Raw genomic sequence first — 56866 nt, 5'->3', positions numbered from 1 at the left:
AGGTGTTCGCCAGTTTCCAGCTCCCGGCCGGCTCCTACCCGGGCGACGACCGCGTCACCGAGATCGCCGACGACAAGTGCTATGCCCTTGAGGACAGTTACGCGATGGACGCCTGGGCCGTGCCCGACGACGTCGACGTCTACTACCTCACCCCGACCAGCCAGAGCTGGCGCCTCGACGACCACGAGGTCACCTGCGTCTTCGGCAGCGTCGACACGAACGGCACCCTCACCGGCTCGCTGCGCAAGGACGCGACGACGCTCGACGCCGACCAGCTGACGTATCTGAAGTCGGCCCAGGTCCTCAACAAGGCGATGGACTCGGCGCCCGCGGAGGAGTACGTCGAGGACGACCTGCCGGGGCACAAGGCGTGGGCGCGGCGGATGACTGACGCGCTCGACGAGCAGATCGGCCTGCTCACCGGACACCGGTTCGCCGCCAAGGCCTCGCCCGACGTCGACTCACTCGTGACCAACCTGCGCAGTGCCCGCGCGGAGTGGGCCAAGGCGGCCGGGGCCACCGACGTGGACACCTTCTACGACCACTACGACACCGGCTACACGCTGCTCGACGCCGAGCACACGGTCTACGTGCGCCAGGCGCTGGGGCTCGCGACGACCCCGCCCGAGTACGACCCGGAGGGCGGCAGCGGCAGCGGCGACGGTGGCGACGGCAGCGGGGACACCGGGATCCAGGTGTGACGATCGGCGTGTGTCGGCGGCCGGAGCGGGGAGAACGTGCCTGGGCAACGCGACTGCGCAGGGCCTGAGCGGGCACTCGCCCCATGCCTTCCGATGGCGTAAGTCATCACATCGAGTGATTCCCTGGCCTTTGCTTGCATGTCGCAACCCATGGTTGCCAGGCTGTTGCTGTCTGTACAACCTGATGGGAGCGGCCCGTGACATTCGGTGAGCAGCCGGCCTACCTGCGTGTCGCGGGTGATCTACGACAGAAGATCGTCGACGGTTCGCTGCCACCGCACACCCGCCTCCCCTCCCAGGCCAGGATCAGGGAGGAGTACGGCGTCTCGGACACGGTCGCGCTGGAGGCGCGCAAGGTGCTCATGGCCGAGGGTCTGGTCGAGGGCCGCTCCGGGTCGGGCACGTATGTGCGGGAGCGCCCCGTGCCGCGCCGGATCGCCCGCTCCGGCTTCCGTCCGGACGGCGGTGCGACACCGTTCCGCCAGGAGCAGTCCGACGTGGAGGCGCGCGGCACCTGGGAGTCCAGCAGCGCGCAGACCGAGGCGAGCGCTGCCATCGCCGAGCGGCTCTCTCTGCGGCCAGGCGACCGCGTGATGTGCACGAAGTACGTCTTCCGGGACGCCGGCGAGGTGATGATGCTGTCCACCTCCTGGGAGCCCCTGGCGGTCACCGGCCGTACGCCGGTGATGCTGCCCGAGGAGGGCCCGCTCGGCGGGATGGGCGTCGTCGAGCGCATGGCGGCCATCGACGTGATCGTGGACAACGTCACGGAGGAGGTCGGCGCCCGCCCCGGCCTCGCCGAGGAACTGCAGGCGCTGGGCGGTGTCCCCGGGCATGTGGTGCTCGTCGTGCACCGTACGTACTACGCCTCGGGGCGCCCGGTCGAGACGGCCGACGTCGTGATCCCCGCGGACCGCTACCGGGTCGCGTACCACCTGCCCGTGAAGTAACCCACACGCAGGGGCGGTTGACTTCCCGAACGCTCCCCCCTTCACAGCCGCCCCGCCAACCACCGCCGCCTGCCGGGCCGTTGGATTCTGGCCGTTCTCGCAGGTCGCCCTATGGGGCACGGTGTGCCGCTGACCGGACACACCGTGCCCTTTCGACGGCGCGTTCGATGTCGCGCGCCCCCTGGGCCCTGGCCGGTTGCGTACCTCTTTGTGAAATTCCGTATTCGCTGCGTGAAGGTTAGGCGTAGGGTCGGGCATATGCGGATTGCGGTTTCGTTAGCGGGCGGGGCGCGGCGCAAGCCGGGGGCGGGAAGTGGAGGGGCTCCATGAGCGACGGGACGATCACTCTTCCCTGGCTCGTCATAAGGCAGGACGACAACGGCAGTCGCTACCGCGTGGGCCGGTACGCGACCCGTGCGGAAGCCCAGAAGATCGCCGACAGTCTCGACGACCGCGGCCACAAACAGCTCTACTGGGTCGAACGGATCGGGCAGAACGGAACCAGGTGATCCGGCGGGCCGGACAGCCGGGGGTGCCGGGTGAATCGGCTCCCGTAGGCTCCGGCCCATGACGGAACGGACACCTCAGGCTGCGCGGATCGTCGTGGTGGGCGCCGCCCTGCTGCGCGACGGACGCCTCCTCGCCGCCCGCCGCAGCGCACCCCCCGAACTGGCCGGCCGCTGGGAACTGCCCGGTGGCAAGGTCGAACCCGGTGAGGAGCCCGAGGGTGCCCTGGTGCGCGAACTGCGCGAGGAACTGGGCGTCGACGCGGAACCCGTCGAGCGCATCCCGGGGGAGTGGCCCCTGAAGTCGCCGTACGTCCTGTGGGTCTGGACCGCGCGACTCCCGGCCGGCTCGGCCGAGCCGAAGCCCCTCCAGGACCACGACGAACTGCGCTGGCTGACCCCGGCCGAGATCTGGGACGTGGACTGGCTGGATCAGGACGTACCGGCGGTCCGGGAAGCGGTCGCCCGGCTGGGCTGACGCCGACGGGGGCGGCGCCGGGGCATGGAGGCGTGGGCGCCGCCGAGGGCGTGGAGGCGTGGGCGGCGGTGAAGGCGCCCGGTGCGTGCACCCCGTACGCCGTTCGTGCCACAGTGCGCCCTTGGAGGCGGTACTGGGCTCCGGATATCGGGTATGTGCCCATTAACCCCACGAAACCGGACATGGGTGGGTCGCTGGGCTGGGAAGTGATCGGCGTGATCGACACCGAAGGCGACTGCGCCGAGTGGAGCTTTCCCGCGGAGCCCGGTGCCGTGCGCGGAGCCCGTACGGTCGTGCGCGGACAGTTGCGCAGCTGGGGGCTCGACGCCCTCGGTGACATCGCCGTCCTGCTGGTCAGTGAGCTGGTGACCAACTCCCTGAGGCATGCCACGGGCCCCATCGGCGTACGGCTGGTGCGGCCTGCCGGGGCCTCCGCCACGCTCCTGGTCGAGGTCTCCGATCCGCTGCCCGACCTGCCCTGCGAGCGTGCCGCCCGGCCCGACGAGGAGGGCGGCCGGGGACTCCAGCTGGTCGCCCACTCGTCCAGCCGCTGGGGCACCCGCCCCGCCGACGCGGGCAAGACGGTGTGGTTCGAGCTGTCGGTACCGGGCTGAGCGCGGACGGAGTGAGCCCGTGTACGGAGAGCGACGAACCGTGCGCCGGGGTGAATGGTGGCTGTACGTCCGCCCTTGAGCTGTCGACCTTGTGGTTCAGGCCACTGGCAGTTGTCGTCGATCGGGGTTCGACGGGTGCTCCCCTGGTTAGAAGACTGGGAGTGTTGTCGCGGGCCGGTCCGAAAAGCATCGGGATCGTCCTGTGATCGTGAACACCGTGTTGTGGGGCGCCGTAGTGCTGGATACTGCGGGCAGCCGCCCCCGGTGACTGGTGCCGGACGCGGTGAGCTGGAGGGGACGGTTCGCGTGAGCGAGATACCAGCGAAGGCCACGGAGTCCAAGGACCCGTCGGGCGGCGCGAGTGCGGGGGTCGCGGGTGATGCCGCGGCCGGTGCGCCACGTCGTGCGACGGGCGTCAGGAGTTCTGGCGGCGGTGACGCGATACGCGATGCGACACGTGAAACCACGCGTGGCACCATGGGCGGGCCGGTGCGCGATGCGACACGTGACACCGCGCAGGACCACGCGCGTGACGTGACAGGTGACCCCATGTGGCAGAGCAGCCCACCCGGCTCGATCTACGACTACATCAAGGTGGCGTCGTTCTCCATCGGCCCCGACGGCCTCGTCGACCAGTGGAGCCTGCGCGCCGAGAAGATCTTCGGCATCCCCGCCGGGCGGGCCGTGGGCATGGACCCCATCGAGGCCTTCATCGACCCCGATCTGCGCGAGCGCGGCCAGCGGAAGATGGCGGAGATCCTCGACGGCCGGGAGTGGACCGGAGTCGTCCCGTTCCGCGTCCGTGAGCCCCAGCCGGGTGCGGACGGCCCCCGGGAGGGCCTCGCCGAGGTCTATGTGATGCCGACGCGGACGGAGGAGGGCGAGAAGGCCGCCGTCTGCATCGTCGTCGATGTCCGGACGCTGCGCCAGATCGAGACCGACCTCGCCGCCTCGCAGGCGATATTCGGACAATCTCCGTTCGGCTTTCTGCTGATCGACACCGATCTCCGCATCCGGCGCGCCAACGAGCGCTTCGCCTCGATCTACGGCGGCACGGTCGACGACCACCGGGGCCGTGGCGTCTACGACTACCTGCGCTCTCCCGAGGCCGAGCGGGTCTCCGCGACGCTGCGCCGGGTCCTGGAGACCGGCGACTCGATCACGGACATGCACATCACCGGCTTCGTGCCCGGCTCCGACGAGCGCCGGCACTGGTCGGTCAACCTGTACCGCGTGCACAGCGGCACCGGCCGCCCCATCGGTGTCGCCTGGCTCGCCCTCGACATCACCGCCCGCCGGGCCGCCGCCCGCGAGGCCGCCGCCGCACGGCGCAATCTCGCCCTTCTGAACGAGGCCGGCTCCCGCATCGGGAACTCCCTGGACCTGGAAACGACCGCGCGCGAACTCCTCGACGTCGTCGTCCCCGGCTTCTGCGACCTCGCGACCGTCGACCTGTACCAGGGCCTGCTGGCCGGCGACGAGACCCCGCCCGGGCTGGCCGACGGCAGCGCGGAACTCCGCCGCGTCGCCTATGCCAGCGCCGTCTCCGACGCGCCCTTCGCCGGCGGCAAGGCACCTGTCGCCGTCGGCGCCGTCCACCACTTCCCGTTCAACTCGCCCTGCGCGGACGCCCTGCGCACCGCCCGCCCCCAACTCGTCCCCGCCGAGGACAACGGCGCCATCCAGTCCACCCTGGCTGTCCCGATGGTCGCCCACGACACCGTCGTGGGCCTCGCACAGTTCTCCCGTACGAAGGGCAGCGAGCCGTTCGGGGAGCGGGACCGGGCGCTGGCCTGGGAGTTGGCCGCGCGGGCCGCCGTCTGTATCGACAACGCCCGCCTGTACCGGCGTGAACACGAACGCGCCCTGATCCTCCAGCGCTCCCTCCTCCCCCCGGGCGACCCGGAGGCCTCCGGCCTGGACATCGCCTGCCGATACCTGCCCGGCAACGCGGCGACCGAGGTCGGCGGCGACTGGTTCGACGTCATCGAACTCCCCGGCAACCGCACCGCGTTGGTGGTCGGCGACGTGATGGGACGGGGGCTGCGCGCCGCCGTCGCCATGGGCGAACTCCGCACAGCGGTCCGCACCCTGGCCCTGCTCGACCTCGAACCGGCGGAAGTGCTCTCCGCGTTGGACGAGATCGCGCGCGGCCTCGGCACCCCCGGCGGCGTCCAGCAGGCCACCCGCGCCGCCCGCCAGCCCCGCGACGCCGACCTCTCCGAGGTGTACCTCGCGACCTGCATCTACGCGGTCTACGACTCGGTGACCCGCAGGTGCACCTTCGCCAACGCCGGCCATCTGCCGCCCGTCCTCCTCGAACCGGGCGAGGACGCGCTGATGCTCGACGTGCCGCCGGGCATGCCGCTCGGTGTCGGCGGGGAGCCCTTCGAGGAGGTCGAGGTCGAACTACCCGAAGGCTCCCTATTGGCGCTCTACACGGATGGACTGGTCGAATCGCGCGACCACCCCCTCGACGAGGGCCTGCAAGCCTTCGTGGGCGCCCTCAGCGACCCCTCCCAGCCGCTGGAGGACGTCTGCGACCACGTCCTCAACACCCTCGACACCCACCACGGCGAGGACGACATCGCCCTGCTGATGGCACGTGTCCAGGGGCTGCCCGCCGACTCCGTCGGCGACTGGACCCTGCCGCGCGAACCGCGCAGCGTGGGCCGTGCCCGTGAGTACACGCGCACCCAGCTCACCGCGTGGGGCCTCGAACCCCTCATCGACACCACGGAGTTGCTGGTCAGCGAGCTGGTCACCAACGCGCTGCGCTACGGCGAGGGCGAGATCCGGCTCCGCCTGCTGCTCGACCGCATGCTGGTGTGCGAGGTCTGGGACGCGGGCCTGGTCCAGCCGCGTCGCCGCCGCGCCCGCGACACGGACGAGGGCGGACGCGGACTCCAGCTGGTCGGCCTCCTCAGCGCGGCCTGGGGCTCCCGCAGGACCCCCCGGGGCAAGACGGTGTGGTTCGAGCTGCCGCTCCCCGACGGGGGAACGGTCCTCGCGGACCCGGCGGAGGCGCTGCTGAGTCTGTTCTGACGGACAGACGCGCTCTTACGGAGTTCACGGAGAGTTCTTACGGGGCGCTGGGCGGGGTGTCCGCTAGGTGGGCGCCTACCGTCCTGCCTCGGTGTGTTGTCGTGCGGCTGCCGGTTTGTTGTGGCTGGTCGCGCAGTTCCCCGCGCCCCTTTGGGGCGCGCCCCTTCAGGGCGCTACCCCCCGTCGCGCCCGCGTTGCCGGGCCGCCGAACGAGCCCGGGGCGCCGCCTGTCAGGGCCTCGCCCTGGGCGTCCGGGAGGTCGCCGAGGAGGATTCCGCCTAGGACTGCTCCGGCGATGCCGTTCGTGTGTTCGGGGCGGCCGCCGTAGGGGTTTCCGTGGGCGCGGATGTCACGTTCGGCCAGGTCTCGGGCCTGGCGGGCGAAGGTGTCGGCCTCTGTCGGGTTCCGGTCCAGGAGGCGGCGGGCCTCCGCGAGGCGGGTGCGGGCCTCGGCGGCCACCGCGCCTCGGTGGGTGCCGATCAGGGCGTCCGTGTCGGTGGTGGTCCCGCGTGCGACGAGCCGGAGGGCGGCTGGGACCGCTCCGAGGGGTGCGGACACCTCAGCGACCCGGCGCAGGGCCTCCAGGGGGTCGTAGGGCCCGGCGGCGGCCTCCTCCCGTACGGCGGCCAGCGTGGCCTCGGCCCGCCGGACATGACCCTCGTCCGCCAGCCGCTCCCGTGCCTCCACTACCGCTGCCTCCGCCTCGTCCAGGGCCTCCGGTACCGCCTGTGCGGCGGCGGCCAGTGTGGACGCGAGGCGGTCGACGCCGTCCACGAACACCTCGGCCTGGGCGATCGCGCCCTCGGCGGCGCGCAGATGCAGTACCGCCCGGTCCGTGTCGCCCAAGTCGGCCGACTGACGGGCCCTGTTGAGACTCGTCGTTGCGAACACCAGGCGGTCCTTGGCCTGTTCTACCTGGGCTGAGGCAGAGAAGGACGCGGTGGGCGCGTACCGCTCACCCAGGTCGGCCAGGGTCGATCCGGCGGCTCCCGTACGGCCGTTCAGCTCGCGGAAGCGGACCTCGGCGTGTCTCAGGGCGCCGCTCATGTCCTGTTCCAGGGCGCGCAGTTGGTCGAAGCCGGCGGCCTCCGCGTCCAGTCGCCGGCCCGCGTCCACACACCGCGCGACGATCTCGTCGAGGGTGTCCCGGGAGGCGTCCGCCGGGTTGTCGTCGTACGCCTGGCGCAGCTGGAAGGCGGCCGACAGTTCGGTCTCCGCGTAGCGCACGGCCTCCGTGAAGGGCGCGACCGCCTCGGCCCCGAACAGCCCCTCCACGAAGCCGAGTTCCTCACGGCTGGTGCGTACGCAGTCGTCGGCCGTGACCAGCGATCTGCGGGCCTGCCGGTCGAGTTCGGGGGCGGGCGGCGGTGTCACGCCCGTGGCCGGGACAGCGGGAGCCGTACGGTTGCGGCGTCTGCGGCGGGCGTAGCCGTACGCGGCCACCGCGATCGCCGTACCTGCCGCCACCAGGGGCAGGACCAGATCGCCGGTGGAGGTCTCGTCCTCCTGGGCCGCGGTACCGGGCGCGCTGCCGACCGCCGACACGGGCACCTCGTGACGCTCGTGGCCCTCGTGGCCCGCCGTCACCCCGGGCAGCACCAGCCACATCACCCCGATCGCCCCGCCCAGGGCGGTATGCGCCAGGCGCACGGGTATGTGGGACGCGGCTCGCCGTGGCCGGCCCCTGGTAAGGGAGGGCGTCACATTTGCGAGCGTATGGGGGTGATCGCGGTATCGCGACCGGGGTGGGGCAGGAGTGGCAGAACAGGGGCAGTGGGTAGGTTTTACGGAGACGTGTTCGAAGGGGGCAGGGGATGAACGGGTACCTGTTGGCGACGGCCGCATTGGTGCTGGGCGGCATGGTCGTGTGCGGTGCGGTGGCGGTCGCCACCGGATGGCTGCTGCCGTGGTTGCGGCGCCGGACCCTGCGGCCCGCGCTGTGGGGCTACGGAACGGTTCTCTTCGCCGCGGGCCTGTTCCTGAGCATGTCGTACGGAGCGTTGGACGTGTTCGACGGTTCCTCGGCCCTCATCGATGCCGCCTTTGCCTCCAGCGTGCTGCTGATCGGGGCGGGCGGCTACCTCCAGTTGCTGTCCACGCGCCCGCGCGTCGACGCGTGACCGGCGCGACCCGCCGGGCACTCACCACCGCCGACCTCGCCCCCCTCACCCGCGCAGCCCTCGGCCCGGCCCGGAGCCTGGCCGGGGTCACCCGGCTGCGCGGCGGCAGCAAGAAGGGCGTCTACCGGCTCGCCCTCGACGACGGCACGACGGCCGTCGCGTACGTCTGGTCGCCGGACGAGGACCTCTGGGACGCCGGTCCCATCGACCACCGCGACCCCCTCGCCCATGCCACCGGCCTCGACCTGTTCACGGCCTGCCACGACCGCCTCGCGGCCGTCGGCGTCCGCACCCCGCGCCTCCTGTACGCCGACCCCGCGCACACCCACCTCCCGGCGGACGCGGCGGTCGTCGAGGACGTACGGGGGCACCCGGGCGGCGGCGACCTGGAGGTGCTCCTGGAACGCGACCCGGCGACCGGCGCCCGGGTCCTGGACCGCCTCGGGGACCTGCTCGGCGTACTGCACGGCACCACCGGACCCCGCCTCGGCAAGGTCGGCCTCGTCGACAAGGGCGGGGTGTCGTACGGGAGTTCGTGTGAGCGCATCATCACGGACCGCGCCCTGCACGACCTCGCCGACCTCGTCGTACGGCAGCCACGAGCCGCCGCCCTGCACAGTGAACTAGCGGCTCTCGTACGGCACTTGGCGGCCGAGGTTCGACCCCGAACCGGCCCGCTCTCCCTCATCCACGGCGAACTCGGCCCGGACCACGTCCTGGTGACCCCGGACGGCGAACCGGCACTCATCGACATCGAGGGTCTGCTGTACTTCGACGCGGAGTGGGAGCACGTCTTCCTGCGCCAGCGGTTCGGGACGCTGTACGAGGGCCTGCGCACCCCCAGGCACACTCCCGCCCCGGACCTCGACCCGAACCGGCTGCACCTCTACCGGCTCGCGATGCACCTCTCCCTGGCCACCGGGCCGCTGCGCCTGCTCGACGTGGGCGCGTTCCCGGACCCCGTCTTCATGCGCGGGATCGCCGAGCACAGCCTCGAACAGGTCATCAGCCTCCTCATGAGCCCGGCCCGCTCATGAATCCGTGCCACGCCTCCTGATCTTCGAGCCCAGCCACACCAGCGGGTCGTACTTGCGGTCAACTGCCCGTTCCTTCAAGGGAATCAGGGCGTTGTCCGTGATGTGGATGCCCTCAGGGCAGACCTCGGTGCAGCACTTGGTGATGTTGCAGTAGCCGAGGCCGTGTTCGTCCTGGGCGGTCTTCTTGCGGTCCAGGCCGGACTCCGCCGCCGCGTCCAGAGGGTGCATGTCGAGTTCCGCGACCCGCATCAGGAAGCGCGGGCCCGCGAAGGCCGGCTTGTTCTCCTCGTGGTCGCGGACCACATGGCAGGTGTCCTGGCACAGGAAGCACTCGATGCACTTGCGGAACTCCTGCGGCCGGTCCACGTCCTCCTGCATCATCCGGTACTCACCGGGGCCGAGTTCGGCGGGCGGCACGAAGGACGGCACCTCGCGGGCCTTGGCGTAGTTGAACCCGACGTCGGTGACCAGATCCCGGACAACGGGGAAGGCCCGCAAGGGAGTTACCGTGATCGTCTCCTCACGGCCGAACACCGACATCCGGGTCATGCACAGCAGCCGGGGCCGCCCGTTGATCTCCGCCGAGCACGAACCGCACTTGCCCGCCTTGCAGTTCCAGCGGACGGCGAGGTCGGGGGCCTGGGTCGCCTGGAGCCGGTGGATGATGTCGAGGACGACCTCGCCCTCGTTCACCTCGACCGCGAAGTCCTTCAGCCCGCCGCCCTGCACATCGCCGCGCCACACCTTGAAGCGGGCCTCGTAGCTACTGCTCACTCCAATGCCGTTCACTCCACTGCTGCTCACTCGTACAGCTCCTCGTCGGTGAGGTACTTGACCAGCTCCTCTTTCTCGAAGAGGGCGAGCAGGTCGGGGCGGACGGGTTCGGTGGTCTCGCGGGTGAGTGCGACCAGGCCGTTCACCGAGTCCGTGGCCGCCAACCCGGCGGCAGGGTCGGCGAGTTGGCACAGCAGGTTCACATTGCGCCACTCGCGGTCCATCGTCGGATGGTCCTCACGGGTGTGGCCGCCGCGCGACTCGGTGCGCTCCAGCGCCGCCCGGGCCACGCATTCGCTGACCAGCAGCATGTTCCGCAGGTCGAGGGCGAGGTGCCAGCCCGGGTTGAACTGGCGGTGGCCCTCGACACCGGCGCGGTGGGCCCGTACCCGCAGCTCGGCCAGCTTCTCCAGCGCCTGCTCCATCTCGCCCTCGCGGCGGATGATGCCGACCAGGTCGTTCATGGTCTGCTGGAGTTCCTGGTGGAGGGTGTACGGGTTCTCCGCCGGACGCCCCTCGTCCTTGCCGGGGGCCGGGCTCTCCGCGGAGAAGGGGCGCAGGGCCTCGGCCGCCGCCTCGTCGATCTGGGGGTCGTCCACGGCCGGTCGGGCGGCGAGCGTGTTGGCGTACTCGGCCGCGTGCAGTCCGGCCCGGCGGCCGAACACCAGCAGGTCGGAGAGGGAGTTGCCGCCGAGCCGGTTGGAGCCGTGCATCCCGCCCGCGACCTCACCGGCCGCGAAGAGGCCCTGTACGTTGCGCGCCGCCGCGGTGTCGGACTCGACCGCGATCCCGCCCATCACGTAGTGGCAGGTGGGCCCGACCTCCATCGCCTCCGCCGTGATGTCGACGTCCGCCAGTTCCTTGAACTGGTGGTACATGGACGGCAGTCGGCGTCGGATGACGTCGGCGGGCATGCGGGTGGACACGTCCAGGAACACTCCGCCGTGCGGGGAGCCGCGGCCCGCCTTCACCTCCGAGTTGATGGCGCGGGCCACCTCGTCCCGGGGGAGCAGTTCGGGGGGCCTGCGGTTGTTGTCCGGGTCCTCGTACCAGCGGTCGCCCTCGGCCTCCGACTCGGCGTACTTCTCCTTGAAGACGTCCGGGATGTAGTCGAACATGAAGCGTTTGCCGTCGGAGTTGCGCAGCACGCCACCGTCGCCGCGGACCGACTCCGTGACGAGGATGCCCTTGACCGACGGCGGCCAGACCATGCCCGTCGGATGGAACTGCACGAACTCCATGTTCAGCAGCGGCGCCCCGGCGAGCAGGGCCAGCGCGTGGCCGTCGCCCGTGTACTCCCACGAGTTCGACGTCACCTTGAAGGACTTGCCGATGCCACCGGTCGAGATGACGACGGAAGGGGCCTCGATGACGAAGAAACGGCCGGTCTCACGCTCGTAGGCGAAGACACCAGAGACACGGTCGCCGTTCTTCATGATCCTGGTGACCGTGCACTCCTGGAAGACCTTCAGCCGGGACTCGTAGTCGCCGGTCTCCTTCTTGTCCTCCTGCTGGAGGGAGACGATCTTCTGCTGCAGGGTGCGGATGAGTTCCAGGCCGGTGCGGTCGCCGACGTGCGCGAGACGCGGGTACTCGTGGCCGCCGAAGTTGCGCTGGGAGATCCGGCCGTCCTTCGTTCGGTCGAAGAGGGCGCCCCAGGTCTCCAACTCCCAGACCCGGTCCGGCGCTTCCTGCGCGTGCAGCTCCGCCATCCGCCACTGGTTGAGGAACTTGCCGCCGCGCATGGTGTCGCGGAAGTGGACCTGCCAGTTGTCATGGCTGTTGACGTTGGCCATGGCGGCGGCGATCCCGCCCTCGGCCATCACCGTGTGCGCCTTGCCGAAGAGGGACTTGCAGATCACCGCCGTACGGGCGCCGCGCTCGCGTGCCTCGATGGCGGCGCGCAGTCCCGCGCCGCCCGCGCCGACCACGACGACGTCCCATTCCTGCCGGTCGACCACGGACATCAGAAGCTGTTCCTTTTCCTCTAGAAGATGGTCGGATCATCGAAAGCGCCGGAGGCGACCAGGTACACGTAGAAGTCGGCGAGCCCGACGCTCACCAACGACGCCCAGGCGAGCTGCATGTGACGGGCGTTCAGCTTCCCGACCCACTGCCAGGCGCGGTAGCGCACGGGGTGCTTGGAGAAGTGCTTGAGCTTGCCGCCGACGATGTGCCGGCAGGAGTGGCAGGAGAGCGTGTACGCCCAGATCAGCGTGATGTTGAGCAGGAAGACCAGGGTGCCGAGGCCCATGTGGCCCCAGTTGTAGTGCTCGTCGCGGAAGGCCAGGACCGTGTCGTAGGTGAGGATCCCGGCGACCACGAGGGCCGCGTAGAAGAAGTACCGGTGCATGTTCTGGAAGACCAGCGGGAAGCGGGTCTCGCCGGTGTACTTCTTGTGCGGCTCGGCCACCGCGCAGGCGGGCGGGGAGGCCCAGAAGCCCCGGTAGTAGGCCTTGCGGTAGTAGTAGCAGGTCAGGCGGAAGCCCAGCGGGAAGACCAGGATGATGATCGCGGGGGAGATGCCCCACCAACTGCCGAAGAGGTCGGCGTTGGGGCCGCCCCGCATGGGCGCGCAGTTGTCCGCCAGACAGGGCGAGTAGAACGGCGAGACGTACGGGGCCGCGTAGTAGTCGGCGTTCGCGAACGCCCGCCAGGTCGAGTACACGATGAACGCCAGCAGACCGGCGGCCGTGGCGGCGGGCGCCAGCCACCAGCGGTCGGTCCGCAGATGCGGGGCGTCGATGGCGGCGCGCGTACGGGTCCGTACGCCGCCGCTCTTCGGATGGGGGTCCGTATCCGGTGGTTCGGTACCAGTGGCCAAGGAGAGCTCCGGTCGGATTCTCAGGGGGCGTGCCGGTCGCGGGCGCCGAGACCTTCGTCGTCCGAGTCCGTCCACAGCGTGTTGTCGTACGGGGTGTCGGAGATGGACACGAGGTCGGGGCGCCGGGGCTCTGCGAGCCCGGGGGCGGCCTCGCGGAGCAGCGCGAGGCTTTCGCGCAGGTGGTTGGCGTCGCTGCGGAGGCGGCGCAGTTCCAGGCCGCCTTTGCCGATCTGCTGCTCCAGACGGCCCATCGAACGGAACAGGTCGTCGAGGCAGCGCTGGATGGATGTCAGTTCGTCGTTCACGGACATGACGTGACCTCACTTCGTAGGCCAGGGGCCTTGGACGGCAACGTTCATGCGCCTGCGAGTGTTGCGCGTCACACCTGTCGGTGGGAAGGGATGTGCACCGATTGGCCGAGGCGTACGGGTGCATCCCGGGGTGCGCTGCGCCGCACGGGTGGGCTTCCAGGCTGTCGTCGCCGTGTCGCGGTCCGTTGCCGAACCCTTTCCTCTTCAGTGGCCGGATACATGCGATCAGCTCCATATACCGCCAAAAGTGATCATAACGCCCGAGGCCTCCGGAGGTAAGCAGAGATGTCCCACCACGGCGTCGGACTGCGCGCGGTCACGCGCTCGGTCGCCTTTCTCACCGCCGGCGTGCTCGCCGTGCCCCTGCTCACCGCGTGCGGCGGTGACGAGGACGGGGCGAGCAAGCCGCTCGCCGGGCAGGACATCGCCCCCGCCGCCCGCGCCCTGCTCGCCGACGGCGGCACTCTGCGCTGGGCCGTGGACTCCGTACCGGAGACCCTCAACACCTTCCAGGCGGACGCCGACGCGACGACCACCCGGATCGCGCAGGCCGTGCTGCCGTCGATGTACCGGCTCGACGCGAACGGGCGGCCGGTGCGCAACGCCGACTTCCTGGAGTCCGCGAAGGTCGTCGACACCGAGCCCCGCCAGGTGGTCCTCTACAAGCTGCACCAGCAGGCCGTCTGGAGCGACGGCCGGGAGATCGGCGCCGCCGACTTCGCCGCCCAGTGGCGTGCCCTGTCCGGCAAGGACTCCGCGTACTGGACCGCCCGCAACGCCGGGTACGACCGCATCGAGAAGGTGCAGCGCGGGGCGAACGACCTTGAGGTCAAGGTGACCTTCAGCCGCCCGTACGCCGACTGGAAGTCGCTCTTCTCGCCGCTGTACCCCAAGGAGGTCATGGGCACCCCGGACTCCTTCAACGACGGGGCCCGGCGCAAGCTCAAGGTCACCGCGGGGCCGTTCCACCTCAAGAAGATCGCCAAGGCGGACGGTGACGTCGTCCTCGTCCGCAGCCCGCGCTGGTGGGGGCGTACCCCCCGGCTCGACGGCATCGTGCTGCACGCCGTACCGCGTGACAAGCGCGCCGAGGCGCTCGCCGCGGGCAAGGTCGACGTCGCCGAGATCGACCCCGGCGAGGCCGAGCGCATCGTGCTCGCCGCGCGCGGCAAGTCGACCCCGCTCCAGGGGCCCGGCGCCGCGCGCACCCCGGCCCGCGCCCTGCGGTCCTGGGCCATCGCGCACGGCTCCGACGAGGAGGCCGCCGACGCGGAGACCGTCGCCCGGAGCGCGCAGCGCGAGGCGGACGCCAAGTACCGGGAGCAGCAGCAGTCGCTCAGCGGGTTCGAGGTGCGCAAGTCCCTCGAACCCGCCTACACCCAGCTCGCCCTCAACGGCGCCGACGGCCCCCTCGCCGACGAGCGGGTGCGCCGCGCCGTCGCCCGTGCGCTGGACCGGGAGGCGCTGGCCGGTCTCGTACTCAAGCCGCTGGGGCTGCCCGCCGTGCCGGTCGGCAGTCATCTCGCGCTCTCCGGACAGGCCGCCTACGCCGACAACAGCGGCGCGCTCGGCGGCCAGGACACCGACGAGGCCGAGGCGCTGCTCGCCGACGCCGGCTGGGTCCAGGGCGGCCCGCTCGGCAAGCCGAAGAAGAAGGACGGCGAGAAGGTCGCCGGGGGTGAGGGGAAGAAGGCCGGCGGTGAGTCCGCTTCTCCCTCCGCCTCCCCGAAGGCCAGTGAGAGCACCAGTGACGAGGACGGGAACTACGTCGTCGGCGACGACGACAAGCCGTACGGCGAGCCCGTCCGTGAGGATCACCAGGACCCCCGGGACCATCAGGACGGGTCGGGGAAGAAGAACCTCGCCCAGGACGGCAAGCAGTCCCTCCACAAGCACCCGGACCAGGGCGGTGCGCCCGCCGGTGCCTACGCGCCCAAGGGCACTCCCGCTCCCGCCGGGGCCGCCGCTGCCGGGGCGCTCGCCAAGGACGGCAAGCCGCTGACCCTGCGGTTCGTGCTGCCCTCGGGGCCGGGCTCCGCCACGCTGCGGGCCGTGGGCGAGCGGATCACGCGGATGCTGGACCGGGTCGGCATCCGTACCGCCGTCACCAAGGTGTCCGACGACAGCTACTTCAAGGACCACATCGCCTCCGGGCAGTACGACCTGGCCCTGTACTCGTGGCCCGCGTCCGCCTTCCCCGCCACCGACGCCCGGCCCATCTACGCCAAGCCCGTGCCCGCCGCCGACGGGTCGCTCAACGTCGAGCAGAACTACACCCGCGTCGGCACCGACCAGGTGGACCAGCTCTTCGACCAGGCCATCGCCACCCTCGACGAGGGCAGGTCGGCCTCGCTGGTGCGGAAGGCCGACGCCCGGATCTGGGCGGCCGGCGGGTCCATCCCTCTCTTCCAGCGGCCCCAGCTCCTGGCCGTGAAGAAGAACGTCGCCAACCTGGGCGCCTTCGGTTTCCAGACGCCTCTCTACGAGGACATGGGCTTCCTGAAGAAGGGCGTCACGCCGGGCAGCAAGGCCTCGCCCCGACCGTGACGGTCGCCTCACCCGGACGGCCCGGCGAGCCCCCGCGCTCCCGGGCCCGTACGATGGGGTAAGGCCGTGGCATGTTCAGCCCGGCAGGGTCCGCGTAACACAGACGTACGCGCAGGCCATCCACTCAAGCCGGGAGTACGCCGCAATATGGCCACGCGCCACGACATCCGCAACGTCGCCATCGTCGCCCACGTCGACCACGGGAAGACGACACTGGTCGACGCCATGCTGAAGCAGGCCGGTGCCTTCGCCGCGCACGCCGCCGAGTCGCTCGACGACCGCATGATGGACTCGAACGACCTGGAGCGTGAGAAGGGCATCACGATCCTCGCCAAGAACACGGCGGTGAAGTACCACCCGAAGGACGGGGGGGACGTCATCACCATCAACATCATCGACACCCCGGGCCACGCCGACTTCGGCGGCGAGGTCGAGCGCGGTCTGTCGATGGTGGACGCCGTCGTTCTGCTCGTCGACGCCTCCGAGGGGCCGTTGCCGCAGACCCGGTTCGTGCTGCGCAAGGCGCTCCAGCAGCGTCTGCCGGTCATCCTCTGCATCAACAAGACCGACCGCCCGGACTCCCGGATCGACGAGGTCGTCAACGAGACGTACGACCTGTTCCTGGACCTGGACGCGGACGAGGAGCAGATCGAGTTCCCCATCGTCTACGCGTGTGCGCGTGACGGTGTCGCCTCGCTGACCAAGCCGGCGGACGGCACCGTCCCGGCCGACAGCAACAGCCTGGAGCCGTTCTTCTCCACGATCCTGTCGCACGTCCCGGCCCCGCAGTTCGACGAGGCCGCTCCGCTCCAGGCGCACGTCACCAACCTGGACGCCGACAACTTCCTCGGCCGTATCGCGCTGCTTCGCGTCGAGCAGGGCGAGCTGCGCAAGGGCCAGACCGTCACGTGGATCAAGCGTGACGGCACGATGTCCAACGTCCGCATCACCGAGCTGATGATGACCGAGGCGCTCACCCGCAGGCCCGCCGAGATGGCCGGCCCGGGTGACATCTGTGCCGTCGCCGGTATCCCGGACATCATGATCGGTGAGACCCTCGCCGACCCCGAGAACCCGATCGCGCTGCCGCTCATCACGGTCGACGAGCCGGCGATCTCCATGACCATCGGCACGAACACCTCGCCGATGGTCGGCCGTGGCGGCACCGGCAAGGGCGCAGAGAACAAGGCCGTGGTCAAGGACCGCAAGGTCACCGCCCGGCAGGTCAAGGACCGCCTCGACCGCGAGCTGGTCGGTAACGTCTCGCTGCGCGTCCTCGACACCGAGCGTCCCGACGCCTGGGAGGTCCAGGGCCGTGGTGAGCTGGCGCTCGCCATCCTGGTCGAGCAGATGCGCCGCGAGGGCTTCGAGCTGACCATCGGCAAGCCGCAGGTGGTCACGCAGGAGATCGACGGCAAGATCCACGAGCCCGTCGAGCGCATGACGATCGACGTGCCCGAGGAGCACATGGGCCCGGTCACGCAGCTCATGGGCGTCCGCAAGGGCCGGATGGACAACATGTCCAACCACGGCTCGGGCTGGGTCCGGATGGAGTTCGTCGTGCCCTCTCGCGGGCTCATCGGCTTCCGTACGGAGTTCCTGACCGGCACGCGCGGCACCGGTATCGCGCACTCCATCCACGAGGGCCACGAGCCCTGGTTCGGTGTGCTGGCGACCCGTAACAACGGTTCGCTGGTCGCCGACCGGGCCGGCGCCGTCACCGCGTTCGCGATGACGAACCTCCAGGAGCGCGGTGTGCTGTTCACCGACCCCGGCACCGAGGTGTACGAGGGCATGATCGTCGGCGAGAACTCGCGCTCCGACGACATGGACGTGAACATCACCAAGGAGAAGAAGCTCACGAACATGCGGTCGTCCTCGGCCGACTCGTTCGAGGCGATCGTCCCGCCGCGCAAGCTCTCCCTGGAGCAGTCCCTGGAGTTCTGCCGCGACGACGAGTGTGTCGAGGTCACCCCGGAGGCGGTTCGCATCCGCAAGGTGAACCTGGACGCCCGCGAGCGCGCCCGCTCCGCGAGCCGCGCCAAGCACGGCTGACACTGTTTCACCGGTCCCGGTTCCCGTCATGACGACCATGACGGGAACCGGGCTTTCGGCATGCCCGCAGGGGTTACTGTCTGATGGCTGTGCACCGATGTTCGGATACCGGTGAACCAACGATCAAGTTTCGGACATGTAAACAGAAATCCATCCCCGTATGTCCGTTTGGTCGATTTTCCGTTATGCGTGTCAAGCGCGCGCAGGTGTCAATCTTTGCAATTTTTGCTCAAAATTTCGACGGTAGGGAGATCCCTATGCCTTCCGGCCTTGACGCGCGTTGACTTACTTGGCGAAAGTTCCCCCAAACCACAGAACCCGCCGGTATCTGTGCTGCGCTCAACTCTCCAACCCCCCGGGGGAAGAACACACATGACCAGTCCAGCCAAGGCTGAAGGCTCCGGGCCCTCGATCGCCTTGGACCCCGAGCTCGACACGAACCCCGAGCCCGTCAAGGGCGAGCAGAGTCTCGAGGGTCGTTCCCCCGGGCAGTTGATGTGGCAGCGCTTCAAGCGTGACCGTACCGGTGTCATCTGCGCTTGCGTAGTCATTTTCTACTTCGTCATCGCACTGGCGGCCCCGCTGCTCACCAAGATCAGCGGGACGAACCCCTACACGCTGTACGGCCAGGACCCCACGTACGCGGACAGTAGTCCCGTCCTGGACGAGTTCGGGCTGCCTCTCGGCTACTTCGGCGGTGTCTCGGGGACCCACTGGTTCGGTGTGGAGCCGCAGCTGGGCCGTGACGTCTTCGCCATGCTGATGTACGGCATGCGCACCTCGCTGTTCATGGCGGTGGGCGTGACCGTGCTGGTCATGATCACGGGCATCCTCATCGGTCTGATCGGCGGCTACGTCGGCGGTCGTACCGACTACTGGATCGGCCGGGTCACGGACTTCTTCCTCTCTTTCCCCTCACAGTTGTTCTTCATCGCGTTCATGCCCGTCGTGACCGCGTTCTTCGTGGACCCGCGGGAGGAAACCCCCACGTACCTCCGCGCGGTGGCCATGCTGATCGTGCTGTGGGTGCTGGGCTGGATGGGCATGGCCCGTCTGATCCGCTCCACGGTGCTGTCCCTGCGCGACCGTGAGTTCGTGGAGGCGGCGAAGGTCTCGGGTGCCTCTCCGTGGCGGATCATCCGCAAGGAGATCCTGCCCAACGTGGTCTCGCCGATCCTGGTGCAGTTCACGTACCAGCTGCCCAGCACGATTCTCACCATCGCGTTCCTGTCCTTCGCGGGCGTCGGCTTCGTCGAGCCGACTCCCGACTGGGGGCGCCTGTTCGCCGCCGGTGCCAAGTACGCGGAGCCCGATCCGTCCTTCATGTTCTTCCCGGGCCTGGCGCTGGTGATCTTCATCCTGTGCTTCAACCTCCTCGGAGACTCCGTACGGGATGCGTTCGACCCCAAGTCCGGGCGCTGAACCGTCCATTGGTGGGGGGTGACTGCCGCCCCCGCGTGGCCTGTCGGTCACGTCAGGCAGTACTCATGGATAACAACTGACAGGTAGGTATTCGCCAAAATGAAGTCGCTCAATTCGCGCAGAACGCGGGCCATCGTGGTCGCCATCGCGGCCGGCTCGCTCGCGCTCACTGGTTGCTCCGAGAACAAGGGCAGCAACTCCGGCAAGGACTCCAAGAAGGACCAGGCCGAGGCCGCCGAGCAGTCGAAGGCGGTCGTCTACGGCGACGCAGCCGCGTCGACCGGCCCCGCCGAGGAGGTCGCCGGCGCCAAGAGCGGCGGTACCGTCCAGGTTTTCCAGGAGTCGGGCCTCACTCACCTGGACCCGGGCCAGATCTACGTCTCGGACGCCGGCCAGGTCGCCAACCTGCTCTACCGCGGCCTGACCAACTTCGAGGAGGACGGCAAGGGCAACGTCTCGGTCGTCGGTGACCTCGCGACCGACTCGGGCACGTCATCGGACGGTGGCAAGACCTGGACCTACACGCTGAAGGACGGCGTCAAGGACCAGAACGGCAACGTCATCACGTCCGCCGACATCCGTCACACCGTCGAGCGTCAGTACGCCGATTTCATCTTCGACGGCCCGACCTACCTGCAGACCTGGCTGAGCGGCCCGAAGTACCGCGACGCGCTGAAGGACGGCGGCTTCGGCTCCAAGCACCTGCCGTCCACGGTCCTGGACACCCCGGACGCCAAGACGGTCGTCTTCCACTTCGACACGGCGCGTCCGGACCTTCCGCAGACGCTGGCCATGCCGGGCTACTCGGTCGTCCCCGAGAAGACCGACACGAAGGCGAAGTACGACGCGGCCCCGGTCTCGACCGGCCCGTACAAGATCGCCGAGTACAAGGTCGGCAAGTCCATGAAGCTCGTCAAGAACGAGAACTGGGACCCGAAGACCGACTCCGTGCGCCACCAGTACGTGGACGGCTTCAACTTCGACTTCGGTGTCACCGAGTCGACGCAGACCAGCCGTCTGATCGCCGACCAGGGCGACTCCAAGAACGCCATCCAGCTCACCGGTGGCGTCGAGGCGACCCAGATCCAGAAGGTCATCGGCGACGCGGCCGTCAACAAGCGCACGATCAAGGGCTACCAGCCCTACGTCATGACGCTGACGTTCAACCTGGACCGGGTGAAGAACAAGGCCGTCCGTGACGCGATCACCTACGGCATCAACTCCAAGTCGCTCATCGCCGGCGAGGGTGGCGCCTACGGTGGCGACGCGGCCCCGAACCTGTTCGCCCCGACCCTGCCGGGCTACGAGGCCGCGTACGACCCGTACGGTCGTCTGAAGACGCCGGCGGGCAACATCGCGAAGGCCAAGGAGCTCCTGAAGGACGTTCCGGCCGCCGAGAAGAAGCTCGTCTACGCGTACTCCAACAGCGAGGCCGGCCAGAAGCGCAAGGTCGCCATCGAGGACGCGCTGACGAAGATCGGCATCGACGTCGTCGCCAAGGAAGTCGACTCCGCGAGCTACTACGAGCAGATCGGCAAGGTCAAGAACCCGTACGACATGTACGTCACGGGCTGGGGCCAGGACTGGCCGTCGCCGGGCACGGTCATCACGCCCATCTACGACGGTGACCAGGTCGCCGACGGGTCCTCGAACTACTCGCACATCAACGACCCGAAGGTCCAGGAGCTCATCAAGAAGGCCCTGACCCAGGAGCCGACCGAGGCTGCCGTGACCTGGAAGGAAGCGCAGCACTACATCCTGGAGAAGGTCAACCCCTCCGCTCCGCTCTGGTACACCAAGCAGTTCCAGCTCTACGGTTCGAACATCGGCGGTGCCCGCTACAGCACCGAGTCGAGCTACATCGACATCACCCGGCTGTTCCTGAAGTCGTAACTCTCTACGGCTGACCGCGGGGGTGCGCACCAGGCGGAGCGCACCCCCGCGGTTCCGCGAACCCGTCCCAACACGTCTCCGCACGTCTCCGCAGAGAGCAGCCCCCCGCCATGTTTCAGTTCATCCTCCGGCGCACGGTCGGTGCCGTCGTCACCCTGTTCCTGATCGGCGCCGCCACGTTCTTCCTGTTCGTCGCAGCGCCCTCCGACTACGCCTCACTGGCCTGTGGCAAGGACTGCTCGCCCGCGAGACTCGATGACATCCGTACCGCCCTTGGGCTGAACCTGCCCATCGCGCAGCAGTTCTGGGACTTCATGTCCGGCATCGTGACCGGCCGTGACTTCCCGCAGGGCCACTGCAGCGCACCCTGCCTCGGACAGTCGTTCTACTACAACGACATGGTCTGGAACCTCATCAAGGACCGCTTCCCGCTGACCCTGTCGCTGACGATCGGCGCGCTGGTCGTCTTCCTGGTCGTGGGTCTTGGCGCGGGCATGCTCTCCGCCTACAAGCGCGGCTCCCTGGTGGACAAGGTCTCCACCGGCGCGTCCATGGTGCTCAGCTCGTTCCAGATCTACTTCCTCGGACCGATCGCGCTGATCATCTTCGTCTACAGCACCGGCTGGATGGAAGACCCCAAGTACGTGCCGTTCACCGAGGACCCGGTCGGCTGGCTCGTCGGACTGTCCATCCCGATGGTCGTCATGGCCACCATCTTCACCGCGCAGTACACGCGTATGGCGCGCGCCTCGATGATCGAGCAGCTCGCGGAGGAACACGTCCGCACCGCTCGGGCCAAGGGCATGTCACAGAAGTACGTCTTCTTCCGCTACGCCTGGCGCGGTTCGCTGATCCCGATCGTCACCGTGCTCGGCATCGACATCAGCGCCCTGCTCGGCGGTGGTGTTGTCACCGAACTGACCTTCTCCCTCCAGGGAATCGGCCGCCTCGCCGTGGACGGCGCGGTCACCAAGGACCTCCCGCTGACGATGGGCATCATGCTGTTCGGGGCCTTCTTCATCCTGATCCTGAACATCCTTACCGACATCGTGTACGCCTATATCGACCCGCGCGTCCGGCTCTCCTAGGAAGAAACGAACCACCGTGACCACACTGACCAAGCCCGAGGGCGCACCGGCCCCGACCGGTCCGGACAGCTTCCTCTCGGTCCGCGATCTCAAGGTGCAGTTCTCCACCGAGGACGGCATCGTCAAGGCGGTCGACGGGCTCTCCTTCGACGTCGAGCGCGGCAAGACCCTCGGCATCGTGGGCGAGTCCGGATCGGGCAAGTCCGTCACGAACCTGACGATCCTCGGCCTGCACAACCCCCGGACCAGCACTGTCGACGGCGAGATCGTCCTCGACGGCAAGGAGCTCGTCACCGCCACGGAGAAGGAGCTCGAGCAGCTCCGCGGCAACAAGATGGCGATGATCTTCCAGGACCCGCTGACCGCGCTCTCCCCGTACTACACGGTGGGCCGCCAGCTGTCCGAGCCGTTCATGAAGCACACCGGCGCCTCCAAGAAGGAGGCCAAGGTCCGGGCCGTGCAGATGCTGGAGAAGGTCGGCATCCCGCAGCCCAAGACGCGCTTCGACGACTATCCGCACCAGTTCTCCGGCGGTATGCGCCAGCGCGCGATGATCGCCATGTCGCTGATGTGCGACCCCGACCTGCTGATCGCCGACGAGCCCACCACCGCGCTGGATGTGACGGTGCAGGCCCAGATCCTGGACCTGCTCAAGGACCTCCAGCAGGAGTTCGGCTCCGCGATCATCTTCATCACGCACGACCTCGGCGTCATCTCGACCATGGCCGACGACCTGCTGGTGATGTACGCGGGCCGGGCCGTGGAGCGCGGCAGCGTGAAGGAAGTGCTCCGCACGCCGAAGCACCCGTACACCTGGGGTCTGCTCAGTTCCATGCCGCGCCTGGACGGCGACATCAACGAGGCCCTGACGCCGATCCCCGGCTCGCCGCCCTCGCTGCTGAACCCGCCCTCGGGCTGCCCCTTCCACCCGCGCTGCGCCTTCACCGGCGAGGTGTCGGGCACCCTCTGCACCGACGTACGGCCGCCGCTGGCGGACGGGCGCGCCTCCGCGTGCCATCTGTCGGCGGAGCAGAAGCAGACCATCTTCATCGACAAGATCCAGCCCCGGCTGCGCTAGGGAGCACCGCGACATGAGCGACAACCTCACCCTCCCCGCACAGCAGGGTTCCGCCGGCACGTCGACCGAGGAACTGCTCAAGGTCGAGGGCCTCCAGAAGCACTTTCCGATCTACGGTGGCTTCCCGATCAAACGAAAAGTCGGCGCCGTCCAGGCGGTCGACGGCATCGACCTGAGCATCGGCGTCGCCGAGAGCGTCGGTCTGGTGGGCGAGTCGGGCTGCGGCAAGTCGACCGCGGGCCGACTCATCACCCGGCTCCTGGAGCCGACCGGCGGCAAGATCACGTACTCGGGCCAGGACATCACGCGTGCCTCGCGCAGGCAGCTGGCGCCGGTCCGGTCCGAGATCCAGATGATCTTCCAGGACCCGTACAGCTCCCTCAACCCGCGGCAGACCGTCGGCACGATCATCAAGTCGCCGATGGAGGTCAACGGGATCGAGCCGGCGGGCGGCCGGGAGAAGAAGGTCCGGGAGCTCCTTGAGCTGGTCGGTCTCAACCCCGAGCACTACAACCGCTTCCCGCACGAGTTCTCCGGCGGTCAGCGCCAGCGCATCGGGGTGGCCCGCGCGCTGGCCCTGCAGCCGAAGCTGATCGTGGCGGACGAGCCGGTCTCCGCGCTCGACGTCTCCATCCAGGCCCAGGTGGTGAACCTCCTCAAGAAGGTCCAGGAGGAGATGGGCATCGCGTTCCTGTTCATCGCCCACGACCTGGCGATCGTCCGGCACTTCTCGCAGCGCGTCGCGGTGATGTACCTCGGCAAGATCGTCGAGGTCGGCGACCGGGACTCGATCTACAACCGCCCGCGTCACCCGTACACCCACGCCCTCCTCTCCGCCGTCCCCGAGGTGGCGATGGACGACGAGACGGAGGCCCGTGAGCGCATCCGCCTCGCCGGTGACGTCCCGTCGCCGATCCACCCGCCGTCCGGCTGCCGCTTCCGCACCCGCTGCTGGAAGGCCCAGGACAAGTGCGCGAGCGAGGAGCCCCCGCTGCTCCAGATCTCCGGCAACCGCGAGGGCCACCTGACGGCCTGCCACTTCCCGGAGGAGCCGACAACGGAGGCCCGCGACGAGGACGTCGTCCTGGACCCGGCCCTGAAGGCACTTGAGTCGGAGGACACGGCAGGCAAGCAGTAGCGAGAAGGGGGCGCGGGGCCAGCGGGCTCCCGCCCCCACCGAGGGCGCCTGAGGGGCGCCTCGGGGGCGTTTCCGGGGGCGCGGGGAGGCGCTTTTACGGGGGCGCTGGGAAGGCGCCTTTTGCGGCGCCTCTGCAGGGCGGGAGGGGCCGCCTTCTAGAGGCGCGGGGCGCGCTTTCCAGGGGAGTTCGCGCAGCCCGGCGCTAACGGGGTGCCGCTCTCGGTGGGACGGGAGCCGCCCCTAGCGGCACGCATGCCCGCAGTTGGGCGGGCGGGCCTGCTTTAGGGGCGCGGGGAACTGCGCGACAAGCCCCCACCGGGCGGGGTTTTTAGGGGCGCGGGGAACTGCGCGACAAGCCCCCACCGGGCGGGGTTTTTAGGGGCGCGAGGAACTGCGCGACCAGCCCCCACCGACCCGCAGCCGACAACCAACCGCCGAACCCCGCACCCGCCCCGCCCGCCGACACATATTCGCTCGACTTCCACCCCCGAGTCCGGGACGCTCACACGCGACGACCCTCAAACGGCCCGGAGGCCCAGCTTGTCCTTCTCCACGATCCACAGCATCACCTTCGACTGCACCAACGACCCCTACGAACTCGCCCTGTTCTGGAGCCGGCTGCTAGGCCGCCCCCTAGCCGACGACGACAAGCCCGGCGACCCGGAGGCACTGATCGCGGACCCGGCCGGAGGCCCCCGCCTGCTGTTCATCCGCGTGCCGGAGGGCAAGACGGCCAAGAACCGCGTGCATCTCGACCTCACGCCACACGGCCGCACCCGCGACGAGGAGGTCGAGCGCGCGCTCTCCCTCGGAGCCCGGCTCGTCGCGGACCACCGCAGGCCCGACGGCGGCGGCTGGGCCCTCATGGCCGACCCCGAGGGCAACGAATTCTGCGTGGAGCGCGGCGAGTTGGGCTGATCAGCAGGCCTGCGCGGTGACGTAGTCGGCGTGGTACTCCACGCGCTGCGCCGACGTCAGATGACAGGCCGCACCATGCGCGGCGGTACGGGGCAGGTCCGGACGCCGGCTCGCACAGCGGCCCGCCGGCACCTGCTCCCGGAACGCGCAGCGCGGCTCGAACCGGCAGCCCGGGGGCGGGTCGAGGAGCGACGGGGGCGTGCCCGGGATCGGGGACAGCGGCACGTCCACCGGGGCGCTCAGGGCGGGCATCGAGCCCAGCAGGCCCCAGGTGTACGGGTGTTGGGGCGTCCTCAGTACCTCGCGCCGGGTGCCGCGCTCCACCGCCCGGCCCGCGTACATCACCAGGATGTCGTCCGCCATCCGGGAGATGACGCCGAGGTCGTGCGTGATGAAGACGATCGACGTGCCGAACTCCTGCTGGAGGTCCCGCAGCAGGTCCATGATCTGGGCCTGGACCGTGACGTCCAGGGCGGTCGTCGGTTCGTCGGCGATCAGGAGTTCCGGGTCGCACACCAACGCCATGGCGATCATCACCCGTTGGCGCATCCCGCCGGAGAACTGGTGGGGGTAGTCGTCCGCCCGTACCGCCGGCTGCGGGATGCCGACCCGCCTCAGCATCTCCATCGCCCGCGCCCTGGACTCCCTCCTGGACGCGCCCGTGTGCTTCGCGTACGTCTCCGCGATCTGCCTGCCCACCGTGTGGTACGGCGACAGGGACGCCAGCGCGTCCTGGAAGATCATGGCCATCTTGCTGCCGCGGAGCCGCTCCAGCTCCCGTTCCCGCGCCGTCAGCAACTCCGTGCCGTCCAGCACGATCTCCCCGGCCAGCGTCGTACGCGCACGGTCGTGCAGCCCCAGGATCGCCAGATTCGTCACCGACTTGCCCGAGCCGGACTCGCCGACGATGCCCAGGGTCCGGCCGCGCTCCACGTCGAAGGAGAGCCCGTCGACCGCCCGTACGTCACCGTCGTCGGTGGCGAAGTGGACGTGCAGATCCCGTACGGAGAGGAAGGGGCCGGTAGCCGACTCGGCCATGGAGGTCACCAGGTCCCCTCTACGCCAGCCTGATCCGCGGGTCGATCAGGGCGTACACCGCGTCCACCACGATGTTCGCGACGACGATGGCGGCGGCGGCGACGAGCACGACCCCCAGCAGCAGCGGCAGGTCGTTGTCCCGTACCGCCTTGATGGACAGGGCGCCGATGCCGTGCAGGCCGAAGGTCTCCTCGGTGATGATCGCGCCGCCGAGCAGATAGCCGATGTCGAGGCCCAGGATCGTGACGATCGGGCCCATCGCGCCCCGCCAGGCGAACCGGAAGAACACCGTACGGCGGGACAGGCCCTTGGCGCGGGCCGTACGGACGTAGTCCTCGGCGAGGGTCTCCACGAGCTGGGAGCGGGTCATCCGGGTGTAGTTGGCGGTGAAGATGATCGCGAGGACGAACCAGGGCAGCAGCAGGCCCTTGAACCAGGCCGCCGGGTCCTGGGTGAAGCCGACGCTGTCCTGGGGGCGGGGGAGGATGCCCCACTGGTCGGAGAGGTAGTACATGGCGACCACGCCGACGATGTAGATCTGCAGGGACGAGCCGATCAGCGAGACCGACGACGCGATCTTGTCCAGGGCGCGGCCCTGCTTCACCGCCGCCAGCATGCCCGTACCGACACCGAGGACCACGAACACCACCGAGCTGCCGAGGGCGAGGGACAGGGTGGTGGGGAAGCGGTTGGTGATCAGGCCGAGGACCGGCTCGTGGTTGGTGAAGGAGTAGCCGAGGCAGGGCGCCGCACAGTGCCCGAGCCCGGCGTAGTCGCGGCCCACGAACACCCCCGCCAGCCAGTGCCAGTACTGCAACGGCAGCGGATCGTCGATCCCCAGGTTGCGCCGGACGAGCGCGAGCGTCTCCGGCGTGCAGAGCTTGCCGCAGGCACTGCGGGCCGGGTCGCGCGGAGCGACGTAGAAGAGCACGAAGGTGATCGCACTGATGACGAGAAGGATCATCAGCGCACTGAGCGTCCGACGAAGAACAAAGCGGAACATGGCGATCGATTTCCCTGGCGAAACCCCCGACACCGGTCCCTGGTGGGTGGGACTGGCGCCGGGGGTGGTCGGGTGGGCGGGGTGGGGCGCCCCGCAACGGGGAGGGGAGCCCGCTACGGAGTGGGGCGCCCGCTAGGGGCCGCCCCTCAGGGGCGCGGGGAACTGCGCGACCAGCCCCCACGGGCCCGCAGCGAACGACGAACTGCCTACGCCTTGGCGTACAGCTTGTAGAGCACGAACGACGAGTTCAGGGGGTCGTACTCGGCCCCGCCAACCTTGCTCCCGTACAGATAGAACCGCCGCTGATAAGTCTCCGGAATGATCGGCGCCTCCTCCGCCATCAACCGCTTGTCCAGCGCGGCCCACGCCGCGTTCGCCTTCGTCGGGTCGGTCAACGCCGCGGCCTGGTCGATCGCGGCGTCGACCCAACTCACCTTCAGCTGCGAGACGTTGTTCGCCCCGTTGGCGATCGTCCGCCCGTCGAAGAGCGGCTGGAGCATGGTGTAGCCGGTGGGCCAGTCCGGGGACCAGCCGAACCACATCACGTCGAAGGAGTTGTCGATCTGCTGGATCTGGTCGTAGTAGCTGGTCGACTCCACCGGCTTGATCACCGGGTCGAAGCCCGCCTCCTTCAGGGCGTTGGAGATGACGACCTTCGTCTTCTCGTAGGCGTCGTTGCCGCCCTGCGGGTAGGTGTAGACGATCTTCTGGCCGAGCTTGCCGGCCTCCTTCAGCAGCGCCTTCGCCTTCGCGGTGTCGCCCTGCGGCTTCGTCAGCTTGCCGTAGATGTCGAACTTCACCCGGCCGGCCATGTCCGGGCCGAGGATCGTCGTCGCGTAGTCACCGGCGGACGGGCCGCCGTAGATGGTCCGGATCTGCTGCAACGGCCAGGCGTAGTTGAGCGCCTGACGGACCTTCAGGTCGGTGATCCGCTTGCAGTTGATGGCGTAGTAGTACAGGCCCGTCAGCAGCCCGTCGACGGTACGGCTCTTCAGCGCGGGCGTCGTCAGCACCTTCTGGATGCGCTCGGCCGGCACCCCGCTGTACGCCATCACCGCGTACTGGTCGGTCCCGGAGTCCGCGATCAGCCGGTCGGAGGTCTGGAGCGCCTCGGGGCCGAACTCGAAGGCGAACGAGTCCGGGTAGGCGTTGCGGATCGGGTCGGTCGCCGGGTCCCAGTGCGTGTTGCGGACCATCGTCAGCGACTTGTCGACGGAGTGCTGGGAGAGCCGGTAGGGCCCGCAGGAGAACGGGTCCTTGTCGTACTTCTCCTTGGTGTCGTGCTTCGCGGACACGGCTCCGTACGACTGCATCGCCAGCGTCCAGTTGAGGTCCGGGCGGGCCGTCCTGAGGTGGAAGGTGATCGTCTTCTTCGCGGTGTCCGTGACTACCGAGTCGAGGTGCTTGCCGTCGTACGGGCCCTTGTAGACCGAGCGGAAGTCGTTGCTGCCGGTCAGCGCGGCCTGGAGGTAGGTGGCGCCCTCGGTGGTGAAGCTGGCGAAGCCGCGCTCGATGCCGTGCCGTACGTCGTCGACGGTCAGCTCGCTGCCGTCCTCCCACTTCAGTCCGTCCTTCAGGGTGAAGGTCCAGGTCTTGCCGCCGTCCGCCATCGTGCCGGTGTCGGTGGCGAGGTCGCCGACGAGCTTCATCGCGCCGCCGTCGATGCGGTAGCCGGTCAGACAGCGGATGTAGAGGTTGCCGACCTCGGAGTTCCACGAGTAGTAGATGCGCTGCGGGTCGAGGTGCGAGAAGTCCTGCGGGCCGATCGGCCGGATCGTGCCGCCCTTCTTCGCCCCGGGGATCTCCGGCGCGGGCCCCGTGGAGTCCTCTTTGGTGCCGATGCTGACCGACGAGTACTTGCCGGCCGTGACCGCGCCGCCCCCCGACGTACCGCCACCGCCTCCACCACCGCTGCTGCACGCGGACAGGACCATGGAGCCGCCGGCGGCTACCGAGGTGGCGATGACGAAGTTTCTGCGGGAGAGAGACATGGGGTGTCCTGCCTGAATCAGGGAGAAGGAGTGTTTCCCGGGGTTTCCGGATTTTTGTGCGGGGCCGGTGCGAGGGGAGGGGCCGCGCCGGATTTCAGCGCCTCGTCTTCGGGTCCAGTGCGTCGCGCACGGAGTCGCCGAGGAGGTTGAAGGCGATCACGAAGACCACCATCGACAGGCCGGGGAAGAGCATGTAGGTGATGTCGTTCTGGTAGACCTGCGCGCCGCGCTGGATCATCACGCCCCAGTCGGGCGTGGGGTCGCTCAGCCCGACCCCGAGGAAGGCGAGCGCCGCCTCGGTGGTGACGTACATGGGCAGCGCGAGGGTCGCCTGGATGAGGATCGGGGTCCACAGGTTGGGCAGCAGCTCCCTGAAGATGATCCGGGCCGGGGAGGCCCCGGTGACCTTGGCGGACTCCACGAACTCCCGTTCGCGCAGGGCGAGCACCTCACCGCGCAGCAGCCGGGCGATGGGCGCCCAGCCGAACGCGGTCATCACGGAGATCAGGCTGACGACGGTCAGCCAGGTCGGGGTGTTCTCCTCCGGTGACACGAAGATCGAGATCATCACCGGCCAGAAGGCGATGAAGAACAGCGTGGAGGGGAACGCCAGCAGGATGTCGATCACCCGGCCGACGAAACCGTCGATCCGCCCGCCCATGTAGCCGGCCGTGACACCGACGACGATGCCGAGCAGGGTGACCAGCACGGTCGTCACCGTGGCGATGAGCAGCGAGTTGCGGATGCCGTACAGCAGCAGGGTGAAGACGTCCCGGCCGAGCTGCGGCTCGACCCCGAACCAGAAGTCGCCGCTGATGCCGCCGTTGGGTCTGATCGGGAAACCGAACTCGTTGAGCAGTCCGGTGCCGTTCTGGCCGTACGTCGTGTACGGGTCCTTGCCGTAGACCCTGGCGATCAGCGGGGCGGCGACGCCCGCGACGAAGAACAGCACCACCACGACGGCCGAGACGAGCCCGGTCGGGTCGCGGCGGAAGCGCAGCCAGGCGATCCGCCCCGGCGAGCGGCCGGTGCCGCCACGGGCCGGCGCGGTGGGCGTCGGCGGTACGGCACCGGAATCGGCCGCCACCCGGGGTGTGGTGGCGGAAGGCGTAGACGAGGTCACATTGGGGACTTTTCTGCGCCGGTTCAGTCGCCGTCAATGTTTTGTTGACGCCTTTGATCTGGACTTTTGCCCTTTGACCCGGGGGAGGGGCGCCACTTGGTTCAGCTTTGGACGGCCATGACCAAAGAGGGACCAAAGAGGGAGGGGGACCCGTACGGGCCGCCCAGACGTGCGCTATGGGTGCTCTGCGCCGATATTGACCGATAACGGTATGGCGCACTGAACCGGTATGGCGCACTGAACAGGAGGCACTCCATGCGTGGAGCCACGCACGTCCGATGGGCCGCATGTGCGGTGGCGGTAGCTCTCGCGGCGACCGCCTGCGGGGGCGACGACAGCGACAGCGGCGGCGGCAGTGGCAGCGGTGACGGCACCGGAGTGCTCAGCTCCTCCTGGGGCGACCCGCAGAACCCGCTGGAGCCCGCCAACACCAACGAGGTACAGGGCGGCAAGGTCCTCGACATGGTCTTCCGCGGACTGAAGCGGTACGACGCCAAGACCGGCAAGGCCAACGACATGATGGCCGAGAGCATCGAGACGACGGACTCGCAGAACTTCACCGTCACCATCAAGGACGGCTGGAAGTTCAGCAACGGCGAGGCCGTCACCGCCAAGTCGTTCGTCGACGCCTGGAACTACGGCGCCAGCCTGAAGAACAACCAGAAGAACGCGTACTTCTTCGGCTACATCGACGGCTACGACAAGGCCCACCCCGAGGACGGCAGCAAGCAGACCGCCGACACCCTCTCCGGGCTCAGGGTGACCGGCACCAACACCTTCACCGTCAAGCTCAACCAGAAGTTCTCGACGTTCCCCGACACCCTCGGCTACTCGGCCTTCTCGCCGCTGCCCCAGTCCTTCTTCACGGACCACGCGGCCTGGCTGAGCAAGCCCGTCGGCAACGGCCCGTACATGATCGACTCGTACACCAAGGGCTCCCAGATGTCCCTGCGGAAGTGGGACGCGTACTCGGGCACCGACAAGGCGCAGAACGGCGGCGTCGACCTCAAGGTCTACACCGACAACAACACCGCCTACACCGACCTGATGGCCGGCAACCTCGACCTCGTCGACGACGTGCCCGCCTCCCAGCTCACGAACGTCAAGAGCGACCTCGGCGACCGGTACATCAACACGCCCGCCGGCATCATCCAGACCCTCGCCTTCCCGTTCTACGACAAGGACTGGGACAAGCCCGGCATGGAGAAGGTCCGCACCGGTCTCTCCCGGGCGATCAACCGCGAGCAGATCACCGACACGATCTTCCAGAAGACCCGCACCCCCGCCACCGACTGGACCTCACCCGTCCTCGGCGAGGAGGGCGGCTACAAGGAAGGCCTGTGCGGCGACGCCTGCGAGTACGACCCCGAGGAGGCCAAGAAGCTCATCGAGGAGGGCGGCGGCTTCCCCGGCGGCCAGGTCAAGATCTCGTACAACGCGGACACCGGCTCGCACAAGCAGTGGGTCGACGCGGTCTGCAACAGCGTCAACAACGCGCTCGACAACGACAAGGCCTGCGTCGGCAACCCGGTCGGCACCTTCGCCGACTTCCGCAACCAGATCACCCAGTCCAAGATGTCGGGCCCGTTCCGCGCGGGCTGGCAGATGGACTACCCGCTCATCCAGAACTTCCTCCAGCCGCTCTACTACACCAACGCCTCCTCCAACGACGGCAAGTGGACCAACAAGGAGTTCGACAAGCTCGTCGACGAGGCCAACGCGGAGACCGACCAGGCCAAGGCCGTCGAGCTGTTCCAGCAGGCCGAGGAGGTCCTGCGGGACGACATGGGCGCCATCCCGCTCTGGTACCAGAACGGCAGCGCCGGCTACTCGGAACGCCTCTCGGACGTGGCCCTGAACCCGTTCAGCCTGCCCGTGTACAGCGAGATCAAGGTCAGCTGAGCCGCCGGGGGCGGGCCTCTCGGAGCGCCCGCCCCCACAACCTCCGGAGCCCTCATGGGACGGTACGTGATCCGGCGTCTGCTGCAGATGATCCCGGTCTTCATCGGCGCCACCCTGCTGATCTTCCTGATGGTGAACGTGATGGGCGACCCCATCGCGGGCCTCTGCGGCGACCGGCAGTGCGACCCGGCCACGGCCGCCCGGCTCCGCAAGGAGTTCGGCCTCGACAAGCCCGTCTGGCAGCAATACCTGACCTACATGGGCAACGTCTTCACCGGCGACTTCGGCACCGCCTTCAACGGCCAGGAGGTCACCGAGCTGATGTCGACGGCGTTCCCCGTCACCATCCGGCTCACGATCGTGGCGATCTTCTTCGAGATCGTCATCGGCATCACCCTGGGCGTGGTGACCGGCCTGCGCCGCGGCAAGCCCGTCGACACCGGCGTCCTCCTGGGCACCCTGGTCGTCATCTCGGTCCCGACCTTCGTCACCGGTCTGCTGCTCCAACTGCTGCTGGGCGTCGAGTGGGGCTGGATCAAACCGTCGGTGTCGACGGACGCCACCTTCGACGAACTGATCGTCCCCGGCCTGGTCCTGGCCTCGGTCTCACTGGCCTACGTGACCCGCCTGACCCGCACCTCGATCGCGGAGAACAGACGCTCCGACTACGTCCGTACAGCGGTCGCCAAGGGCCTGCCCAGGCGCCGGGTGATCACGCGCCACCTGCTCCGAAACTCCCTGATCCCGGTGGTCACCTTCATCGGCACGGACGTCGGCGCGCTGATGGGCGGCGCGATCGTCACCGAGCGGATCTTCAACATCCACGGCGTCGGCTACCAGCTCTACCAGGGCATCCTCCGCCAGAACACCCAGACGGTCGTCGGCTTCGTGACCGTCCTCGTCCTCGTCTTCCTGGTCGCCAACCTGCTCGTCGACCTCCTGTACGCCGTACTCGACCCGAGGATCCGCTATGCCTGAGCAGCCTCACGACGACGGAGCGATCGCGGCGACCGGCATGGGCGGCGCGATGGACCTCGCGATGAGCGAGGCGGAGACCCTGGAGAAGCGCCCGGGCGGCGACGGCGGCGGCTCGGCCGACAAGCCCCGCAGCCTCTGGTCGGACGCCTGGCAGGACCTGCGCCGCAACCCCGTCTTCCTCATCGCCGCACTCGTCATCCTCTTCCTCGTCGTCATCTCCATCTGGCCCTCGGCGATCGCCTCCGGCAACCCCCTGAAGTGCGACCTCGCCAACGCTCAGAAGGGTTCCAGTCCCGGCCATCCCTTCGGATACGACGGCCAGGGCTGCGACGTCTACACGCGCACGGTCTACGGCGCCCGTACGTCCGTCACGGTCGGCGTCTGCGCCACGCTCGGGGTCGCCATCCTCGGGTCCGTCCTCGGCGGGCTCGCCGGGTTCTTCGGCGGGATCTGGGACTCGGTCCTGTCCCGGATCACCGACGTGTTCTTCGCGATCCCCGTCGTCCTCGGCGGCCTGGTCCTGCTCTCCGTGGTGACCAGCTCGACGGTCTGGCCCGTCATCGGGTTCATGGTGCTGCTCGGCTGGCCGCAGATCTCCCGTATCGCCCGCGGCTCGGTCATCACCGCCAAACAGAACGACTACGTCCAGGCGGCCCGCGCCCTCGGCGCCTCCAACTCCCGCATGCTGCTACGGCACATCACGCCCAACGCCGTGGCACCCGTGATCGTCGTGGCCACCATCGCACTCGGCACGTACATCGCCCTGGAGGCGACCCTGTCCTACCTGGGTGTAGGCCTGAAGCCGCCCACCGTCTCCTGGGGCATCGACATCAGCGCGGCCTCCCCGTTCATCCGCAACGCCCCGCACGCCCTCCTCTGGCCCTCCGGAGCGCTCGCGGTCACCGTCCTCGCGTTCATCATGCTCGGCGACGCGGTGCGCGACGCCCTCGACCCGAAGCTGAGGTGACCGGCGCCATGCTCCTCGAAGTACGCGACCTCCACGTGGAGTTCAGAACCCGGGACGGGGTCGCCAAGGCCGTCAACGGCGTCACCTACAGCGTGGACGCGGGTGAGACGTTGGCCGTGCTCGGCGAGTCCGGCTCCGGCAAGTCGGTCACGGCCCAGGCGGTCATGGGCATCCTCGACACGCCGCCCGGGAAGATCACCGGCGGCGAAATCCTGTTCCAGGGCCAGGACTTGCTCACCTTCAAGGAGGAGGAGCGCCGGAAGGTCAGGGGCGCCCAGATGGCGATGATCTTCCAGGACGCGCTGTCGTCCCTGAACCCGGTGCTCAGCGTGGGCGAGCAGCTCGGCGAGATGTTCACCGTGCACCGCGGAATGTCCCGAAAGGACGCCCGTACCAAGGCGGTTGAACTGATGGAGCGGGTCCGCATCCCGGCCGCCGCCCAGCGCGTACGGGACTATCCGCACCAGTTCTCCGGAGGCATGCGCCAGCGCATCATGATCGCCATGGCGCTGGCCCTGGAACCGGACCTGATCATCGCCGACGAACCGACGACGGCCCTCGACGTGACCGTCCAGGCCCAAGTCATGGACCTCCTCGCCGAGTTGCAGCGCGAACTGAACATGGGCCTGATCCTCATCACCCACGACCTGGGAGTCGTCGCAGACGTCGCCGACAAGATCGCCGTCATGTACGCGGGCCGGATCATCGAGTCGGCGCCGGTCCACGACATCTACAAGGCGCCCGCCCACCCGTACACCAAGGGCCTGTTGGAGTCGATCCCGCGCCTCGACCAGAAGGGCCGCGAGCTGTACGCCATCAAGGGCCTGCCACCGAACCTGATGAACATCCCGCCGGGCTGCGCCTTCAACCCGCGCTGCCCGATGGCCCAGGACATCTGCCGTACGGAGGTACCGCCGTTGGCGGAAGTCGACTCGGCGGACGGGGTCCGCAGAAGCGCCTGCTTCTTCTGGAGGGAGACGCTGGATGCCCACCATGGCTAAGACCTCCGAGCCGATCCTCGAAGTGACCGGGCTGGTCAAGCACTACCCCCTCACCCAGGGCATCCTCTTCAAGAAGCAGGTCGGCGCGGTCCGGGCCGTCGACGGCGTCGACTTCGCCCTCGACGCGGGCGAAACCCTGGGCATCGTGGGCGAGTCGGGCTGCGGCAAGTCGACGGTCGCCAAGATGCTGGTCAACCTGGAGAAGCCGACGGCCGGGACGATCAAGTACAAGGGCGAGGACATCACCAAGATGTCCGGCAAGGCGCTGAAGGCCGTACGCCGGAACATCCAGATGGTCTTCCAGGACCCGTACACCTCCCTCAACCCCCGGATGACGGTCGGCGACATCATCGGGGAGCCCTACGAGATCCACCCCGAGGTCGCGCCCAAGGGAGACCGGCGCCAGAAGGTCCAGGACCTGCTGGACGTGGTCGGCCTCAACCCTGAGTACATCAACCGCTACCCCCACCAGTTCTCCGGCGGCCAGCGCCAACGCATCGGCATCGCACGGGGGTTGGCGCTGCGCCCCGAGATCATCGTCGCCGACGAACCGGTGTCGGCGCTCGACGTCTCGGTCCAGGCGCAGGTGATCAACCTGCTGGACAAGCTCCAGAGCGAGTTCAATCTGTCGTACGTCTTCATCGCGCACGACCTGTCGATCGTGCGGCACATCTCGGACCGGGTCGGGGTGATGTACCTCGGCCGGATCGTGGAGATCGGGCGCGACGCCGAGATCTACGACCACCCGACGCACCCCTACACCCAGGCACTGCTCTCCGCCGTGCCCGTCCCCGACCCCGAGGCCCGCGAACACCGGGAGCGCATCATCCTCTACGGCGAGGTGCCCTCCCCGGCCAACCCGCCCTCCGGCTGCCGCTTCCGCACCCGCTGCTGGAAGGCCCAGGAGCGGTGCGCCCTGGAGGTACCACTGCTGGCGGTGCCGGCGGAGTTCCGGCTGACGACGGGGCCGGCGGCGCATGACTCGGCGTGTCATTTCGCGGAGGAGAAGGCCGTCGTACCGCCGGAGGAACCCCCTGCGGACTCTGCGGACGATCTTGCCGACGGGGTGAAATAACCACACAAACAACCGTGAATCGCGTTAACACGCAGGCAACTCAGTCGACCCGATCTCGATATATGGACAAGCCACTCTGAGGAACGTACGGCCGTGCGGGTGCCGTAAACGGGCCGGGGCTCGCCATGTAGCCCCGGCCCGTTGCCGTGCCTACGCGATCCTCAAGGCCCGCTTCAGGAAGTCCACTTGAAGCAGCAACAGGTTCTCCGCGACCTGTTCCTGCGGGGTCATGTGCGTGACGCCCGACAGCGGGAGCACCTCGTGCGGGCGGCCGGCGGCGAGCAGAGCCGAGGACAGTCGCAGGGCGTGGGCGAATACGACGTTGTCGTCGGCGGTGCCGTGCACGACCATCAGCGGCCGGTGCGGCTCGGCAGGAGACGACAGCCCCTCGTCGGTGATGAGTGAGCTGTTCGCGTACGTCTCCGGGGTCGCGCCCGGGTCGCCGAGATACCGCTCCGTGTAGTGCGTGTCGTACAGCCGCCAGTCCGTCACCGGGGCGCCCGCGATACCCGCGTGGAAGACGTCGGGCCGCCGCAGCACGGCCAGCCCCGCGAGCCAGCCGCCGTACGACCAACCCCGGATGGCCACCCGGGAGAGATCGAGCGGGTGGCGCTCGGCGAGGTCGTGCAGGGCGTCGACCTGATCGTCCAGCGAGACCGTGAAGTCCCCGTGGATGGCCTTCTCCCAGGCCGGAGACCGTCCGGGAGTCCCTCGCCCGTCGGCCACGACCACCGCGAACCCCTGGTCGGCGAACCACTGCGAGGTGAGGTGCGCGTTGTGTGCGGCGACCACCCGGGGGCCGTGCGGACCGCCGTAGGGGTCCATGAGGACGGGGAGGGGAGTGACCCCGTCGTAGTCGTTCGGCATAAGCAGGGCGCATGGAATTCGTCGTGCGCCCCCCTGGGTCAGAGTCATGCGCGGGGACAAACCGGGATCTTCCGCGTACGAGGTGACAGTCGCGGCATGCTTCCCGTCGCGCAGCACCTGCACCTGGGCCCCCGGCCGGTCCGGCACCGCCGACACGAGTACGGTCACGCCCCCGGCGCGAACCGCCGAGTGCACGCCGGGCTCTTGCGAGACGCGCTCCAGCCCGAGTTCGTTCACCCGATAGACGTGCACTTCGCCGATCTCGGTACCGGCGGCCCCCTCCCCCGCGGAGGCCGACACGAGCACGTCATCGGCGGAGACGTCCAGCACGGCCCGTACGTGCAACTGCGCCCCGGTGAGCGGCCGTTCCCCGACAGCGAGCACTCGCGCGCCACCCTCGTCGGCGATGCGCACAAGCTGCCCGGAGGGGCTCCAGCACGGCACCCCAGGGAAAAGATCAAGCCAATGTGGATCTTCCTCCGCGTGCACCATCCGGGTCACCCCGGTGTCCGGGTCCACGGCCAGAAAAACCTGCCCGCGCTGGTCCCGAGACTGCACCAGAATCAGCGGCGCACCCGCCCCTGACCAGTGCACACGCGCCAGATACGGGTACTTCTTCCGATCCCAGACGACTTCGGTGCGCGCCCCTTCGAGGGTGAGTACGAAGAGCCGCACCTCCGCGTTCAGGGTGCCCGCCGCCGGATAGGCGACCCGCTGCGGCTCACGTTCCGGATGCGCCGGATCGGAGATCCACCAGCGGTCCACGGGCGCGTCGTCGGCCCGCGCGACCAGCAGCCGGTCGGACTCCGGGGACCACCAGAAGCCGCGCGAGCGGGCCATTTCCTCGGCCGCGATGAACTCGGCCAGCCCGTACGTCACCGTCTCCGACTCGGGCTCCGCGAGCGCGAGGGACCGCTCGCCGGCCAGGTCGGCGAGGCGCAGGGCGCCGTCCACGACGTACGCGACGAGCCGCCCGTCGGGGGAGGGACGCGGGTCGATGACGGACCCCGTCACGCCGATCTCACGCACCGTCCCGGCCCGCAGCTCGGCCACGAAAAGCCGCCCGGACAAGGCGAAGGCGGCCAGTTCGACGGCCGCGTCGGTGGCGTAGCCGACGATCCCGGCGCCGCCCTCACGGCTGCGCTCCCGACGCGCCCGCTCCTCCGCGGACAGCTCCTCGTCGGCCCCGCTGAGGAGCACGAAGGGATCGGCGACGACGCGCTCCCCGCCGCCCGCCAGATCGAGCACCCACAACTTGTTGGCCCGGTCCGTACCGGAGGAGGACCGCAGGTAGGCGACCCGTGAACCGTCGGGCGCCACGGTGAACGCGCGGGGTGCGCCAAGCGTGAATCGCTGGGTGCGGGCGTGCCGGCGGGGGAAGGAGACAGGCTCGGTCGTCATGCCCCGACCATATTGGCCATGCGCCCCCTTGTGCGGCCGTGCGCCGACCGATGCGCGCGGGCGAATAGTTATGATCACTGGCGGCAAGTGGGTATGAACCTGCTGGCCACTGTATGGATTTACTGCCCCCATAGTCCGACCCCCCGCGTCCCTGGGCCCCTTGGAGGTGAGCCGCCGTGGCACTCTCGATTTCGGCGGTCGTGCTGCTGGCGATCATCGTCTTCTTGCTGATCAAGAAGTCAGGACTCAAGGGAGGTCATGCGGTGGTGTGCATGCTCCTCGGGTTCTACATGGCCTCGTCGACCTTCGCCCCGACGATCAGCGACCTGACGACGAGCATCGCGGGCATGATCGGCGACCTCAAGTTCTGATGTCCCGGAGGGCTCCGGAAGGTGTGTGACCGGAGCCCTGCTACCGGCGGAGCGTCTTCACTCGGTCTCGCCTGAGACGAGCGGGGTGATCCGCAGAGTCCGGACCGCCTCGTCGACCAGCTCCGTGATCTCCTCCGTGCGGGCGACCGTCTCCCACGTCGCCGTCACGACGATGAGACTCTCCATTCCCGGCGGGAAGACGCCAAACTTGATGAATTCGGCCGATTTCCGTCTGAAGCCGAACATGCGCTTCGCCTCAAGCATCGACTGCACACGAACGGCCGGCCCGGCAGGCAGCTCCAGATATGTCACCTGCGGCTCACCCTTGGGCTTGGCGTTCGCCCACTCCAGGAGCAGTGGCTGAACCTCTTCCCGGGTGGGACGGGCGACACCCTCGTCGCCGTAGGAGTCGACCATGAGATTGACGAGGGCCTCGCCGTTCTCGGCGTAGTACGCCGCCGCAAGGACCGGGATGTCGTCGTTCAGGTCCACAGCCCGCTCGACCAGGTCGTCGTGGACTGCGCTCTTCTCGATCTCCAGAGCCAGTGGAGAGAGCGTGTCGACAACTTCCCTGGCCAGCACCTCGGCTTCGGCCTTTGTGCCCTCTTTGAGCGTCAGGTCGATCCATCCGGGCTGAAAGTCGAATCGGCACACGAAGTCCTCGACCAGGGGAGCGCCACCGTCCGGTGTGGTCATGCCGTCCTTCCAGCCCACCTCGCGAATCGGTCAGCGTCCGGTCGAGTACGGCACGAAGGCTGCCCAGGTGGTGGGGGTGAAGGCCAGGCGGGGGCCAGCTTCTGTGTTCTTGGAGTCCCGGACGTGGATGGTGCCGGGGGCGGTGGCGATCTCGACGCAGGAGTCGCCCTCGCTGCTACTGCTGTGGCTGCTCTTGAACCACGTCAGGCCGGAGGCGCCCTCGACCGAGGTGTTGTGGTTCATGTATCCCCCAGCAGTTGTTCGATGAAGGCCGCTGATTCACGCGGGGTGAGGGCCTGGCCTCGGATGATGCCATACCGCAGTTCAAGGATACGGAGGTGCTTCGCATCGGAGACCGGTCGGCCGTTGGCCACTACTGGCGATCGCCCCACAGCCGAGCCGTCCGCGAACTTCAACACCTCGATGCTGCCGTCCACACCGGCGTGCTCCTCGCGATCCATCGGCATCACCTGAAGCTCGACGCCGCGCAACTCTCCGGTCTCCAGGAGGTGTTCGAGCTGGCAGCGCAGCATCCCACGCAAGCCCCTCCCCGCCGTACCGCAGCCCTCGTACCAGGGGCCGGGTCTCCTCCAGGCCGCCACCGATCTCCTCGCCGACCTCCGGCACCATCCCGGTCTGCTCCTGTCGGCCTGCGACACGGCCCACCTGGCCCCCGGCGTCGCCGCCTGGCTGGAGCGCGACGTCAACCCCACCGCCGTACGGCACGCACTGACCAGTGACCTCCCGCCCGAGGGAATGCGCCGCCCGGCCGCCCTCCTGGCCCACCGCCTCACCGCCCAGCTACCGCCCGTGCCGCCGTTCCGCGCGCCTGCCTCGCCCACAGCCGTCCGGCACCCGCTTCAGAACTGCGGCGGCTGTGAGCGTGCTTTCCGTGCGCCCGAGCCCGGTCGCTGTCGTGACTGCCGATCCGATCTCCTGGAGGCTGCCCGCCATGAACCGGAGGCCGCCCCAGCATGAAGAGGACAAGGAGTCCGCGATGACCACAGCCCCGGACGGCTCACAGCGAAGCGTTTTCCACCGGTACCGGGCCATGCGGGACTTCGTTCAGGTGATGGACGACACCCTCCCGGGCAAGTTCGAGATCACCAAGGAAAGGATCGTCCACGACCTGCCGCGGCCCAACGGTCTCCACGAACTGACTGCGGCGCGTCTCCGGAGACGCCTTGAGCAGGTCATGCCGGAAGCGCTCGTGGCCCACACCGGGACCCCGGACGTGGAGGACGAATCCGAGAGCGTCATGCGCCACCCCGACGTGATGCTGATCGCCGAGACGGACATGGAGGGAGAGGGGTCCTTCGACCCCCGTACCCTCATCGCCGCGATCGAGGTCGTATCCAGCTCGAACCCGGCCAACGACTGGGTCACCAAGATGCGCGACTACCCCCTGACCGGCATCCCGGTCTACGCGATCTTCGACCCCCGCACCGGCACCGGCGCCGTCCTCACCGACATCCACCCCACCCCCGGCGGCCCCCGCTACGCCACCCGCAAGGACTTCGTCTACGGCGAGGACGTCACCATCGCCGACTGGACGATCCCGACGACCGGCCTGCCGCGCTACCGGGACGAGGACTCCTAGGAGGGCGCCGCAGGTCGATCCCCCGAGCCTCGTAGGGTGGGCCCATGACGGAACCACCCGCCCGGCGTCTGCTTCTGGTGCACGCGCACCCGGACGACGAGTCGATCAATAACGGCGCGACCATGGCCAGGTACGCGGCCGAGGGCGCCCTGGTGACGCTGGTCACCTGCACCCTCGGCGAGCGTGGCGAGGTCATTCCGCCCGAGCTGGCCCATCTCGGCGGTGCCGCCCTCGGTGCGCACCGGCTGGGGGAGCTGGACGCGGCGATGCGCGCCCTCGGCGTCTCCGACCACCGGCTGCTCGGCGGGCCCGGCCGCTTCGGTGACTCCGGGATGATGGGGCTCGCCGACAACGACGACCCCGGCTGCTTCTGGCAGGCGGACGTCGACGAGGCCGCCGGGTACCTCGTCGAGGTGATCCTCGAAGTCCGGCCCCAGGTCGTGGTGACGTACGACCCGGACGGTGGCTACGGGCACCCTGATCACATCCAGGCCCACCGGGTCGCCACGCGTGCCGTCGAGCTGGCCGCCGAGGCCGGCTGGAGTGTCCCCAAGGTCTACTGGAACCGCGTGCCCCGGCCGGTCGCCGAGGAGGGCTTCGCGCGTCTTCGGGAGGCGCTGCCCGGGTTGTCGTTCTCCAAGGCCGGTGACGTCGACGACGTACCGGGGGTCGTGGACGAGGAACGCATCACAACGGTCGTCGACGGCACCGCGTACGCCGCCGCCAAGGCTGCCGCCATGCGTGCCCATGCCACCCAGATCGAGGTGGCCGAGCCCTGGTTCGTCCTCTCCAACCAGCAGGCACAGCCGCTCTTCACCGATGAGTACTACGAGTTGGTGCGCGGTGAGCGCGGTGGGGGTGGTGAGCGTACTTCTGTACGTGAGACCGATCTGTTCGACGGGATCGCAGTGGCTGCGGAGGGTGGTGCGCGATGAGTGCGAATGGGAAGGCGCCCGCGGGCGGAGCCCGTGGGAAGGCGGCGACCGGGGCGGGGGCGGGTGCTGCGGGAGGCGGTGGCAGTCTGCTGGCGCAGCCGCTCGTCGGGCCCTCTCTCGGGCGTTCGGCGGCCTTTCTGGGGCTCTTCGTTCTCGGGGCCGTGGTAGGGGTCGCGGGCGGGCTCGTGCAGGCCGCCTGGTTCCCGGGCGGGCTGCTGCTCGCGCTGGGCGGAGCGGCCGGACTGTTCCTCGGTGGGGCGCGTGCCGTCGGGAGTCGCGCCGGGGCGGTCGCACCGGCGGCCGGGTGGATGGTCTCCGTCATCCTGCTCACCGCCAGCCGTCCGGAGGGGGACTTCCTGTTCGCCGCGGGAGTCGGCTCGTACCTCTTCCTCCTCGGCGGGATGGCTGTCGCTGTGATGTGCGCCACCCTCGCCCAGACGCGGCAATCGGACGGTTCCGCCGTCCGACTTGGCAAGTGACGTACTACTTCGCCGCCGCAATCGCGTGGGGGTCCCGTGATGGTTTCCTCGGCGGTCGTGGGATACGCGTCAGAAGTGGCCAGTATGGTGGTGCGCGCCGCCGAGCTGCCCGCGTGAGGTCGCGTCGGGCGGCGGAGCCAACCGGGAGAACCTGCCTTGAGTCGTGAAACTGACAGTCCGTCCTCCGGGCCCAACGGGCGCGGGGGTGCCGCCTACCCCTCGGGGACACCGCCGTACGGAACGCCCATGGCGTCCGACGGCGGTCCGGACGCGGGCCGTTCGGCCGCAGAGCCCGACGGGCCCAAGACCGAGACCACGCTGACGACCCGGATCCGGATCAACATCCCCGGATCCCGGCCGATTCCGCCGGTCGTCGTCCGGACGCCCGTCGCGGACACTGAGTCCCCGTCGTCTCCGTCGTACTCGCCCTCCGAGGAGACCGGGTCCCATGCGCTGCCCAGGACGGGCGGCGCGGGCGACGGCAGAACGCCGGGCGCTGCCGCGCCGTCCGCCGACGCCCCGGCCCAGCCCGGGGAGAAGACCAGCGACTGGTTCGCGCCGCGCAAGTCCGGTGCGCCCAAGGGCGGTCCGGGCGGCGGCGCGAGCAACGGCGCCGGTCTGCCCGGCGGTTCGGCTCCCGCGCCCGGTGGTGTCCGTCCCGGTGGTCCCAACGGCACAGGCCCGGCGGGCGCTTCCCGCCCCGGCGGCCCCAACGGCGGCGGTTCCACGGGGTCTTCGCGCCCCGGTCTGGGTGTCATGGGCGCCGCGGGCAACGCGGGCGGTCCACGCGCCGCCGGTGGCGGTACGAAGGGTGCCGGGCTCCCCGGTGCGACCGGCGCCGGTCCCGTGGCGCCGGGGCACGGTGGCGGCACCGGTTCCTTCGACGTGTCCGCGCTGGCGGCCGGGGCGGGCCCACTGAGCACGTCCCCCTACCCGTCGGCCGGCGGCCCTGGGACCGGTCCGCGGGCTGCCGACGGCCGTGGCGAGCCGCGCCGTGACGATCTGCCGTACTTCGCGGAGAACGGGCAGGGCGGGCAAGGCGGTCAGAACGGGCAGGGCGGCGGCAACGGGCGTGGCCCTCAGGGCGGTCCCGGACCCAACGGCCAGGCCGGCGGCTTCGGCCCGCAGCACGACTTCGCCGCCCAGAACGACTTCACGGCGCCCAACGACTTCGGCGACTTCGGTGCCGCCCAGGCCGACTTCGGCGGTCCCAACGGTCCGAACGGGCAGAACGGCTTCGGTCCCGGTGGTCCCGGCGGCCCGGGCGGACGAGGCCCCGCGGGCCCGACCGGCGGTCCCGTCACCGGAGACGGCCCGGTCGTCCCGCCCGTCGCCGACGCCATGTCCGGCGCCCCCGGTGTCTCCGGCACAGGCCGCCCCGGCGGCGGGCTCAGCGACGACACCGCGATCCTCACCCCGCAGAAGCAGGCCCCCGAACCGGGCGCCGACGGCTACGGCGGCTACGGCGGCTCCGTGGACAACGTCTCCAGCTCCACCCTCACCAGCGGCATGCCCGTCGTCCCGGCCGACCGGAACTCCCCGTTCGGGCCGGGCACGCACACCGACGGACCGCTGCCGCACACCCCGCCGAAGCTGCCTGAGCCGGTGTCGCCGAGCACGCCCGCCGCTGCCGCGCCCAAGGGCAAGAAGGCGAAGAAGAAGGGCCGCAGCAAGCTGACGCTGCTGTTCGTCGCCGTCTTCCTCGTCGCCGGTGGCGCATACGGCGCCGGGCTGCTGATGAACCACTCCGACGTGCCCAAGGGCACCACCGTGTTCGGCGTCGACATCGGCGGCGGCACCCGCGACGACGCCGTCAAGAAGCTCGACGACGCCTTCGACGACCGGATGACCCAGGCGCTGAAGCTGTCCGTCGACGGCGGGACGGTCGAGCTGAAGCCCGACCAGGCGGGCCTCCAGTTCGACACCCAGGCCACGGTCCGGGCGGCGGCCGTCAGCGACTACAACCCGGTGTCGGTGATCGGCTCGCTCTTCGGCCAGCAGCGGGTCGTCGAACCCGTCATGCCGGTCGACGAGGAGAAACTGACCGCCGCGCTCCAGCGGGTGGCCGGCGGTGCCGCCTCGGCGAGCGACGGCACGATCAAGTTCGAGTCCGGCAAGGCCGTCGCCGTCTACGGCAAGGCCGGCAAGGGCATCGACGCCGCCGCGGCGGCCGAGTCCGTCGAGGACGCCTACCGCAGCCAGGTGGGGAGCGGTACGAGCACGCCGGTCCAGGTCCCCACCAAGGCACAGCAGCCGACGATCTCGAACGCCGAGGTCGACCGGATGATGAAGGCGTTCGCCGAGCCGGCGATGTCGGGCATCGTCAGGGTCGAGGCGGGCGGGGTGGAGGTCAAGTTCAGCCCCCAGAACTCCCTGTGGAAGGTCCTCTCCGTCAAGCCGGTCGGCGGCAAGCTGGTCGAGTACTACGACAGGGCCGTGCTGAAGGAGCTGTACGGCGGCGCCTGGGACGGCGTGCTGATCACCCGGGGCAACGGCAACAAGACCGCCGTGACACCCGAGGACGTCGTCGGCGCCATGCGCAAGGCCCTGCTCGGCAAGACGGAGGCGGACCGCGTCGGCGTGATCGAGACCAACCCGAGCTGAGCGCTCCGCGGGTTGGGCGGTTCTTCGGCCGCGGCTTGGTGGGGGCTGGTCGCGCAGTTCCTCGCGCCCCTAAAAGGGCGCGTACGGCAAGGGGGGCACCCGGACACCGGGTGCCCCCCTTGCCGTACACCCAGGACCATCCATGACATCTGTCATCCGGGAGTCAGGATCGTCGGCACTGCCGGGCGGACCGGCCCCGCGGCCACGATGGATGCCATGGACCCCATGGAAACCACCCCGGTGGTCGCGTTCGACCAGGTCACCAAGAGCTACGGCGAGGTACGGGCCGTCGACGGGCTCGCGCTCACCCTCCGGCCCGGCGAGACCGTGGCCCTGCTGGGCCCCAACGGCGCCGGCAAGTCCACCACCCTCGATCTGCTCCTCGGCCTCAAGCAGCCCGACAGCGGCACGGTCCGCGTCCTCGGCCACAGCCCCCGGGACGCCATCGTCGGCGGACACGTCGGTGCCATGCTCCAGAGCGGCGGCCTGATGGACGAGGTCACCGTCCGTGAACTGGTGACCCTCGCCTGCGCCCTGCACCCCCGCCCCTTCCCGGTCGGCGAGGTCCTCTCCCGGGCCGGGATCACCCAGTTCGCCGACCGCAAGGTCAACAAGCTCTCCGGCGGCCAGGAACAGCGCGTCCGGTTCGCGCTCGCCACGGCCGGGGACAGCGCCCTGATCGTCCTGGACGAGCCCACGACCGGCATGGACGTCACCGCCCGCCAGTCCTTCTGGGCGACCATGCGCGAGCAGGCGGACCAGGGCCGTACGGTCCTGTTCGCCACCCATTACCTGGAGGAGGCGGACGCGATAGCCGACCGCGTCCTCGTCCTGCACCGGGGCCGCCTCCTGGCCGACGGCACGGCCGCCGAGATCAAGGCGAAGGCAGGAGCGCGCCGGATCTCCTTCGACCTGGAGGCCGTGGCGGAAGAGGCGGTACTGCGAACCCTGCCCTTCCTGACATCGATCGACATCTCCGGCCAGACAGTCCGCATCCAGTCCGCCGACGCCGACGCGACCGTCCACGCCCTGTACGGCCTCGGTCTCTACCCCCGCAACCTCGAAGTGGCCGGCCTGGGCCTTGAGCAGGCGTTCGTCACCCTCACCGCCGCAGCCGAGGAGGCACACACCTCATGAACGACCTGATCCGCCTCGAAATCACCCGGGCCCTGCGCAACCGCAAGTTCCTCTTCTTCTCGGTGATCTACCCGTCGGCGCTGTTCCTCCTGATCGCGGGCAGCGCGGACAGCACCACAAAAGTGACCGGCACGGAACTGACCCTCCCGACCTTCTACATGGTCGCCATGGCCTCCTTCGGCGCCCTGACGGCCGTCCTGATGGGCAACAGCGAGCGCATCGCCAAGGAACGGGAGAGCGGCTGGGTGAGGCAGCTGCGCCTGACCACCCTCCCCGGCCGCGGCTATGTCCTCGCCAAGACGGCGAGCGCGGCCGTGATCAGCCTCCCGTCGATCGTGATCGTCTTCGTCGTCGCGGCGGCGGTGAAGGACGTCCACCTGGACGCCTGGCAGTGGCTGGCGCTCACCGGGACGATCTGGGCGGGCAGCCTGGTCTTCGCGGCCCTGGGAGTCGCCCTCGGCTATCTGGCGAGCGGGGACGCGGTCCGTCCGATCACGATGATCGTCTACTTCGGCCTGTCCATGCTCGGCGGCCTCTGGATGCCGACGACGAGCTTCCCCGACTGGCTGCAGGACATCGCGAAGTGGCTGCCCACGCACGCGTACGCTGCGCTCGGACAGTCCATAGAGCTGGGCAACGCCCCGCAGGCGAAGGACGTGGCGATCCTGGCCGTCTCGTTCGTCCTCTTCGCGGGCGGCGCGGCCTGGCTGTACCGGAAGGACACGCTGAAGGCGTGAGCAGCGTCGGCATCGGGCAGCGCCCGACCACCCGCAGACAGCGGGCGGTGAAGTCCCTGTGGATCGGCATCTGGCTCGTCTACCTGAGCGCACCGGTCAGCGACCTCCTGCACGGCGGCCACAGCACGGGCGTACGGTTCCTCGGCTGGCTGGGCCTGGTGGCTTTCGTCGCCTGGTACTGGGCCCTGGTCTTCCGCACGGGCCGCGGTGAGACGACCCGCCTGGTGGCGGGCTCCCTGGCGGTCCTCGCGGCCCAGTCGACCGTCCTGGCGCTCACCCTGGGCCGCGAGTGGCTCGTCCTGTTCGTGTACGTGTCCACCGCGTCCGGCGCCGCCCTGCCGACGCGCATGGCCCGCTGGGCGATCGTGGCCACGTCGGCCCTGATGACGACGGTCGCGCTGGCGGTGCCCGGCGGCCACTCCTATCTGGCCGGACTCCTCGTCCCGGCCCTGCTCGGCGGCGCCGCCATGGCAGGCGTACGACAACTCGTGCGTACGACGATCGAGTTGCGTGAGGCCCGGGCCACGGTTGCCCAGCTGGCGGCGAACGAGGAACGGCTGCGCCTGGCGAGGGATCTGCATGATCTGCTCGGGCATTCGTTGTCGTTGATCACTCTCAAGAGCGAGCTGGCGGGCCGGATGCTCCCCGCCCACCCCGAGAAGGCGGCCCTCCAGGTGGCCGACATCGAGCAGGTGAGCCGCCAGGCCCTGGTGGACGTACGCGAGGCGGTGAGCGGCTACCGGCGTCCCCGGCTTGCCGGTGAACTGGCGGGCGCGAAGGTCGCGTTGACGGCGGCGGGCATCACGGCGGACCTGCCGACGACCGCCACGCCGACCGACATCGCCGAGGAGGCGGAGTCCGCCCTCGCCTGGGCGCTGCGCGAGGCGGTGACGAACGTCGTACGGCACAGCGGGGCCCGGCGCTGCACGGTGGAGGTGCTGAGCAGGCAGACCCTGGAGGGCCCGGTCCTCGAACTGTCGGTCGAGGACGACGGCACGGGCGAGGGCTCGGGGGGAACTCCCGGCAACGGCCTCACCGGCTTGACGGAGCGCCTGGAGAAGACGGGCGGCTCCCTGGAGGCGGGCCGTACGAGACAGGGCTTCCGCCTGGTCGCAAGGGTGCCGGCGAACCCGTCGCCCCCTTCCTCGGACGTAGGATCCGGTCCATGAGCCGCATGATCAAGGTCCTGTTGGCGGAGGACCAGTCGATGGTCCGTGAGGCGCTGGCCGCGCTGCTCGGCCTGGAGCCCGACATCGAGGTCGTCGCCCAAGTGGCACGCGGCGACGAGGTGTTGGAGGCCGCCCGCACCCACGCCGACCTGGACGTGGCCCTCCTGGACATCGAGATGCCGGGCGCCACGGGCATCGAGGCGGCGGCCCTGCTCCACAGGGAGTTCCCGGCCCTGAAGCTGGTCATCCTCACGACCTTCGGCCGCCCCGGTTACCTCCGCGCCGCCATGGAATCCGGCGCCGACGCCTTCCTGGTCAAGGACGCCCCGGCCGCCCAACTCGCGGAAGCGGTACGCAAGGTGCTGGTGGGGGAGCGCGTCATCGACCCCACCTTGGCGGCAGCGGCCCTGGCGGACGGCGCCAATCCGCTGACGGACCGCGAACGCGAGGTGCTGCGCGCGGCAGCGAACGGCGCGACGAACGCCGAGCTGGCGGCGACTCTGCATCTGTCCCAGGGGACGGTCCGCAACTACCTCTCCACGGCCATCCAGAAACTGACGGCCCGGAATCGGGCGGAGGCGGTACGGATCGCGAGGGAGAAGGGCTGGCTGTAGGGGGTGGCTGAGCTTCGAGGACCGCTGCGGGCCCGGTGGGGGCTTGTCGCGCAGTTCCCCGCGCCCCTAGGTGGGTTGCCCGCGGCCTGCGTTGGAAGCTGAGGCGACCCGATAGGGGCGCGGGGAACTGCGCGACCAGCCACAACGCACCCGCGGCCGAACGACAACCCAACCTCAGTTCAACCGGGCCCGGGCAGCCCGAGCCTGCCCCCGCATCCGCTCAGCCGCCGGCAGGTCAACCGCCGCAACAACCTCCGCGTACCCCTCCAACTCAGCAGCCCCCACCAGGAACTCCCCCCGCCCCACCAACAACTGAGCCCGCTCGTACCGCAACCGAGCCGGATGAGAAGGCAACAGCAGCGCCAACTCCACCGCCCACAAAGACACTTCCGACCGCTCCGGCCGCGCCGCCCCCCACGCCCGCACATTGTTCAGCACCCGCAACACCACATCCAACGGATCCGCCGGCACCAGCATCGAAGGATCCAACGCCTCCCCGGTCGCCCCGGCCACCAGCAACTCCGCGTCACCCCCGCTCAACACCCGCCCCCCGTCGAAGGGATCGGCCAGCACCTGCTGGTCGACGGGCCCGAACCCCACGACGAAGTGCCCGGGCAGAGCCACCCCGTACACCGGCGCCCCCGCCCGCCGCGCGACCTCCATCCACAGCACGGACAGCAGAATCGGCAACCCCCGCCGCCGTACCAGCACTTCGTGCAGCAGCGAGGACTCCAGCCGCTGATAGTCGGCCGGGCTGCCCCGGAAGCCGAGACGCTCGCCCAACAGCTCGTGCAGCGCCGTCGCCCAGGAGCGCGGCCCGCCCGGCCGGAACGGCAACTGCCCGGCCAGCCGGTCGAGTTCCATCTGGACGGCGTCGACGCCGGCCTCGTCCAGCGCCCGGTCCGCGACCGCGCCCATCAGCAGGCACAGCGTCGTCAGATCGGGCCGCTCGGACCGGGCCTCGTCGGCGAAGAGCCTGCGCAGCTCGGTGGACCGTTCGGGTCCCGGAGGATACGGCGGAGGATGAGGGAAACGCATACCAGGCCCGTGCCCTCTCACACCGATCGATAGTGATGGTAGGAGTGATGCGCTCCGAATCCCATCCTCGCGTACAGCGCCCGCGCCCCCGAGTTGTCCGCCTCCACCTGGAGCCAGGCGGCCGACGCCCCCTCCTCCAGCGCCCGCCCGGCCAACGCGGCCATGACAGCCGTGGCCAGCCCCTGCCGCCGCCGGCCGGGGTCCACCTCGACAGCCCCGAACCCGGCCCACCGCCCGTCCACGACACACCGCCCGATGGCGGCGGGAGGCTCGCCCTCACCCCCGGGCACGGTCGCGAACCACACCGACGGCCCGCTCCCGAGCACCGCAAGCGCCACCTCGCTCACCCCCTTGCGCTGATACCGCGAGAGCCACGCCTCATCGGCCTCCCGGGACAGCACCACCCGGGCCGGATCCCCCTGATCGGCGACCGGCGCCAGCCCTCCGACCCACAGCTCGGCCGTCACCTCACGCGTCCACCCGCGCTCCTCCAGCTCCGCGCACAGCAGCTCCTGCGTACCCTCGGCGCCGGTCGCTGTCTGGACGTACGCGGGCAGGCCGCGCTCGGCGTACCAGCGGCGTACGACGGTCAGCGCCTCGTCGAGCGGCACGCCCGGGTCGCCGAGCGGCAGCACGGAATTCGCCCGCCGCGTGAACCCGGAAGCCGCCCGCAGCTCCCACTCACCCAGCCGCTCGCTCTCCACCGGCTGCCAGAACCGTGCGGAGACCCGCGCCAGCTCCTTGTACGAGGCGGCGGGACCGCGACGGCGGGCGGGGGCCGCCGGGACCACCTTGCCCGCGACCAGGGACGCTGCCGCGACCCGGACGCGCTCGCCGTCGCGCCGTGTGATCAGGAGCACACCGGCCTCTTCGTCCCATGATGTGAGAACACCCACCGTGTCGGTGAACTTCTCCCTTTCGGGGGCTTCTTCGTTCAGCCGTCGAACGGATACACGTTTGCCCACGTCAGCAGCGGTGATACGGACCTCGAGACGGCCAGCGGCAGAGATTTCCACAGGTCAGTTCACCCCTCCTGTATGGATCATGCCCGGGAACGGAGATACTAGATGCGGGCATCGACGACGCCGCGCTCCCGCGCGCCAGGTGGCGGAGCCTGAAGACGGCTCGCCAGCGCCCTATCGAGGAGGAACGACAGCGTGACCTACGTCATCGCGCAGCCTTGTGTCGACGTCAAGGACAAGGCGTGCATCGAGGAGTGCCCGGTCGACTGCATCTACGAGGGCTCCCGGTCCTTGTACATCCACCCGGACGAATGCGTCGACTGCGGAGCCTGTGAGCCGGTTTGCCCGGTCGAGGCGATCTTCTACGAGGACGACACTCCGGAGGAGTGGAAGGACTACTACAAGGCGAACGTCGAGTTCTTCGACGAACTCGGCTCGCCCGGCGGCGCCAGCAAACTGGGGCTGATCGAGCGCGATCACTCCTTCATCGCCGCGCTGCCGCCGCAGAACGGCTGACGGCGGCCCGCAGAGCCCGCGCCGCCTCGGTCCCGTACGCCCTGATCACCTTGACCGTGATCGCCGTACGGGACCGAGGCGTTTGCCGTACGTACGAAAGTGAGCCAGAAACCGTGTCCTCCGCAGTCTCCGACCGCCTCCCCACCTTCCCCTGGGACAAGCTGGAGCCGTACAAGACGACGGCTGCCGCGCACCCGGACGGCATCGTCGACCTGTCGGTCGGCACGCCGGTCGACCCGGTTCCCGAGCTGATCCAGAAAGCGCTGGTCGCGGCGGCCGACTCGCCGGGCTATCCGACCGTCTGGGGCACGCCCGAGCTGCGTGACGCGCTCACCGGCTGGGTCGAGCGGCGCCTCGGCGCCCGGGACATCACCCACCGCCACGTCCTGCCGATCGTCGGCTCCAAGGAACTGGTCGCCTGGCTCCCGACCCAGCTGGGCCTGGGCCCCGGCGACAAGGTCGCGTACCCGCGCCTCGCGTACCCGACGTACGAGGTGGGCGCCCGCCTGGCCCGAGCGGAGTATGTCGTCTACGACGACCCGACCGACCTGGACCCGACCGACCTCAAGCTCCTCTGGCTCAACTCGCCCTCCAACCCCACGGGCCGGGTGCTGAGCAAGGAGGAGCTGACCCGGACGGTCGCCTGGGCCCGCGAGCACGGCGTGCTGATCTTCTCCGACGAGTGCTACATCGAGCTGGGCTGGGAGGCCGACCCGGTCTCCGTACTGCACCCGGACGTGTGCGGCGGCTCGTACGAGGGGATCGTGTCCGTCCACTCCCTCTCCAAGCGCTCCAACCTCGCCGGATACCGGGCGGCGTTCCTCGCCGGTGACCCGGAGGTCCTGGGCCCGCTCCTCCAGATCCGCAAGCACGGCGGCATGATGACCTCGGCGCCCACCCAGGCGGCGGTCGTGGCCGCCCTCGGTGACGACACCCACGTGCGCGAGCAGCGTGAACGGTACGTGGCCCGGCGTACGGCCCTGCGCGAGGCCCTGGTCCGCCACGGCTTCCGCATCGAGCACAGCGAGGCCAGCCTCTACCTGTGGGCCACCCGCGAGGAGTCCTGCTGGGACACCGTCGCCCACCTCGCCGACCTGGGCATCCTGGTCGCGCCGGGCGACTTCTACGGCACGGCGGGCGAGACGTTCGTCCGTGTGGCCCTGACGGCGACGGACGAGCGGGTGGCGGCGGCGGTCGCCCGCCTGTAAGCCGTCCAGGACGTCGTACGACGGAGGGGCCCGGGGAAGATCCCCGGGCCCCTCCGCCATCACCTGGTCACCGCGTTCGGGTCAGCCCAGCGGCAGGCCCTGCAGGGGCAGCTGGCCGGCGCCCGGCAGACCCTTCGTCGGGAGCGCGTCCGTCGGCAGGCCGCCCTTCGTCGCGGTCTTCGCGGTGTCGCCGAGGACGTCACCGCCGGCCGTCGTCGGCACGGCCTTCGTGACCGCGTCGACGTTCGCCGTGTCCAGGGCGGTCAGACCGCCGAGGCTCGGGGTGGCCGGCAGCCCGGCGGGCGCCGCGCTGGCGGAACCGGCCGCACCGACCCCGGCTGCCGCTCCCGCTGCGACGAGCAGCGCTGCACGGGCGATCCGGCGGGTCAGGGGGAGGGACATGTTGCTCCTGAGTGTCGGTTGACTGTTGATCGTCCGGACTCGGACGCAGTGACTACCGCTCGAAGGCCCCTGAAGGTTGCGGCGCCCGAATGTAAAGAGTTGGCAATGCGTCGCATTATCGCCTGCGGATAAAAACGGGCAAAGGCCACCCGGTCCGAAAGTCGGGTGAATCCTTGCGGCGCGTTACAGCCCTTTGTTCGCAAGGGTTGTGACGGACAGCGGGCGGATGTGGGAGTGACTCGGCGAAAACCCGGGCGGACTCCCGCCGGGACCTGGCAGGAGTAACCCGTACGAGGGACTCGCCGTACTCCTGCCCGTACTACTGCGCGGTGACGATCCGGACCACGTCCGTGCTCGCCCGTGTGCCCGTCGGCCGCCACTCGCTGTCGGTGTTGCCGGCCGTCCAGCGGCGTCCCGCGTACGTGACGTTCTCGATGTGCAGCGCGGAGGCGTTGGCCACCGCCCAGTGCGCCAGCTGCCAGCCGCGCTGCAGGGCCGTCGTCCCGGCGGCGGTGTCGGTGTCCGAGGGCACCGGAAGCGTCACGGTGGCGTCGGGGGTGGGGGAGGGCGTGGGGGTGGCGGCGGCCTTGCGGCCCACCTCCGCGGCGGCCACGGTGAGCACATCGCGGCCGAAGTCCCGTACGAGCGCCGCCCGTACGGCGTCCGGGCCGCCGGTCGGGGTGGTGCCCGGGCGGCCCTCGCAGGTCAGGGTCGCCGCCGCATGCCCGGTCAGGGCCGCCGCCAGCAGCGTGGCGTCCGGCTCGTGCTTCGCGTACGCCTCCGGGTAGCCGCTGCGCTGCACGCGCTGTGCGGCCACGGTGAGGGGGAGGCGCTCATAGCCGGAGACCTTGAGGAGATGGTCGTAGAACTCACCCGCCGAGTAGGTCGGGTCCAGGATCTCCTTCTCGGTGCCCCAGCCCTGCGAGGGCCGTTGCTGGAACAGACCCAGTGAATCCCGGTCGCCATGGGTGATGTTGCGCAGCCCCGACTCCTGGAGGGCGGTCGCCAGCGCGATGGCGACGGCCCGTTCGGGCAGCCCGCGCGCGGTACCGACCGCGGTGATCGTCGCCGCGTTGACCGCCTGCTCGGGGGTGAACTCGTACGCGGTTCCGCCGCCGTCGGCCGAGACGACCTCGCAGGCCGGATCTCCGGTCCCGCCGGCGACGTACTGCACCGCGAGATAGCCCGCGACGGCGAGCAGGACCAGGAAGGACGCCCCGCGACGGAGGAGGCGGCCACGACGCTTGCGGTTGGGGGACTGCTCCGGCATCCGTCCAAGGTACTGGAGAGTAGGGTCCGTGGTTTCCGTGTTCGGTGAGGAGGGTGGTCGGAGAGAGGTAGGAGGGTGGTCGGAAGGGAGTAAAAGGGCGGCCCGGTGCATGTGTACGTCCTGTGCGGTGGCGTGGTCGGGCGGCGCGTTAGGGTCGTCGGCATGGCCGATACACCGCTTGACCTCACGTTGGACGCCGCTCGCCTGACCGCGTGGCTCGTCGACTTCCCCTCGGAGAGCGGCAGCGAGAAGCCCCTCGCGGACGCGATCGAGACCGCCCTGCGCGGCCTCCCGCACCTCACGGTCGAGCGGTACGGCAACAACGTCGTCGCGCGGACGAACCTGGGCCGCGCGGAACGCGTGATCCTGGCCGGCCACATCGACACGGTGCCGATCGCCGACAACGTCCCGTCGCGGCTGGACGAGGACGGGGTCCTGTGGGGCTGCGGGACCTGTGACATGAAGTCGGGGGTCGCGGTGCAGCTGCGGATCGCGGCCACGGTGCCGGCCCCGAACAGGGACCTGACATTTGTCTTCTACGACCAGGAAGAGGTCGCGGCCGAGCTGAACGGCCTCCGGCATGTCGCCGAGGCCCATCCGGAGTGGCTGGAGGGCGACTTCGCGGTGCTCCTTGAGCCGTCCGACGGCCAGGTGGAGGGCGGCTGCCAGGGCACGCTGAGGGTGCTGCTGAAGACGTCGGGTGAGCGCGCCCACTCCGCGCGCAGCTGGATGGGCTCCAACGCGATCCACGCGGCGGCCCCGATCCTGGCCAAGCTGGCCTCGTACCAGCCGCGTTACCCGGTGATCGACGGCCTGGAGTACCGGGAGGGGCTGAACGCGGTCCGGATCGGGGGCGGGGTGGCGGGCAACGTGATCCCCGACGAGTGCGTGGTGACGGTCAACTTCCGCTACGCGCCGGACCGTTCGGAGGAGGAGGCGCTGGCGCACGTACGGGAGGTCTTCGCGGACTGCGGAGTGACCGAGTTCGTGGTGGACGACCACAGCGGCGCGGCCCTGCCGGGTCTCTCGCACCCTGCGGCGGCGGCCTTCATCGAGGCGGTGGGCGGCACCCCGCAGCCCAAGTACGGCTGGACGGACGTGTCGCGCTTCAGCGCGCTCGGCATCCCGGCCGTCAACTACGGCCCCGGGAACCCGCACTTGGCGCACAAGCGGGATGAACGGGTGGAAACCGGAAAGATCCTGGCGGGCGAGGAACGGCTCAGGGCCTGGCTGACGTCCTGACCCGACAGGGGTACGGGCGGGGTACGGGGTGGGGGCCGGGGCGGCGCTTCATGGCGGACATGCTTACGTCCCCCGTCCGTAACCGGCGGAGATCTACGCTGAGGTGGAACGACAGCAAGCGGAGGAAGGGAGCGGCCATGGCTACCGGCAACCCCGAGGGCAGCAAGCAGCCACCGGAGGAGCAGCGGCTCGGACCGGTGCTGCGCAGGCGCGGGCAGGTCCAGGCGAGCACCACCGACCAGCGTCTCCTCGACGCGGGCGGTCCCTCCGACTGGGTCCACACGGACCCCTGGCGGGTGCTGCGCATCCAGTCGGAGTTCATCGAGGGCTTCGGCACGCTTGCCGAACTCCCGCCCGCGATCAGTGTGTTCGGCTCGGCGCGTACGAAGGCGGACTCACCGGAGTACGAGGCGGGCGTTCGCCTCGGCCGGGGTCTGGTGGAGGCCGGGTTCGCGGTGATCACGGGCGGTGGCCCGGGGGCGATGGAGGCGGCGAACAAGGGGGCGTGCGAGGCGAAGGGCGTCTCGGTGGGGCTGGGGATCGAGCTGCCCTTCGAGCAGGGGCTCAACCAGTACGTCGACATCGGCCTGAACTTCCGCTACTTCTTCGTCCGCAAGATGATGTTCGTGAAGTACGCACAGGGCTTCGTGGTCCTGCCCGGCGGCCTCGGCACGCTCGACGAACTCTTCGAGGCGCTGACCCTGGTCCAGACGCAGAAGGTGACGCGCTTCCCGATCGTTCTGTTCGGGAGCGAGTACTGGGGCGGGCTGATCGACTGGCTCACGAACACACTGATCGCCCAGGGCAAGGCATCGGAGAAGGACCTGATGCTGTTCCACATCACGGACGACGTGGACGAGGCGGTGGCGTTGGTGTCGAAGGAGGCGGGACGCTAGCGCTGGGCTTGAGCAGCGTATTCCGGGGGCTGCGCCTCCAGACCCCTTTTGTCCTCAAACGCCGGACGGGCTGACTAACTCAGCCCCGAGCGGGATGTCCACGTCGACGCCCTGGAGGTTGTGCTTCGTCGCGCCCCGGATCGGC

General features: G+C 69.6%; 50 protein-coding genes and 2 pseudogenes (1 of these 52 cut by a window edge). 35 read left to right on the top strand and 17 right to left on the bottom strand.

Features of this window, described 5'->3' with window-relative positions:
* The 6 genes from ACWDR4_RS11075 to ACWDR4_RS11050 form a co-directional block, all read left to right on the top strand.
* Positions 1-701: the 3' portion of a DUF4190 domain-containing protein gene (locus ACWDR4_RS11075; RefSeq protein WP_450406764.1), read on the top strand. The gene continues 484 nt to the left of window position 1, outside the view; 701 of the gene's 1185 nt are visible here — the last part of the coding sequence; its start codon lies off the left edge, out of view; the stop codon is at positions 699-701.
* Between the two features lie 197 nt (positions 702-898).
* The gene (locus tag ACWDR4_RS11070) at positions 899-1651 is read left to right on the top strand and encodes a GntR family transcriptional regulator (protein ID WP_450406762.1); all 753 of its coding nucleotides are present in this window, start codon (positions 899-901) and stop codon (positions 1649-1651) included.
* 326 nt (positions 1652-1977) lie between these two features.
* Positions 1978-2160 (top strand): SPOR domain-containing protein, encoded by a 183-nt coding sequence (locus ACWDR4_RS11065; protein WP_450406759.1) that lies wholly within the window; start codon positions 1978-1980, stop codon positions 2158-2160.
* 58 nt (positions 2161-2218) lie between these two features.
* Positions 2219-2635, top strand: a complete 417-nt coding sequence (locus ACWDR4_RS11060) for a (deoxy)nucleoside triphosphate pyrophosphohydrolase (RefSeq protein WP_450406756.1) — start codon at positions 2219-2221, stop codon at positions 2633-2635.
* Between the two features lie 182 nt (positions 2636-2817).
* Entirely contained in the window at positions 2818-3249 is a 432-nt protein-coding gene (locus ACWDR4_RS11055) for an ATP-binding protein (protein ID WP_450406754.1), read from the top strand.
* A gap of 306 nt (positions 3250-3555) precedes the next feature.
* A complete protein-coding gene (locus ACWDR4_RS11050) occupies positions 3556-6294 on the top strand; it encodes a SpoIIE family protein phosphatase (RefSeq protein ID WP_450406752.1) in 2739 nt (912 codons plus the stop codon).
* 165 nt (positions 6295-6459) lie between these two features.
* Here ACWDR4_RS11050 and ACWDR4_RS11045 read toward each other — a convergent pair whose 3' ends face one another.
* Complete coding sequence (locus tag ACWDR4_RS11045; RefSeq protein WP_450406750.1) at positions 6460-7944, bottom strand: hypothetical protein; 1485 nt, start codon at positions 7942-7944, stop codon at positions 6460-6462.
* Between the two features lie 164 nt (positions 7945-8108).
* Here ACWDR4_RS11045 and ACWDR4_RS11040 point away from each other — a divergent pair, with 164 nt between their 5' ends.
* Positions 8109-8414, top strand: a complete 306-nt coding sequence (locus ACWDR4_RS11040) for a hypothetical protein (RefSeq protein WP_450406748.1) — start codon at positions 8109-8111, stop codon at positions 8412-8414.
* Positions 8411-9451 (top strand): phosphotransferase family protein, encoded by a 1041-nt coding sequence (locus tag ACWDR4_RS11035; protein ID WP_450406746.1) that lies wholly within the window; start codon positions 8411-8413, stop codon positions 9449-9451. The genes ACWDR4_RS11040 and ACWDR4_RS11035 overlap by 4 nt, the downstream gene beginning before the upstream one ends.
* Here the strand turns inward: ACWDR4_RS11035 and ACWDR4_RS11030 are convergent.
* The 4 genes from ACWDR4_RS11030 to ACWDR4_RS11015 are packed head-to-tail and all read right to left on the bottom strand — an operon-like array spanning position 9446 to position 13360.
* Entirely contained in the window at positions 9446-10255 is an 810-nt protein-coding gene (locus ACWDR4_RS11030) for a succinate dehydrogenase/fumarate reductase iron-sulfur subunit (RefSeq protein WP_450406743.1), read from the bottom strand. The two genes, ACWDR4_RS11035 and ACWDR4_RS11030, sit on opposite strands and share 6 nt — an antisense overlap.
* A complete protein-coding gene (locus ACWDR4_RS11025) occupies positions 10252-12192 on the bottom strand; it encodes a fumarate reductase/succinate dehydrogenase flavoprotein subunit (RefSeq protein ID WP_450406742.1) in 1941 nt (646 codons plus the stop codon). Before ACWDR4_RS11025 ends, ACWDR4_RS11030 begins: the two co-directional genes overlap by 4 nt.
* A gap of 20 nt (positions 12193-12212) precedes the next feature.
* On the bottom strand, positions 12213-13049 hold the full coding sequence (locus tag ACWDR4_RS11020) for a hypothetical protein (RefSeq protein ID WP_450406740.1): 837 nt from the start codon (positions 13047-13049) through the stop codon (positions 12213-12215).
* Positions 13050-13069: 20 nt separating this feature from the next.
* Positions 13070-13360, bottom strand: a complete 291-nt coding sequence (locus ACWDR4_RS11015; protein WP_330287994.1) for a hypothetical protein — start codon at positions 13358-13360, stop codon at positions 13070-13072.
* 285 nt (positions 13361-13645) lie between these two features.
* Between ACWDR4_RS11015 and ACWDR4_RS11010 the strand changes: the two genes are divergently transcribed.
* The 8 genes from ACWDR4_RS11010 to ACWDR4_RS10975 all read left to right on the top strand — a co-directional run bounded on the left by ACWDR4_RS11010 (position 13646) and on the right by ACWDR4_RS10975 (position 25499).
* On the top strand, positions 13646-15907 hold the full coding sequence (locus ACWDR4_RS11010) for an ABC transporter family substrate-binding protein (protein WP_450406737.1): 2262 nt from the start codon (positions 13646-13648) through the stop codon (positions 15905-15907).
* A gap of 147 nt (positions 15908-16054) precedes the next feature.
* On the top strand, positions 16055-17962 hold the full coding sequence (typA, locus tag ACWDR4_RS11005; RefSeq protein ID WP_450406735.1) for a translational GTPase TypA: 1908 nt from the start codon (positions 16055-16057) through the stop codon (positions 17960-17962).
* Positions 17963-18334: 372 nt separating this feature from the next.
* On the top strand, positions 18335-19384 hold the full coding sequence (locus ACWDR4_RS11000) for an ABC transporter permease (RefSeq protein WP_450406734.1): 1050 nt from the start codon (positions 18335-18337) through the stop codon (positions 19382-19384).
* A 99-nt stretch (positions 19385-19483) separates the two neighbouring features.
* Positions 19484-21277 carry an ABC transporter substrate-binding protein gene (locus ACWDR4_RS10995; RefSeq protein ID WP_450406732.1) on the top strand — a complete coding sequence of 598 codons (1794 nt, stop codon included), beginning with the start codon at positions 19484-19486 and terminating at the stop codon, positions 21275-21277.
* Between the two features lie 110 nt (positions 21278-21387).
* Positions 21388-22365 (top strand): ABC transporter permease, encoded by a 978-nt coding sequence (locus tag ACWDR4_RS10990; protein ID WP_450406730.1) that lies wholly within the window; start codon positions 21388-21390, stop codon positions 22363-22365.
* Positions 22366-22381: 16 nt separating this feature from the next.
* Complete coding sequence (locus tag ACWDR4_RS10985) at positions 22382-23443, top strand: ABC transporter ATP-binding protein (protein ID WP_450406728.1); 1062 nt, start codon at positions 22382-22384, stop codon at positions 23441-23443.
* 13 nt (positions 23444-23456) lie between these two features.
* Entirely contained in the window at positions 23457-24581 is a 1125-nt protein-coding gene (locus ACWDR4_RS10980) for an ABC transporter ATP-binding protein (protein WP_450406726.1), read from the top strand.
* Positions 24582-25121: 540 nt separating this feature from the next.
* A complete protein-coding gene (locus tag ACWDR4_RS10975) occupies positions 25122-25499 on the top strand; it encodes a VOC family protein (protein ID WP_450406723.1) in 378 nt (125 codons plus the stop codon).
* Here the strand turns inward: ACWDR4_RS10975 and ACWDR4_RS10970 are convergent, their stop codons facing one another.
* From ACWDR4_RS10970 to ACWDR4_RS10955, 4 genes are all read right to left on the bottom strand, one after another.
* On the bottom strand, positions 25500-26537 hold the full coding sequence (locus tag ACWDR4_RS10970) for an ABC transporter ATP-binding protein (RefSeq protein WP_450406720.1): 1038 nt from the start codon (positions 26535-26537) through the stop codon (positions 25500-25502).
* A gap of 19 nt (positions 26538-26556) precedes the next feature.
* Positions 26557-27540: an ABC transporter permease gene (locus ACWDR4_RS10965; RefSeq protein WP_450406718.1), complete on the bottom strand. Its 984-nt coding sequence runs from the start codon at positions 27538-27540 to the stop codon at positions 26557-26559.
* 206 nt (positions 27541-27746) lie between these two features.
* Positions 27747-29531, bottom strand: coding sequence for an ABC transporter substrate-binding protein (locus tag ACWDR4_RS10960; protein ID WP_450406716.1), 1785 nt, complete (start codon positions 29529-29531; stop codon positions 27747-27749).
* A gap of 94 nt (positions 29532-29625) precedes the next feature.
* Positions 29626-30654: an ABC transporter permease gene (locus tag ACWDR4_RS10955; RefSeq protein ID WP_450406713.1), complete on the bottom strand. Its 1029-nt coding sequence runs from the start codon at positions 30652-30654 to the stop codon at positions 29626-29628.
* Positions 30655-30909: 255 nt separating this feature from the next.
* Between ACWDR4_RS10955 and ACWDR4_RS10950 the strand changes: the two genes are divergently transcribed.
* The 5 genes from ACWDR4_RS10950 to ACWDR4_RS10930 are packed head-to-tail and all read left to right on the top strand — an operon-like array spanning position 30910 to position 36577.
* Positions 30910-32556: a peptide ABC transporter substrate-binding protein gene (locus tag ACWDR4_RS10950; protein WP_450406711.1), complete on the top strand. Its 1647-nt coding sequence runs from the start codon at positions 30910-30912 to the stop codon at positions 32554-32556.
* Positions 32557-32610: 54 nt separating this feature from the next.
* Positions 32611-33534, top strand: a complete 924-nt coding sequence (locus tag ACWDR4_RS10945; RefSeq protein WP_450406709.1) for an ABC transporter permease — start codon at positions 32611-32613, stop codon at positions 33532-33534.
* Positions 33527-34501 (top strand): ABC transporter permease, encoded by a 975-nt coding sequence (locus tag ACWDR4_RS10940; protein WP_450406707.1) that lies wholly within the window; start codon positions 33527-33529, stop codon positions 34499-34501. The genes ACWDR4_RS10945 and ACWDR4_RS10940 overlap by 8 nt, the downstream gene beginning before the upstream one ends.
* A gap of 8 nt (positions 34502-34509) precedes the next feature.
* On the top strand, positions 34510-35502 hold the full coding sequence (locus ACWDR4_RS10935) for an ABC transporter ATP-binding protein (RefSeq protein ID WP_450406705.1): 993 nt from the start codon (positions 34510-34512) through the stop codon (positions 35500-35502).
* On the top strand, positions 35486-36577 hold the full coding sequence (locus ACWDR4_RS10930) for an ABC transporter ATP-binding protein (protein WP_450406702.1): 1092 nt from the start codon (positions 35486-35488) through the stop codon (positions 36575-36577). The genes ACWDR4_RS10935 and ACWDR4_RS10930 overlap by 17 nt, the downstream gene beginning before the upstream one ends.
* 150 nt (positions 36578-36727) lie before the next feature.
* Here ACWDR4_RS10930 and ACWDR4_RS10925 read toward each other — a convergent pair whose 3' ends face one another.
* Complete coding sequence (locus ACWDR4_RS10925; protein ID WP_450406700.1) at positions 36728-38845, bottom strand: prolyl oligopeptidase family serine peptidase; 2118 nt, start codon at positions 38843-38845, stop codon at positions 36728-36730.
* Positions 38846-39021: 176 nt separating this feature from the next.
* On the opposite strand from ACWDR4_RS10925, the gene ACWDR4_RS10920 reads away from it, so the two are divergent.
* Positions 39022-39216 (top strand): hypothetical protein, encoded by a 195-nt coding sequence (locus tag ACWDR4_RS10920; RefSeq protein WP_006375723.1) that lies wholly within the window; start codon positions 39022-39024, stop codon positions 39214-39216.
* A 57-nt stretch (positions 39217-39273) separates the two neighbouring features.
* Here the strand turns inward: ACWDR4_RS10920 and ACWDR4_RS10915 are convergent, their stop codons facing one another.
* The 3 genes and pseudogenes from ACWDR4_RS10915 to ACWDR4_RS10905 all read right to left on the bottom strand — a co-directional run.
* Positions 39274-39912, bottom strand: a complete 639-nt coding sequence (locus ACWDR4_RS10915) for a hypothetical protein (RefSeq protein ID WP_450406696.1) — start codon at positions 39910-39912, stop codon at positions 39274-39276.
* A gap of 30 nt (positions 39913-39942) precedes the next feature.
* On the bottom strand, positions 39943-40155 hold the full coding sequence (locus ACWDR4_RS10910) for a DUF397 domain-containing protein (protein WP_450406695.1): 213 nt from the start codon (positions 40153-40155) through the stop codon (positions 39943-39945).
* Positions 40152-40457: pseudogene (locus ACWDR4_RS10905) on the bottom strand (Scr1 family TA system antitoxin-like transcriptional regulator); the annotation flags it as partial. The gene ACWDR4_RS10910 and the pseudogene ACWDR4_RS10905, both read right to left, overlap by 4 nt.
* Here ACWDR4_RS10905 and ACWDR4_RS10900 point away from each other — a divergent pair.
* The 9 genes and pseudogenes from ACWDR4_RS10900 to ACWDR4_RS10860 form a co-directional block, all read left to right on the top strand.
* Positions 40447-40890: pseudogene (locus tag ACWDR4_RS10900) on the top strand (helix-turn-helix domain-containing protein); the annotation flags it as partial. The pseudogenes ACWDR4_RS10905 and ACWDR4_RS10900 overlap by 11 nt on opposite strands.
* Before the next feature lie 19 nt (positions 40891-40909).
* Entirely contained in the window at positions 40910-41512 is a 603-nt protein-coding gene (locus ACWDR4_RS10895) for a Uma2 family endonuclease (RefSeq protein ID WP_450406693.1), read from the top strand.
* Positions 41513-41556: 44 nt separating this feature from the next.
* Positions 41557-42447: an N-acetyl-1-D-myo-inositol-2-amino-2-deoxy-alpha-D-glucopyranoside deacetylase gene (mshB, locus tag ACWDR4_RS10890; RefSeq protein ID WP_450406691.1), complete on the top strand. Its 891-nt coding sequence runs from the start codon at positions 41557-41559 to the stop codon at positions 42445-42447.
* A complete protein-coding gene (locus ACWDR4_RS10885) occupies positions 42444-42926 on the top strand; it encodes a DUF6113 family protein (RefSeq protein WP_450406689.1) in 483 nt (160 codons plus the stop codon). Before mshB ends, ACWDR4_RS10885 begins: the two co-directional genes overlap by 4 nt.
* 156 nt (positions 42927-43082) lie before the next feature.
* Entirely contained in the window at positions 43083-45530 is a 2448-nt protein-coding gene (locus tag ACWDR4_RS10880; RefSeq protein ID WP_450406686.1) for a hypothetical protein, read from the top strand.
* A gap of 216 nt (positions 45531-45746) precedes the next feature.
* Positions 45747-46667: an ABC transporter ATP-binding protein gene (locus ACWDR4_RS10875; protein WP_450406684.1), complete on the top strand. Its 921-nt coding sequence runs from the start codon at positions 45747-45749 to the stop codon at positions 46665-46667.
* The gene (locus ACWDR4_RS10870; RefSeq protein WP_450406681.1) at positions 46664-47404 is read left to right on the top strand and encodes an ABC transporter permease; all 741 of its coding nucleotides are present in this window, start codon (positions 46664-46666) and stop codon (positions 47402-47404) included. The genes ACWDR4_RS10875 and ACWDR4_RS10870 overlap by 4 nt, the downstream gene beginning before the upstream one ends.
* Complete coding sequence (locus tag ACWDR4_RS10865) at positions 47401-48573, top strand: sensor histidine kinase (RefSeq protein WP_450406679.1); 1173 nt, start codon at positions 47401-47403, stop codon at positions 48571-48573. Before ACWDR4_RS10870 ends, ACWDR4_RS10865 begins: the two co-directional genes overlap by 4 nt.
* Positions 48570-49187: a response regulator transcription factor gene (locus ACWDR4_RS10860; protein WP_450406678.1), complete on the top strand. Its 618-nt coding sequence runs from the start codon at positions 48570-48572 to the stop codon at positions 49185-49187. The genes ACWDR4_RS10865 and ACWDR4_RS10860 overlap by 4 nt, the downstream gene beginning before the upstream one ends.
* A 174-nt stretch (positions 49188-49361) precedes the next feature.
* On the opposite strand, the gene ACWDR4_RS10855 is transcribed toward ACWDR4_RS10860, so the two are convergent.
* Both ACWDR4_RS10855 and ACWDR4_RS10850 read right to left on the bottom strand, forming a co-directional pair.
* Positions 49362-50225 (bottom strand): transglutaminase-like domain-containing protein, encoded by an 864-nt coding sequence (locus ACWDR4_RS10855; RefSeq protein WP_450406675.1) that lies wholly within the window; start codon positions 50223-50225, stop codon positions 49362-49364.
* 17 nt (positions 50226-50242) lie between these two features.
* On the bottom strand, positions 50243-51241 hold the full coding sequence (locus ACWDR4_RS10850) for a GNAT family N-acetyltransferase (RefSeq protein WP_450406672.1): 999 nt from the start codon (positions 51239-51241) through the stop codon (positions 50243-50245).
* Positions 51242-51382: 141 nt separating this feature from the next.
* On the opposite strand from ACWDR4_RS10850, the gene fdxA reads away from it, so the two are divergent.
* A complete protein-coding gene (fdxA, locus tag ACWDR4_RS10845; protein ID WP_369034909.1) occupies positions 51383-51703 on the top strand; it encodes a ferredoxin in 321 nt (106 codons plus the stop codon).
* A gap of 113 nt (positions 51704-51816) precedes the next feature.
* Positions 51817-52911, top strand: coding sequence for a bifunctional succinyldiaminopimelate transaminase/glutamate-prephenate aminotransferase (locus tag ACWDR4_RS10840; RefSeq protein WP_450406669.1), 1095 nt, complete (start codon positions 51817-51819; stop codon positions 52909-52911).
* Between the two features lie 81 nt (positions 52912-52992).
* On the opposite strand, the gene ACWDR4_RS10835 is transcribed toward ACWDR4_RS10840, so the two are convergent.
* The gene (locus ACWDR4_RS10835) at positions 52993-53313 is read right to left on the bottom strand and encodes an ATP-binding protein (protein ID WP_450406666.1); all 321 of its coding nucleotides are present in this window, start codon (positions 53311-53313) and stop codon (positions 52993-52995) included.
* Between the two features lie 319 nt (positions 53314-53632).
* Positions 53633-54583 (bottom strand): heavy metal transporter, encoded by a 951-nt coding sequence (locus ACWDR4_RS10830; protein WP_450406664.1) that lies wholly within the window; start codon positions 54581-54583, stop codon positions 53633-53635.
* 162 nt (positions 54584-54745) lie between these two features.
* Here ACWDR4_RS10830 and dapE point away from each other — a divergent pair, with 162 nt between their 5' ends.
* Positions 54746-55825 (top strand): succinyl-diaminopimelate desuccinylase, encoded by a 1080-nt coding sequence (gene dapE / locus ACWDR4_RS10825; RefSeq protein ID WP_450406661.1) that lies wholly within the window; start codon positions 54746-54748, stop codon positions 55823-55825.
* Between the two features lie 137 nt (positions 55826-55962).
* Positions 55963-56721 carry an LOG family protein gene (locus tag ACWDR4_RS10820; RefSeq protein WP_450406659.1) on the top strand — a complete coding sequence of 253 codons (759 nt, stop codon included), beginning with the start codon at positions 55963-55965 and terminating at the stop codon, positions 56719-56721.
* The last annotated feature ends 145 nt before the right edge of the window (positions 56722-56866 follow it).

The organism is Streptomyces sp. NPDC000878, from assembly GCF_053599695.1.
The sequence above is the reverse complement of the archived record's forward strand: the minus strand, read 5'-3'. Positions and strand labels throughout refer to the sequence as shown.

Excerpts from the sequence above, each read along its gene's own strand:
- ACWDR4_RS11010 (WP_450406737.1), top strand. The coding sequence starts at position 13,646 with ATGTCCCACCACGGCGTCGGACTGCGCGCGGTCACGCGCTCGGTCGCC.
- ACWDR4_RS10930 (WP_450406702.1), top strand. The coding sequence starts at position 35,486 with ATGCCCACCATGGCTAAGACCTCCGAGCCGATCCTCGAAGTGACCGGG.
- ACWDR4_RS10820 (WP_450406659.1), top strand. The coding sequence starts at position 55,963 with ATGGCTACCGGCAACCCCGAGGGCAGCAAGCAGCCACCGGAGGAGCAG.
- ACWDR4_RS10870 (WP_450406681.1), top strand. The coding sequence starts at position 46,664 with ATGAACGACCTGATCCGCCTCGAAATCACCCGGGCCCTGCGCAACCGC.
- ACWDR4_RS10835 (WP_450406666.1), bottom strand. The coding sequence starts at position 53,313 with ATGTCCCTCCCCCTGACCCGCCGGATCGCCCGTGCAGCGCTGCTCGTC.
- ACWDR4_RS10860 (WP_450406678.1), top strand. The coding sequence starts at position 48,570 with ATGAGCCGCATGATCAAGGTCCTGTTGGCGGAGGACCAGTCGATGGTC.
- ACWDR4_RS10925 (WP_450406700.1), bottom strand. The coding sequence starts at position 38,845 with ATGACGACCGAGCCTGTCTCCTTCCCCCGCCGGCACGCCCGCACCCAG.
- ACWDR4_RS10940 (WP_450406707.1), top strand. The coding sequence starts at position 33,527 with ATGCCTGAGCAGCCTCACGACGACGGAGCGATCGCGGCGACCGGCATG.
- ACWDR4_RS10970 (WP_450406720.1), bottom strand. The coding sequence starts at position 26,537 with ATGGCCGAGTCGGCTACCGGCCCCTTCCTCTCCGTACGGGATCTGCAC.
- ACWDR4_RS10855 (WP_450406675.1), bottom strand. The coding sequence starts at position 50,225 with ATGCGTTTCCCTCATCCTCCGCCGTATCCTCCGGGACCCGAACGGTCC.
- ACWDR4_RS10995 (WP_450406732.1), top strand. The coding sequence starts at position 19,484 with ATGAAGTCGCTCAATTCGCGCAGAACGCGGGCCATCGTGGTCGCCATC.
- ACWDR4_RS10915 (WP_450406696.1), bottom strand. The coding sequence starts at position 39,912 with ATGACCACACCGGACGGTGGCGCTCCCCTGGTCGAGGACTTCGTGTGC.
- ACWDR4_RS11055 (WP_450406754.1), top strand. The coding sequence starts at position 2,818 with ATGGGTGGGTCGCTGGGCTGGGAAGTGATCGGCGTGATCGACACCGAA.
- ACWDR4_RS10980 (WP_450406726.1), top strand. The coding sequence starts at position 23,457 with ATGAGCGACAACCTCACCCTCCCCGCACAGCAGGGTTCCGCCGGCACG.
- ACWDR4_RS10965 (WP_450406718.1), bottom strand. The coding sequence starts at position 27,540 with ATGTTCCGCTTTGTTCTTCGTCGGACGCTCAGTGCGCTGATGATCCTT.
- mshB (WP_450406691.1), top strand. The coding sequence starts at position 41,557 with ATGACGGAACCACCCGCCCGGCGTCTGCTTCTGGTGCACGCGCACCCG.
- ACWDR4_RS10910 (WP_450406695.1), bottom strand. The coding sequence starts at position 40,155 with ATGAACCACAACACCTCGGTCGAGGGCGCCTCCGGCCTGACGTGGTTC.
- ACWDR4_RS11040 (WP_450406748.1), top strand. The coding sequence starts at position 8,109 with ATGAACGGGTACCTGTTGGCGACGGCCGCATTGGTGCTGGGCGGCATG.
- ACWDR4_RS11060 (WP_450406756.1), top strand. The coding sequence starts at position 2,219 with ATGACGGAACGGACACCTCAGGCTGCGCGGATCGTCGTGGTGGGCGCC.
- typA (WP_450406735.1), top strand. The coding sequence starts at position 16,055 with ATGGCCACGCGCCACGACATCCGCAACGTCGCCATCGTCGCCCACGTC.
- dapE (WP_450406661.1), top strand. The coding sequence starts at position 54,746 with ATGGCCGATACACCGCTTGACCTCACGTTGGACGCCGCTCGCCTGACC.
- ACWDR4_RS10960 (WP_450406716.1), bottom strand. The coding sequence starts at position 29,531 with ATGTCTCTCTCCCGCAGAAACTTCGTCATCGCCACCTCGGTAGCCGCC.
- ACWDR4_RS10935 (WP_450406705.1), top strand. The coding sequence starts at position 34,510 with ATGCTCCTCGAAGTACGCGACCTCCACGTGGAGTTCAGAACCCGGGAC.
- ACWDR4_RS11025 (WP_450406742.1), bottom strand. The coding sequence starts at position 12,192 with ATGTCCGTGGTCGACCGGCAGGAATGGGACGTCGTCGTGGTCGGCGCG.
- ACWDR4_RS10885 (WP_450406689.1), top strand. The coding sequence starts at position 42,444 with ATGAGTGCGAATGGGAAGGCGCCCGCGGGCGGAGCCCGTGGGAAGGCG.
- ACWDR4_RS10875 (WP_450406684.1), top strand. The coding sequence starts at position 45,747 with ATGGACCCCATGGAAACCACCCCGGTGGTCGCGTTCGACCAGGTCACC.
- ACWDR4_RS11000 (WP_450406734.1), top strand. The coding sequence starts at position 18,335 with ATGACCAGTCCAGCCAAGGCTGAAGGCTCCGGGCCCTCGATCGCCTTG.
- ACWDR4_RS11015 (WP_330287994.1), bottom strand. The coding sequence starts at position 13,360 with ATGTCCGTGAACGACGAACTGACATCCATCCAGCGCTGCCTCGACGAC.
- ACWDR4_RS10990 (WP_450406730.1), top strand. The coding sequence starts at position 21,388 with ATGTTTCAGTTCATCCTCCGGCGCACGGTCGGTGCCGTCGTCACCCTG.
- ACWDR4_RS10895 (WP_450406693.1), top strand. The coding sequence starts at position 40,910 with ATGACCACAGCCCCGGACGGCTCACAGCGAAGCGTTTTCCACCGGTAC.
- ACWDR4_RS10950 (WP_450406711.1), top strand. The coding sequence starts at position 30,910 with ATGCGTGGAGCCACGCACGTCCGATGGGCCGCATGTGCGGTGGCGGTA.
- ACWDR4_RS10830 (WP_450406664.1), bottom strand. The coding sequence starts at position 54,583 with ATGCCGGAGCAGTCCCCCAACCGCAAGCGTCGTGGCCGCCTCCTCCGT.
- ACWDR4_RS10945 (WP_450406709.1), top strand. The coding sequence starts at position 32,611 with ATGGGACGGTACGTGATCCGGCGTCTGCTGCAGATGATCCCGGTCTTC.
- ACWDR4_RS11065 (WP_450406759.1), top strand. The coding sequence starts at position 1,978 with ATGAGCGACGGGACGATCACTCTTCCCTGGCTCGTCATAAGGCAGGAC.